Genomic DNA, 57671 nt, shown 5'->3' with positions numbered 1-57671 from the left:
GACGAGCGCGTCGGGTTTGCCCTTGCTGCGCGGTCGTTCGTCGACCATCTTGCCCCACACGATCATTCGATACGTACTCGTAAATTCCGGCGTACACGTCGTCAGCGTGATGTACCTGCCCGGTCCGTCGAATCCGGCGCCCTCCGGCACCGGAGCGATCACACTCACGTTCGACGGTGAGGTCTGCGGGAGGATGTTCGCCATCTTGTACGTGTAGTACGCGTCCTGCGTCTCGACGACGATCGGGTCCCCCGGCTGTAGACGGTTGATGTACCGGAACGGTTCTCCGTGGGTGTTGCGGTGACCCGCGACCGCGAAGTTGCCCGCCTTGTCCGAGGGCATCGCGGTCTTGAGCTTCCCCTCGCCGTAGTGGCCCACCATGCCGCGGTCGAGGACCTTGTGCTTGCTGATGCCCTCGGCGATCGGGACGACCACGTCCAGCTTGGGGATGTGCATGATGGCGAAGCCCTGCCCGGGCTCGAACGCACCGGGCTGACGGCCCTTGGCCCAGTCGTCCTGGATCTTGTTCGTCTCCTGGCTGGCCTGCTGCCCCGCGCGTATGTTCGTCCACCAGAGCTGGTACGTCACGAACAGCAGCATCAGCACGCCGAAGCTGATGAAGAGCTCACCGATGGCGCGGCTCGCGATGACGGCGGGGCTGTCCTTCGCGGCACGCGCGGCGCGGCGGGCCTCGACGCGTGAGAGAGGTTTGGCGGGCGTCGCGGAGGTGTCCGGGGCGGCAGAAGCGGGCCCCGGGCGCCTGTGGCCCCGGGCCTTGGCAGCCCGGCGCCGCTCGGCACGGCCGGGACCCGCGGGCGCCTGTGCCGCGCGCCGGGTGTCCTCCGTACGCAGGGCGACGGTCTCGTCGTCCGGTACTGGTATCGGCCCGGACATCTGCTGGGGGATCGCGACGGTCTCGTACAGCGCCGCCCCAGGTTCCGCTTCCGGTTGCGGCTGGGCGTACCAGTCCCGCTGATAGCCCTCCGGGTCGTCTCCGGAGTACTGGCGGTAGCCGGACCACTCCTGAGGCTGGGGCACCTCGGCCTCAGGGGCGTGAGCGTGCCCCGCGTCCGGAGCGTCCGTCGCCCCGAACCAGGGCGACCCCTGCTCCCCCGGCGGCATGGGGTCTCCCCACGGCGGAGCCGTAGGGGAGGGATCCGTCAGCGGGTCGTACTCATACCCGTCCTCAGGACGCCGGGCGTTCACGCCACAGCCTTGCCCACCACCGGTGCGAGCCCCGCCGAACGCTCGACGGCCCCGGTGTCGCCGCACTGCTCGAGCCAGTTGGCGAGCATCAGATGCCCGTGCTCGGTGAGGACCGACTCGGGGTGGAACTGCACGCCCTCGACGGCCAGTTCACGGTGGCGCAGCCCCATGATGATGCCGTCCGCGGTCCGTGCCGTGACCTCCAGCTCGTCCGGGAGCTCCGCCGGCTCCGCGGCCAGCGAGTGGTAGCGGGTCGCCGTGAACGGCGAAGGCAGCCCCGCGAAGACGCCCTTACCCTCGTGCGTGACCGGCGAGGTCTTGCCGTGCAGCAGCTCGGGAGCCCGGCCCACCACACCGCCGTACGCCACCGCCATCGACTGCATCCCCAGGCAGACGCCGAAGACCGGCACCGCGGTGTCGGCGCAGTGGCGCACCATCTCGATGCACACACCTGCCTGCTCGGGTGCTCCGGGTCCGGGGGACAGCAGCACCCCGTCGAAGCCGTCCTGCGCATGTGCCGGCGCCACCTCGTCGTTGCGCACGACCTCGCACTCCGCACCCAGTTGGTACAGGTACTGGACGAGGTTGAAGACGAAGCTGTCGTAGTTGTCGACGACCAGGATGCGCGCGCTCATCGGGCCGCCCCTGCTCCGTCGACCGTCACATCGTTGAACGGAAGCAGCGGCTCCGCCCATGGGAAGACGTACTGGAACAGCACGTAGACGACCGCGAGGATCAGCACGAGCGAGAGAACTGCCCGCACCCATGCGTTGCCCGGCAGATGCCGCCAGATCCAGCCGTACATGCTGTCCCTTTCCGTTTGGTACCGCACCAGACTAAAGGGCGGCAGGGGCACATGGGTCAGCTGCGCAAAGCTTCGGGTTTGCCGTCGGTCACAGGCTGGGTGGCGTCCAGATGCGCCCAGGCGATCAGCCGGTGGCTGCTGCCCCACTCCGGATCACAGGTGGTCAGCGTCAGATAGCGTCCCGGCCCGTCGAAGCCCGGCTTCCTGGGGACGGGGTCGATGACGCCGGTGTCGCTCGGGACGGTCCGGTAGGGCTCCCGGTCGACGCGGTACGTGAACCAGGTCGTCCCGTCCGTCAGCACCACCGCGTCACCCGGCCGCAGCTCCGGGAAGTCCTTGAAGGGATCGCCGTACGTGCGCCGGTGGCCGGCGACCGAGAAGTTGCCGCTGCCGCCGAGGACGGTGGTGGAGGCGTAGTGCCCGAGGCCCTTCTTGAGGGTGCCCGGCGAGGTGCCTTCCAGGACCGGCCAGTCCCAACTCCTGCCGAAGCGGGGGATGTACATGACCGCGAAGGGCTTGCCGTCGCGGTACTCCTTGGGGGCGCCAGGGGCGGGTGTCGTCGTGCGCTCCGGAGCAGGAGTGGCGGCGGGAGCCTGGACCGGACCCTGCGACCACTCCTCCTGGAGCCTGTCGATCTGCCCGTCGGTGGCGCCCGCTGCCTTGATTCCGGTCCAGAACGCTACGTACACGACGAAGAGCACGATCAAGGTGCCGGCGGTGATGCAGAGTTCGCTGAAGGTCCTGACGATCAGCCGTACCGATGCCGTCCGTCCCACCGTCCCCCCAGGGGCTACTGCACGGGCTTCGCGTAGTGGAGATCCACTGTGCCCGAGTAGCCGGGGAGAGTCACCGCCTTGCGCTCAGCGACTTTCCAGCCGAGCCCGTAGGCCTTCACATACAGCTGGTAGTTCTGGATCGCGGGGGATTCGGCGAGCGCCTTCTTGAGCGCGCCCCGGTCGCCGACGGCCGTGACCTTGTACGGCGGGGAGTAGACGCGGCCCTGGAGGATCAGCGTGTTGCCGACGCAGCGCACGGCGCTGGTGGAGATGAGCCGCTGGTCCATGACCTGGATGCCCCTGGCGCCGCCCTGCCACAGAGCGTTCACGACGGCCTGCAGGTCCTGCTGGTGGATGACCAGGTCGTTGGCCTGCGGCTCGGGGTAGCCGGGGGCTGCCTGTGCGTTCGGCGGGGCGTCGTTGAGGGTGACGCTGAGAGCGGGTCCGGTGACCGACGAGGTGCCCGAGGCCTTCTCCAGGGCGCCGAGCCTGGCGTCCTCGGCCTTGGTGGAGCCGTCGTCGCGCCGGGCGAGCGAGTCGACGTCGTCCCGTACCGCCGCGGTGGACTCGTCCAGGTCGGCGTTCTTGGTGCTGCGCTGCTGGATCAGGTCGGAGAGCTTCAGCATCGACGCGTCCGTACGGATATTGGTGCCCTTGGCGGTGTTGAAGCTGGTCACGAAGATCAGCCCGGCGAGGGCGAACACGGCAGCCGTCAAGAGCCGGACAGTCCCGCCCGTCACCCGACCACCACCCCTCATCGAGCTTCGCCACCTTCCTGTTCGTCGAAGCGGTTGTCCGGACCTTGGGGGGAGTCGGCAGAATTGCTCAACGTACCCTTATCTCCTTAGGCGCCGCGGAAGCACTACGCTAACGGACGCCCGGGGGAGGCGGTGGTCCCCCTCGCTCCAGCCCCTGGCGTCAAGCCACAGTTCCCTGCGCGGTCACGCAGCGCATCGACAGGAGAGTCCCTCGTGCCGAAGTCACGTATCCGCAAGAAGGCCGACTTCACGCCGCCGCCGGCGTCGAAGCAGGCGACCAGCATCAAGCTGACCAGCCGCAGCTGGGTCGCACCGGTGATGCTCGCGCTGTTCCTGATCGGCCTGGCCTGGATCGTCCTCTTCTATGTCACTGAGGGCGACCTTCCGATCAAGAGCTTCGGCAACTGGAACATCGTTGCCGGCTTCGGCTTCATCGCCGCCGGCTTCGGCGTATCGACCCAGTGGAAGTAGCTTCTCCGCAGCCTCGTCGTCAAGCCCTGCCCCGAGGTTATCCACAGCGTTGTCCACAGTGGGGAAAAGTTCAGACGATCTGTGGATAACCCTCAAAGCATTGACGCCGGTGTGACTGCATCGGCCATCTTGATGAAGCGTCCTGCCCCTTGTCTCTGCTGGGAAAACCCAGCTCAGCGACAAGGGGCACGCTTGTTCCCCACAGCATGCACAAGATCGACCACACGCTGTGGACAACTTTGGGGAAAGGTCTCGCTCAGGTGAGCGCGGCGGTCCTGGCCACCACGGTGACGATCACCGCGACCAGGATCAGTGCGCAGGTGCCGTACTGGACCAGAGCCCGGCGCTCGGTCGGCGCGTGCACCATGGCGTACCCGACCACGACACCGCCGACGAGCCCGCCGATATGGGCCTGCCAGGCGATGTTGAACGCCGGGTTGAAGGTGAAGATCAGGTTGATCACCAGCAGTGCGATGACCGGCCGCATGTCGTAGTTCATTCGCCGCATGAGCACGGCGGTCGCGCCGAAGAGGCCGAAGACGGCGCCGGAGGCGCCGAGCGAGGGCTGGTTCGCGTCGGCGAGCAGATACGTCAGCGCGCTGCCCGCAAAGCCGGAGAGCACGTACAGGGTGAGGTAGCGCGCGCGTCCGAGGGCGGCTTCCAGAGGGCCGCCGATCCACCACAGGCTGAGCATGTTGAACGCGATGTGGATATAGCTGCCGTGCAGGAACATCGACGTCAGCAGCCGGTACCACTGCCCCTCCGCGACGCCCTCGACATCTCCGAGCACCGGGACGAAGGCGCGCCCGATCAGGTCGAACTGGTCGGTGAACCGGTCCCCGAGCGACAGCTGCAGCAGGAAGACGGCGAGGTTGATCGCGATCAGGAGCTTCGTCAGCAGGCGCGGATCAGCGGTGACCGTGCCGCCCGCGATGGTCCGCGGTCGCGTGGCCGACGGGGCGTGTCCCGTACCGGATCCCGAACGGACACATTCCGGGCACTGGAATCCGACCGACGCGCTGACCATGCACTCCGTGCAGATGGGCCGCTCGCAACGGGTGCACCTGATGCCCGTCTCGCGGCCCGGATGCCGGTAGCAGCTGGGGCCGTGCGCGTCCTGCGGCTGCTGCCCACTGCCTGGCGCCTGGTCCATGAGGTCCCTCTGTCTCCCTAGCTCAACACACCGCCCCGCCCATCCATACGGATGAGCGGGGCGAATTGGTTCCCCTCGGGTCCCCTCGGGTCCCTGAGGATCCCCGGGGGCGCCACAGGGGCACTGCGGGGCTCAGCCCTCGCGGGTCTCCACGACGACCGACTCGATCACGACATCGCTCACCGGGCGGTCGGTGCGCGGGTTGGTCTGGGTGGAGGCAATCGCGTCCACGACCTTCTTGCCGGTCTCGCTGCTGACCTCGCCGAAGATGGTGTGCTTGCGGGTCAGCCAGGCGGTGGGCGACACGGTGATGAAGAACTGCGAGCCGTTGGTGCCCGGGCCGGCGTTCGCCATGGCCAGCAGGTACGGCTTGTCGAAGCCGAGGTCCGGGTGGAACTCGTCCTGGAACTCGTACCCCGGGCCGCCCGTGCCGTTGCCCAGCGGGTCACCGGCCTGGATCATGAAGCCGCTGATCACGCGGTGGAAGACCGTGCCGTCGTACAGCTTGTCAGTGGACTTCTTTCCGGTCGCCGGGTGGGTCCACTCACGCTCGCCCTTGGCGAGCTCCACGAAGTTCTTGACCGTCTTGGGCGCGTGGTTCGGCAGTAGCCGGATCTCGATGTCGCCTTGATTGGTCTTCAAGGTGGCGTACAGCTGCTCGGCCACGATCTGCCTTCCGTAAGTCTGCTCTGACGTCACACGATCCTCGCACGCGAGAGCCGTCCACGGATAAAAGGCGTCGAGTCCTCGACGAAGCGGCGCGTTGTGGGGCGAACCGTGGCATCGTCGTCCGCAAGGTCCCTACATGACCCGGATGCCCGCCCCGCATGCCGAGGCCGCACTCAACAGGCATGATTTCCAAACGGGTGGAAAGGCGAAACTGTGCCTAACTGGAAGTAAAGCCCAGCCACCCAGAACGCCACCGAGGAGGAGGATCCCGTGACCCGCATGGACAGCGTGCGCGCCGCGACCGGTACGGCGAAGGACAGCGTGCTGCACGCCGCGGAAGTGGTGGCGCCCTACGCCGGTACGGCCAAGGACCAGGCCGCGCACTATGCGCACGAGGCCCGCGTACGGCTCGCGCCCACAGTCTCCAAGGCCGCTACTCAGGCCCGTGTTCAGTACGACGCGCGTGTTGCGCCGCGTGTGCCGCCGAAGGTGGACGAGGCAGCGCACCGAGCCGCGGTTCAGGCTCGGAGGGCGGCTCGTCAGGCGGCGGATTACACCGTTCCGCGTGTGGAGCAGGCGGTGGCCGTCGCTCTGCCCGTACGGGAGGAGGCTCTGGCCCGCTCCGCTGCCGCACTGGCCGCACTGCGCGGACAGGTGACGGCGAAGGAAATTCAGAAGCTGGTGAGGAAGCACGAGCGGCGCTCGAAGGCCGCGCGGCTCGCCAAGGGTCTCGCGATCGTCGGTGTGCTGGTCGGTGGGGCGGTCGCGGCCTGGAAGTGGTGGGACAAGCAGGCCAACCCCGACTGGCTGGTGGAACCGCCCGCTGCCACGGAGGTCTCCGACCGAGCCCCGCTGTCGTCCGTCGACGGCAGTGAGCAGGGAGACCTGGACCCCGAGGTGCAGGCGAAGCAGGACGAGGCGGAGGCTGCCGACCGCGACGATGAGCGCTGATCGCATACCGCCCGTGGGGCAGGTGGCGCCGGGAGAGGTGAGCGGTCCCGGCGCCTCATGCCGAGGCGGGCGCCGTGTCGGCGACGCGGGCAGGTGACGGGCTCGACCCGATGTCCGGGATGTCGGCACTGTCGGCGTCGGTCGCGGGCAGGTGACGGGTGGCCGGCGACGATCCATGGGCCTCGGCTCGGATGCGCTGCTTGATGGTGGGCGGCAGCGATCTGTCGCGCGCGACGGGGCTCCACTGTGTAGCGGGGCTCCATCGCGTACTGGGCGCGGGCACCGTCGGCCGTACGGTCTGCCGGCGCACCTGCTGCGGCAGGACCGGCGCCTTGGGCGTCCCGACAGCCGGCCGGCGCGCGGCGGCGGTGGCGGTGGTCAGCCCCACCGAGGCAAGCAGCGCAAAGAACGCGCTGATGAGCGCGGTCCACAGATTTCTGACCTTGATGGCGGCCATGACCCCTCGCTTTCGGGTTGAGCGATCTACATACCTTTCTCATGATGTGTACGCATCTCGGGAAGTGGGGGAGCGACGCCGCCGCTGCGCAGTTCTTCCGATGAACACCACCCGGACGGCCCATTCCACGGTGCGGGCGGGGCGGAGAGGCAGTACAAGGCAGTGAAAAAGGGCGCTCCGATCTGTTCTCGACAGATCGGAGCGCCCTTGTCGCTGTGGAGCCTAGGGGAGTCGAACCCCTGACATCTGCCATGCAAAGACAGCGCTCTACCAACTGAGCTAAGGCCCCGGAAGGGTGGGTACGGCAGAGCAGAAGCGTGCCTCGGCCACCGCCGCAGACCAGAGTACCGGGTGACCCCCGGAATCCTGCAAAAGGATTGGGACTCCCGGTGGGCGACCACTCTCCGTAAGATGCTCGTCGAGGTTCGCAGCAGCGAAGCCCGCTTTGGGGAAAAGCGATGGGGAGACGCAATGGACGCAGTGCAGCAGGAAACAACCGCAAGAGCCAGAGAGCTGCAGCGCAGCTGGTACGGAGAGCCTCTGGGGGCGCTGTTCCGTCGGCTCATCGATGATCTGGGCCTGAACCAGGCCCGCCTTGCCGCGGTGCTCGGGCTGTCGGCTCCGATGCTCTCCCAGCTGATGAGCGGCCAGCGCGCCAAGATCGGCAACCCCGCGGTGGTCCAGCGGGTGCAGGCGCTGCAGGATCTGGCGAGTCAGGTCGCCGACGGCAGTGTCAGCGCGGTCGAGGCGACGGACCGGATGGAAGAGATCAAGAAGTCGCAGGGCGGCTCCGTGCTGACCGGCACCAGCCAGAGCACAAGCAGCTCCGGAGCGCCGACAGTTCGCCGTGTCGTACGCGAGATCCAGTCGCTGCTTCGTTCGGTTGCCGCGGCGGGCGACATCATCGATGCGGCGGACTCTCTCGCCCCGAGCCACCCCGAACTGGCAGAGTTCCTCCGGGTGTACGGCGCCGGTCGCACGGCCGACGCCGTCGCCCACTACGAGTCGCATCAGAGCTGACCGAGGCAGTCGGCCTCACGAGGGAACGGGGAGCGGGCGCAGCGCAATGGGTGAGGTCTTCGCTGGTCGGTACGAACTGATCGACCCGATCGGTCGCGGCGGTGTCGGTGCGGTGTGGCGAGCCTGGGACCAGCGGCGCCGTCGCTATGTGGCGGCCAAGGTGCTGCAGCAGAGCGATGCGCACACCCTGCTGCGCTTCGTCCGCGAACAGGCCCTGCGGATCGATCATCCCCATGTCCTCGCTCCGGCCAGCTGGGCCGCGGACGACGACAAGGTGCTGTTCACCATGGACCTGGTGAGCGGCGGGTCGCTGGCGCATGTCATCGGGGACTACGGCCCGCTGCCGCCCCGTTTTGTGTGCACGCTGCTCGATCAGCTGCTGTCCGGTCTGGCCGCGGTGCACGCGGAGGGGGTCGTGCACCGCGACATCAAGCCGGCGAACATCCTGATGGAGGCCACCGGGACCGGACGGCCGCATCTGCGGCTGTCCGACTTCGGGATCTCGATGCGCAAGGGTGAGCCACGGCTCACCGAGACCAACTATGTGGTGGGCACGCCCGGTTACTTCGCGCCCGAGCAGATGATGGGCGCGGAGCCGGACTTCACTGCCGATCTCTTCGCGGTCGGTCTCGTCGCGCTCTATCTGCTCCAGGGCAAGAAGCCCGACTCCAGAGCGCTGGTCGAGCACTTCGCCAACATCGGGACTCCTGGTGCCCCTCAGGGCATCCCCGAACCGCTGTGGCAGGTGCTCGCCGGTCTGCTGCAGCCCGATCCGCAGGTTCGGTTCCGTACCGCCACGGGGGCGCGCAAGGCGCTCACGGCGGCTGTCGAGATGCTCCCGGAGCCCGGTGCCGACGACGAGCCCGTCGAGATCTTCGACCAGATCGGCCCGCTCCCCGCCGGATTCGGCCCCGACGGCCCGACCGGCCCAGCACGGGACACCGCACCGGCTGCCCAGGCCGAGCAGGCTCACGTACAGCAGCCGCTCCCGCCGTCGCAGACGGGCAGCTTCCATCTGGCCCCGCCACCGCAGCAGCCGTCCGCCCAACTCCCTTACACGGCCCAGCCGTCCACTCCGCCCCCCATGCCGGCGGCCTCGGAGCCGACGCCCACACCGACTCCCACCCCCACGCCCGCACCGGCCCACAGCGCTTCCCCGCTGTACGCCCCCGCGCCCGAGCAGTCCGTGCAGTCCCCGACCGCTCCCACCGCCGCGGTGCCGTACGAACAAGCCCTCACCCGTGCTTACACGGCGCAGAGCCCGCAGGTTCCGCACGCGCACGCGCCAGTTCCGACGGCGGCCCGCAAACGACCGGGACCGCCCCCGAAGGTCGCGGTCCCGGTGCTGCTTGTCGCGCTGCTCTGCTTCGCGGTGGGCATCTGGGCGCTGACCCAGGCCTGATCCCGCGGCTCCTGAACTACCAGGTGGGCGGCGGGCCGTACTGCCCGGGCGCCTGGCCAGGTGCCTGGCCCGGAACCTGGCCGTGCACACCGGCCACCTGTCCTGGCACCTGCCCCGCCGCCGGTCCCTGCGCCGGGAACGGAGCGGCAGCATCCGTGACTTGAGCCACCGGAGCCGCGTGAGCAGGTCCCTGCGCCGGCGACCCGGCCGTCCGCCGCCGCGCCAGCAGGGTCCACACGCCGAGTCCCAGCACCAGCACGGTCCCCGCGCCGATCCCCGCGGCGGCGACCAGCTGCATCGTGTCGCTCTTCGCCGCCTGCGGCGCGCTCTTCCCGCTGTCCGCGGCCTCCTGGTCGTCCTTGGTGACCTGGAAGTCCCCGGCGGGCCCGTCGTACGCCGGAGCACCCCGCACCTCGCCCTCGACGTTCACGCGCAGCGTCAGCGGAATGGCCTTCGTGCCGTACTCCTTGCCGATCTCCGGGTTGAGCGTGACCGAGAGGTAGTACCAGCCGGCGAACCGCATGGCATTGGTGGAACTCGTGGAGTCGTATCGGTTCTCGTACGCCACCGGCGGCAGCGGGTCCAGCGCCAGCGACTTCTGCTTGCCGTCGTAGTACAGACTCGACGCGTCATCGACGTATCCACGGGCCGGGTTGTGCAGGGACAGCACCAGGGCATTGTTGACGCTCTTCGCACTGTCGGGCGCCGTACTGCTTCCGAGGTCGGCGCTGGCGAAGAGCTGCTGTCCCCAGTCGACCGGCACCCGGTAGAAGAGCGTCTGGCCGGGGGTGATCGTGTCCTGCCACTCGCCCTGCTTCAGGCTCGTGGCATGGGTGAAGCTCGTGCCGCCGTGCCGCTTCCCGGGGCCGCCTCCGGGCGCCGCGGGGGATGCGGACGGCCAGTTCTCGGCCGGCGCGGTGGGGCCTTGGGACTTCAGCCCGGACTCGGAGGCGAAACGGATCTCCACGTCCCACGGCTCGGGCGTGGAGGTGTCTGCCTTCGACCGCTGCAGGAGCACGTAGTACGCGCCCGCCTCCTGGCAGTTGCTGGTGTCCTTCGCGATCGTCCGGTCGGCATACGCGGCGACCGGCCTGGCGTACAAGGCCGATCCGAACTGGGCGTCCTCGTCACCGCACTTGTACCCCGAGCGGTCCTCGATGCTCACCGAGAGTTTGTCCGCGTACGACAGCTTCGTCGCCGGCTTGGGGACGGCGACGGCCGAGATGTAGGCGTTGGTCTTGGCATCGAGATCGACCCGGTAGTAGCGCTTCTCGCCCGGCTTGATCGTGTCCTTGTACGTCGATCCGGCCGTAAGAGACGGCCCGTCACTGTTGACCGGGGCGCCCTTGACGGTCTTGGCCTCGCTGTCGAAGGTGTACGGATTGGGCTCGCCGGCCGCCCATGACTGCCCGGGCAGCGCCGCCACCGCGCACATCGCCGCCATGGCCGCCAGCGTCACCCGGCCCGTGCCGCGCTGCCTCTTCACGCGCTTCTCCTTGTCCGCCGTACCAGTAAGAGCACCAGGCCCACGATCAGGACGACCGCGCAGTCGGCCGCCGCAGCGGTCGCGGTGCCGGACCATCCTGCCCCGGCAGCCACTCGGCTGTCTTCGCGGGCGGCCGAATCACCCGGCGTGACGGCGACTTCCCGTCCCCCAGCCCTTCGGCCCGCGCTGTCTGCCCCGCAGCGCTCGCACCCGGCAGCGGTCCCGCCACCACGGCGAGCAGCGCCCCCAAAGTTTGCTCTTGCAAGCTATTGATTTGCTCAGGCGAACTCAAGACCAAGATTGTCACGTTCACGCAACGGCACCGGACGGCCAAGAAAGGGGGCGGGCAGCACTGAGCCCCGGCCGCTTCAGCGACCGGGGCTCAGTGGTTTCAAGATTGCTGCGTCTCACACACCCGAACCTGCGGGCACGGAGTCGGTCGCCTCCGTCCACAGATCCTGCTCGGCGCGATCCGCCTGGATCTGGCGGTACACGAGGAGCCCGCCGATGGCGGCCAGTGCGACCAGGAGAAGCTTCTTCACCGCGCGACCTCGTCTTTCCTTGACGTATGAGGACTTCTGGCGCCCGACTATACACACCGACCGATACCGATCGGTGACCTGCGTAGGACCAGCGTACGACCTCCGGGCGCCCCAACTCCGGCCCCGGACAAAGCGATCGGCCCGGACGGAGAAACTCCGTCCGGGCCGAATCAAGCTGGTGGGGCTAACAGGATTTGAACCTGTGGCCTCATCCTTATCAGGGATGCGCTCTAACCAACTGAGCTATAGCCCCGCCGCGCTGCGCGCTGACTCATGAAGATTAGCGCACGTCGGGGCCAGTCCCAAAATCGGTTGTCCTGTCTCACTCGTCCTCGGCGAGGGTGAGCTCGACGCCGCCCACGAAACCCGCGGAGAGGTTGTAGATAAAGGCTCCGAGGGTGGCCAGAGCTGTGGCCAGCACCACATCGATCACCGCGATGACGGAGGTGAAGATGAGCACGCGCGGCAGCGACAGGAACGACTGAAGGTCGAATCCATTGCTCTCGTTGGAGCCGGTCGCCTCGCTGATCGTCCCGCCGACGGTGGAGAAGACACCCATCGCGTCCATGACCATCCACAGCACCGCTGACGCGATCACCGTGCAGATGCCCAGCGCGATGGAGAGCAGGAAGCTGACCTTCATCACGGACCACGGATCGGCCTTGGCCACCCGCAGCCGCGCCTTGCGCGTACGCGGCGTCGTACGGGCCCCGGTGCGCGGCCGGCGTACAGCCGCGCCCGGCTGAGGCGCGCCCCCGCCCTGGGGCGAGGGGTATGCCTGCGGCGGGTGATACGGCTGCGCAGGCTGCTGCGGCGCCGGCTGCTCGCCGCCGTACGTCTCGTGCGGGGGCATGGGCCCCCGGGTGTCCGTCACCGTAACCCCCTGGGAGTCCGCGGCAGGGCCACGGGCACCGTTCGCTCCGGATGCGGCCGATCCGGCGCCCGTGGCTCCACTCACGCTTTACTCCTCGTGCTCCCCTGCCGAGGGCTCACTGCCCTCGACTGCCGCCTCGGCCGCGTCGGCGCCGGCCAAATCGGTCGCTTCGACCTCGTCGGTCCCTTCGACCTCTTCGGCCTCGCGACCGGCCTCGGCGTTACGAGCGATGCCGACCACGGCATCGCGCTTGCCCAGGTTGATCAGTTGGACGCCCATGGTGTCACGGCCCGTCTCCCTGACTTCGTTGACTCGCGTACGAATCACACCGCCGCCAAGGGTGATGGCGAGGATCTCATCCGTCTCCTCGACCACCAGCGCGCCCACGAGCGAACCACGGTCCTCCACAATCTTGGCGGCCTTGATACCGAGGCCGCCACGACCCTGGACGCGGTATTCGTCGACGGCGGTCCGCTTCGCGTACCCACCATCAGTAGCAGTGAACACGAACGTACCCGGCCGCACCACATTCATCGAGAGGAGCTGGTCTCCCTCACGGAAACTCATGCCCTTCACGCCCGATGTGGCACGCCCCATCGGACGCAGCGCGTCGTCGGTCGCCGTGAACCGGATCGACTGCGCCTTTTTGCTGATCAGCAGCAGATCGTCCTCGGCCGAGACCAGCTCGGCACCGATCAGCTCGTCGTCGCTGCCGTCCTCCGTCTCACGGAGGTTGATCGCGATGACACCGCCCGACCGGGGCGAGTCGTAGTCCTTGAGCGGCGTCTTCTTCACCAGACCGCCCTTGGTGGCGAGCACCAGGTAGGGCGCGGCGTTGTAGTCGCGGATCGCCAGGATCTCGGCGATCTGCTCGTCCGGCTGGAAGGCCAGCAGGTTGGCGACGTGCTGACCGCGCGCGTCCCGGCCGGCATCCGGCAGCTCGTAGGCCTTGGCGCGGTAGACCCGGCCCTTGTTGGTGAAGAACAGCAGCCAGTGGTGCGTGGTGGAGACGAAGAAGTGGTCGACGATGTCGTCTTCCTTCAGCTTCGTGCCGCGTACGCCCTTGCCGCCCCGCTTCTGCGAGCGGTAGTCGTCCGTCTTCGTACGCTTCACATAGCCGCCACGCGTGATGGTGACGACGATGTCCTCCTCGGCGATCAGGTCCTCGATGGACATGTCACCGTCGAAGGGCACCAGCTTGGAGCGCCGGTCGTCGCCGAACTTCTCGACGATGACGTTCAGTTCCTCGCTGACGATCCGGCGCTGCTTCTCGGGCGAGGCCAGGATCGCGTTGTACTCATTGATCTTGGCCTGCAGCTCGTCGTGCTCGGCGACGATCTTCTGGCGCTCCAGGGCGGCCAGTCGGCGCAGCTGCATCTCGAGGATGGCGTTGGCCTGGATCTCGTCGATCTCCAGCAGGCCCATCAGGCCCTCGCGCGCGATCTCGACGGTGTCGCTGCGCCGGATCAGCGCGATGACCTCGTCGATCGCGTCCAGCGCCTTGAGCAGACCGCGCAGGATGTGCGCCCGCTCCTCCGCCTTGCGCAGGCGGAACTTCGTACGCCGGACGATGACCTCGATCTGGTGGTGCACCCAGTGGCGGATGAAGGCGTCGAGCGAGAGCGTGCGCGGCACGCCGTCGACCAGCGCCAGCATGTTCGCGCCGAAGTTCGTCTGCAGGTCGGTGTGCTTGTAGAGGTTGTTCAGCACGACCTTGGCGACGGCGTCGCGCTTGAGGACGATGACCAGGCGCTGGCCCGTACGGGACGAGGTCTCGTCGCGTACGTCGGCGATGCCGCCGATCTTGCCGTCCTTCACCAGGTCGGCGATCTTCTGCGCGAGGTTGTCGGGGTTGGTCTGGTACGGAAGCTCCGTGACCACCAGGCACTGGCGGCCCTGGATCTCCTCGACCTCGACGACCGCGCGCATCGTGATGGAGCCGCGACCGGTGCGGTACGCCTCCTCGATGCCCTTGCGGCCCACGACCAGAGCGCCCGACGGGAAGTCCGGGCCCTTGATCCGCTCGATGAGCGCGTCGAGCAGCTCCTCGTGGGTGGCGTCGGGGTGCTCCAGCGCCCACTGCGCGCCGGCCGCGACCTCGCGAAGATTGTGCGGCGGGATGTTGGTGGCCATACCGACCGCGATGCCGGCCGAACCGTTGACGAGCAGGTTCGGGAAGCGCGCCGGCAGAACCGTCGGCTCCTGGTTACGGCCGTCGTAGTTGTCCTGGAAGTCGACGGTCTCCTCGTCGATGTCCCGGAGCATCTCCATCGACTGCGGCATCAGCTTGCACTCGGTGTACCGCATGGCGGCGGCCGGGTCGTTGCCCGGGGAACCAAAGTTGCCGTTGGAGTCCACGAGCGGCATACGCATCGACCACGGCTGGGCGAGACGTACGAGCGCGTCGTAGATCGAGGAGTCGCCGTGCGGGTGGTACGTACCCATGACGTCACCGACGACGCGGGCGCACTTGTAGAAGCCCTTCTCGGGCCGGTAGCCGCCGTCGTACATCGCGTAGAGCACACGCCGGTGGACGGGCTTGAGACCGTCCCGTACGTCGGGCAGCGCACGCGAGACGATGACGGACATCGCGTAGTCGAGATAGGAGCGCTGCATCTCCGTCTCGAGCCCGACGGGCTCGATCCGCAGGATCGGCTCTTCTTCTTCGGTCGTGGCGGGGGTGTTCTCGTCGGCCATTGCTGGTCTTCAGTCCTTTCGTGCGGTCAGCTGAGACCGACTCAGATGTCGAGGAAGCGGACGTCCTTGGCATTGCGCTGGATGAACGAGCGCCGTGCCTCCACGTCCTCACCCATCAGCACCGAGAAGAGGTCGTCGGCCTGCGCGGCGTCGTCCAGCGTGACCTGGCCGAGAACGCGGTGGTCCACATCCATCGTGGTGATGCGCAGTTCCTCGGCGTTCATCTCGCCGAGGCCCTTGAAGCGCTGGATCGAGTCTTCCTTGATCCGCTTGCCGTTCTGCTTTCCCAGCTCGACCAGGGCGTCGCGCTCACGGTCCGAGTACGCGTACTCGAAGTCGTCCCGGCCCCACTTGATCTTGTAGAGCGGCGGGCGCGAGAGGTACACGTGCCCGGCCTCGACCAGCGGCCGCATGAAGCGGAAGAGGAAGGTCAGCAGCAGGGTGTTGATGTGCTGACCGTCGACATCGGCGTCCGCCATCAGGATGATCTTGTGATAGCGGAGCTTCTCGATGTCGAAGTCCTCGTGTACTCCGGTGCCGAAGGCCGAGATCAGCGCCTGGACCTCGGTGTTCTGCAGGATCTTGTCGATCCGCGCCTTCTCGACGTTCAGGATCTTGCCCCGGATGGGCAGGATCGCCTGGTACATCGGGTTACGGCCGGACTTCGCCGAGCCGCCGGCGGAGTCACCCTCGACGATGAAGATCTCGCACTTGGTGGGGTCGTTCGACTGGCAGTCGCTCAGCTTGCCCGGCAGGGAGGCCGACTCCAGCAGGCCCTTGCGACGGGTCAGATCGCGTGCCTTGCGGGCCGCGACGCGCGCCGTCTGCGCCTGGATGGACTTGCGGATGATGTCCGCGGCCTCATTGGGATTGCGGTCGAACCAGTCGGTGAGGTGCTCGTGCACGACCTTCTGCACGAAGGTCTTCGCCTCGGTGTTGCCCAGCTTGGTCTTGGTCTGGCCCTCGAACTGCGGCTCGCCCAGCTTGACCGAGATGATCGCGGTCAGACCCTCGCGGATGTCCTCGCCGGAGAGGTTGTCGTCCTTCTCGCGCAGCAGCTTCTTGTCGCGCGCGTACCGGTTGACCAGGCCCGTGAGCGCGGACCGGAAGCCCTCTTCGTGGGTACCGCCCTCGTGGGTGTGGATGGTGTTCGCGAAGGAGTACACGCCCTCGGTGTACTGGGAGTTCCACTGCATCGCGATCTCGACCGAGAGCAGGCGCTCCTTGTCCTCGGCCTCGATGTCGATGACGGTCGGGTGGATGAGCTCGCCCTTGCGGGAGTTGAGGTACTTGACGAAGTCGACGATGCCGCCTTCGTAGTAGTACTTCACCGCGCGCGCGGGCGTCTCCTCGTCCGGCTCCTCGGGGGCGTCGGCACCTACGGTGGCCTTCGCCGACTCGCGCTCGTCCGTCAGCGTCAGGGTCAGGCCCTTGTTGAGGAAGGCCATCTCCTGGAAACGGCGGGAGAGCGTCTCGAAGGAGTACTCGGTCGTCTCGAAGATGTCCGGATCGGCCCAGAACGTCACCGTGGTGCCGGTCTCGTCCGTGGCCTCGTTCTGAGCGAGGGGCGCGGTCGGGACACCGAGCTTGTAGTCCTGCGTCCAGCGGTAGCCGTCGGCCTTGACCTCGACGGAGACCTTCGACGACAGGGCATTGACGACCGAGACGCCGACGCCGTGCAGACCGCCGGAGACGGCGTAGCCGCCGCCGCCGAACTTGCCGCCGGCGTGCAGAACGGTGAGCACGACCTCGACGGCCGGCTTGTTCTCGGACGGGACGATGCCCACGGGGATGCCGCGGCCGTTGTCGATGACGCGCACGCCGCCGTCGGCGAGGATCGTGACGTCGATCGTGTCGGCGTGACCGGCCATGGCCTCGTCGACGGAGTTGTCGACGACCTCTTGGACGAGGTGGTGGAGTCCACGCTCACCGGTTGAACCGATGTACATGCCAGGTCGCTTGCGGACCGCGTCCAGGCCCTCGAGGACCGTGATCGCGCTGGCGTCGTACGAGGCGGTTACCTCGCCGTTCCCACCGGCAGGAGTGGACGGAATGTTCTCGTTGGGGTTGCCGGAATCGGCCACGAAGCGCCCTTTCTGGCACAGCACAAGCCGTTCTCCGGGCAGGCAGGAGCGGCTGCGTCGTTCGACATGTTCCGCGAGTGGGCGGGATTGTGCACCAGTCTACCGGTACCGCCGACCCGAATGGGGGTTTGCCGGTAGCTGCGTCCTCATGTGCCGCCCTGAACCGTGTCGGTCCGACTCCCCATATCTGGGAAGGGGCTCCAGGAGGCTCACACGGGCATTGAGCGCTTCGGGCTGTCAACCACTGGCTACGGTGAGGGACACCTCATACGCATCGGGGGGTTTCGGGTGTTACGTGATGGGCGGCGCTGCATGGGCGTCAGGGGGGCGGGGCGCGGGCTCCGGGCGAGTCGGGGGGCGTTGGCGGTCGCGGGGCGGCGTGAGGCGTGCCCGGGGTCAGGGTGGCAGCGGGTGGGGCGAGCGCCACCCCCGCGAGGACGGCTATGGCGCGAAGCTGCCGCTACAAGGTGCCGGGCCAGTCCAGAGCCTTTTCTCCGCGGCGGAGCCGGCGATCCGGGGCGAGGGTGGGAGACAGATCCGCCTTGAGCGAACACCGCACGTCCGCAGTCACGAGCCCGGCCCCGCGGGGCCGCCGCGACGCGAGACCCCCGCACCGGGACCCGGGAGCGAAGCCCAAGGGCCCCGCCTCACCCGTACGTGTCGCCCGGTCCCACACTCCCCGGCGCCCGCAGCGCCCCGTACGTCCTCGGCGGCCCACCCGGCCCCAGTACCTTGATCAGCCGTACCGTCCCGTGCCCCAGGTCCTCGTTCAGCCGTGCCACCAGCCGCGGCGCCAGCAGCCTCAGCTGCGTCGCCCACGCCGTGGAGTCGCACTGCACGGTCAGCACCCGCTGATCCGGGTCCTCCTCGTACCGCAGCGGCACACAGTGGTTCGCCAGGTCCGCGCCCACGATCTGCGGCCAGCGACCCATCACACCGCCCACCGCGGCCGGTGTCTCCCAGCCCCGCTCGGTGATCAGCCGGTTGATCGCCGCACCCAGCGGGAGCGGATCGCGCCCGTCCGCCCGCGCGCCCGATCGCAGCCCGCCGCCCCGCCTGGCCTGTTTCTTCTGCTGTGCCGCGGCGCCACGCGCCTTCGCCTGTTCCTTCGCGGCGCGCAGCGCGACCCGCGCCAGGTCGACGCCCGAGGACTCGGGCACCGCCGGCGGCTCGGCCGCTTGATTCGGCTCCTCGCTCATACGCGCCCCACCGCCCCGTCCGCCACCAGGTACCGCGCCCCGGCCAGGACCGCCGGCACATCGTCGTCCACTGCCGCCGTCACCAGCACCTGCTCGCCCGGCGCGACCAGTTCCGCCAGCCGTTCGCGGCGCCGCACGTCCAGTTCGGCGAAGACATCGTCGAGGACCAGCACCGGCTCGTTGCCCTCGGCTCTGAGCAGGTCGTACGAGGCCAGCCGCAGCGCCAGCGCGTACGACCAGGACTCGCCATGGCTCGCGTACCCCTTGGCGGGCAGCTGCCCCAGCTTGAGCACCAGGTCGTCGCGGTGCGGCCCGACCAGCGTCACGCCCCGCTCGATCTCCTGCTTGCGCACCTCGGCCAGCGCACCGGTCAGCTGCTCGCCCAGGGCTTCCCGACCATGCACCGAGCCCTCTCCCACAACGCCTTCACCGACACCCACAGCGGCACCGGAGGAGGAACGGTACTCCAGCGCAACCGGCCCGCCCCCCGGCGCCAGTTGCTCGTACGCCTTGTCCGCCAGCGGCTGCAGCGCCGCGATCAGATCGATCCGCTGCGCCAGCAACTCCGCCCCGGCGCGCGCCAGATGCTGATCCCACACGTCCAGCGTCGACAGGTCCATCCCGCGCCCGCCGTGACGCCGCGCCATGGCCGCGGACTTCAGCAAGGTATTGCGCTGCTTGAGCACCCGCTCGTAGTCGGAGCGCACCCCCGCCATCCGCGGCGAGCGCGCCGTGATCAGCTCGTCCAGGAACCGCCGCCGCTCGCCCGGGTCGCCCTTCACCAGCGCCAGATCCTCGGGCGCGAACAGCACCGTCCGTACTATCCCGAGCACATCACGCGGCCTGACCTGTGAGGACCGGTTGATACGTGCCCTGTTGGCCTTCCCCGGATTGAGCTCGAGCTCGATCAGCTGGGAGCGCTCGCCCTGGGTGACGGCAGCCCGGATCACCGCCCGGTCCGCGCCCATCCGCACTAGCGGCGCATCCGACGAGACCCGGTGGCTCGCCAGCGTCGCGAGATAGCCGACCGCCTCGACGAGATTGGTCTTACCCTGCCCGTTCGCCCCCACGAACGAGGTGACGCCCGGGTCGAGTGGGACCTCGACCCGGGCGTACGAGCGGAAGTCGGCCAGCGACAAATGCGTGACGTGCATGGATGTACGCCGACCTCCCCCGGTTCGGGACTAGTTCTTGTTCTCGACCGCGTGGCCGCCGAACTGGTTGCGCAGCGCCGCGATCATCTTCATCTGCGGGGAGTCGTCCTGACGGGACGCGAAGCGCGCGAACAGCGAAGCGGTGATCGCGGGCAGCGGCACCGCGTTGTCGATCGCGGCTTCCACAGTCCACCGGCCCTCGCCGGAGTCCTGTGCATAACCGCGCAGCTTCTCCAGGTGCTCGTCGTCGTCCAGCGCGTTGACCGCCAGGTCCAGCAGCCAGGAACGGATGACCGTGCCCTCCTGCCAGGAGCGGAAGACCTCGCGTACGTCGGTGACCGAGTTGACCTTCTCCAGGAGCTCCCAGCCCTCGGCGTAGGCCTGCATCATGGCGTACTCGATGCCGTTGTGGACCATCTTCGCGAAGTGGCCGGCGCCGACCTTGCCCGCGTGGACGGAGCCGAACTCGCCCTCGGGCTTGAGCGCGTCGAAGATAGGCTGGACCCTCGCGACATGCTCGGCGTGGCCGCCGTACATCAGCGCGTAGCCGTTCTCGAGACCCCAGACACCGCCGGAGACACCGCAGTCGACAAAGCCGATGCCCTTGATGCCCAGCTCGACCGCGTGCTTCTCGTCGTCCGTCCAGCGGGAGTTGCCACCGTCGACGACCACGTCGCCCGGCTCCAGCAGCTCGGCCAGCTCGTCGATGGTGGACTGGGTCGCGGCTCCGGCCGGGACCATCACCCACACGACCCGGGGGCCCTTGAGCTTGCCCACAAGCTCGCCGAGGCTGTGGACATCGGCGAGGTCCGGATTGCGGTCGTAGCCAAGGACGGTGTGGCCTGCGCGGCGGATGCGCTCGCGCATATTGCCGCCCATCTTGCCAAGGCCGACGAGACCGAGCTCCATCACAGATTCCTTACGCGTTGTATGCCGATTCGTACCCGGCTCCGAGCCTACGCCCGGGCGGTACGGACGGCCTGACGGGCCTGCTCACGCCCGAGCAGGCCCGTCAGGATCAGCCGTTCGGCCGTCTTCGCCGTCTCAGCCGGAGAGCCGCACGGGCATGATCAGGTACTTGTACGCCTCGTCGGCCTCGGCATCCATGGCGGGCTTGCCGCTCAGCAGCGCGGGCTTGGTGGAGGTCGTGAACGACAGCTGGGCGACCGGCGAGTCGATGGCGCTCAGGCCGTCGAGCAGGAAGGTCGGGTTGAAGGCGATCGAGATGTCGTCGCCCTCCAGGTTCGCGTCGACGCGCTCCACAGCCTGTGCGTCGTCGCTGGAACCGGCCTCCAGGATCAGCACGCCCTGCTCGAAGCTGAGCCGGACCGGAGTGTTCCGTTCGGCGACCAGCGCGACACGCTTCACGGCCTCGACGAAGGGCGCGGTCTCGATGACGGCGACCGAGTTGAACTCGGTGGGGAACAGCGTCCGGTACTTCGGCAGATCGCCTTCGAGCAGCCGGGTCGTGGTCCGCCGTCCTGCGCCCTCGAAACCGATGAGCCCCTCACCGGCACCCGAGCCGGAGAGCGCGAGCGTGACCGTGTCACCGCTGGTCAGCGCCTTGGCGGTGTCCAACAGGGTCTTGGCGGGCACCAGCGCGACGGCGGACGCCTCCGGGTTCTCCGGCTTCCACAGGAACTCACGGACCGCGAAGCGGTAGCGGTCGGTGGAGGCCAGCGTGACGGTGTCGCCCTCGATCTCGATCCGCACGCCGGTGAGGACGGGGAGTGTGTCGTCGCGGCCGGCGGCGATGGCGACCTGTGCGGCGGCGGAGGCGAAGACCTCACCGGGCACGGTGCCGGTCGCGGTCGGCATCTGCGGCAGCGCCGGGTACTCCTCCACAGGCAGGGTGTGGAGTGTGAATCGCGAGGAGCCGCAGACGACGGTCGCCCGTACACCGTCTGTGGAAATCTCCACGGGGCGGTTGGGGAGTGCGCGGCAGATGTCGGCGAGGAGCCGGCCGGAGACGAGCACGGTGCCGTCCTCGTCCACCTCCGCCTCCACGGAGACGCGCGCCGAGACCTCGTAGTCGAAGCTCGAGAAGCTGAGGGCGCCGTCCTCCGCCTTCAGAAGAAGGCCCGCGAGTACGGGCGCCGGCGGACGGGCCGGGAGGCTGCGGGCCACCCAGGCCACCGCCTCCGCGAGTACATCGCGCTCCACCCGGATCTTCACCGGAACCGCCTCCTGCTGTTGCTGGCTCGCCCTTGCTGGCCTTCGTCGTCGGCTGTGTCGCCGGGGACCAGTCTGACGTACGGCACCGACAGTCGGTGCGGGTCGGGGTCAAGTCGTGGCAAGAGGTGTCGGGGGCTCCGGGCTCGAGTTGTGCACAGGGCCTTCTTCGAAGCGAATTCCCCGGTAACTCTAAGTGGGAGTAGTAGTAGGGCCTGTGGAAACCGTGGATAACGTCATCCATGCAGGTCAGACCCGTTTTTTTGTCCACCGGGCCTGTGGGTGGCACCGGTGGACAACCCGGTGCTTCTGTGGACGCCCGAAAGTTCTGCACATCCGATGCACAGGAGAGGGGGACTTCTCCCCAGCGCCGTCCCCAGCTTTACCCACGTTCCCCACAGCCCAACCGACCACGTTGGTGTGACGCCTTTCACTCGACCCGGTGAGCTCGGGCGTTTCGTTGCCGAACAGTGGACAAGGGTGTGGAGAAGCCACGCGAAGCTGTGGGCAACGCGGCGCTGCCTGTGGGCCGCCGGTGGACAACTTCGATCGCGCCTTGTGGACGGATCCGGCGTCCACAGACTGTGGAGCACGGTTGACCACAAATCCACAGCCAGCTGACCTGGTGTGATGAAATCTCGGCAACCGCCCCTGTGGATGCGATCTGGACAACTTTCCAGTCCCCAGGCTGTGGACGGAAGATCGTCCCCAGATCTGTGGAGAACACCCTCTCGTCGCCAGGTATTCGAACACCGGACATCCGCAGGACAGGTACGCAAACGGCTGCGGAACGCCGAAGGGCGCTCCGGAACGTCGTCCCGGAGCGCCCTCGAAGGCCCCTTGTGCTGGTGAGCCGCTGGTCGCGTCAGCCGTTCTTGATGCGGTTGGTGAGCTCGGTGACCTGGTTGTAGATGGATCGCCGCTCGGCCATCAGCGCGCGGATCTTGCGGTCGGCGTGCATCACGGTCGTATGGTCGCGTCCGCCGAACTGCGCGCCGATCTTCGGCAGCGACAGATCAGTGAGCTCGCGGCACAGGTACATCGCGATCTGGCGGGCGGTCACCAGCACCCGGCTGCGCGAGGATCCGCAGAGATCCTCCACCGTCAGACCGAAGTAGTCGGCGGTCGCCGCCATGATGGCGCTCGCGGTGATCTCGGGGGCGGAGTCCTCGCCGCCGGGGATCAGGTCCTTCAGCACGATCTCGGTGAGGCCGAGATCCACCGGCTGCCGGTTGAGCGACGCGAACGCCGTCACCCGGATCAGCGCGCCCTCCAGCTCACGGATATTGCGCGAGATGCGGGACGCGATGAACTCCAGCACCTCCGGCGGGGCGTTGAGCTGCTCCTGTACCGCCTTCTTGCGCAGAATCGCGATACGCGTCTCCAGCTCCGGCGGCTGTACGTCGGTCGTCAGACCCCACTCGAAACGGTTCCTCAGCCGGTCCTCCAGCGTCATCAGCTGCTTGGGCGGCCGGTCCGAGGAGAGCACGATCTGCTTGTTGGCGTTGTGGAGCGTGTTGAAGGTGTGGAAGAACTCCTCCTGCGTCGACTCCTTGCTCGCCAGGAACTGGATGTCGTCGACCAGCAGGATGTCCACATCGCGGTAGCGCTTGCGGAACGTGTCGCCCTTGCCGTCGCGGATCGAGTTGATGAACTCGTTGGTGAACTCCTCGGAGCTCACATACCGCACACGCGTGCCTGGATAGAGGCTGCGCGCGTAGTGCCCGATGGCATGCAACAGGTGCGTCTTGCCGAGCCCCGACTCCCCGTAGATGAACAGGGGGTTGTACGCCTTGGCCGGCGCCTCGGCGACTGCTACCGCCGCGGCGTGCGCGAACCGGTTGGACGCGCCGATGACGAAGGTGTCGAAGAGGTACTTCGGGTTCAGCCGGGCATGGGGCTCACCCGGGCCCGGTGCCGGTGAGGGCTGCGCGCCCAGCGGTCCGGGAGCGCCCGTGGGAGTCCCGCGGTGGGGCGTCTGGTGGTCGGGCCGCTCGTGCCGCTCCGGGCGATGCTGCTCGTAGGGCTGGCGCTCGGGCGACTGCGGCTGCCGGTAGTCGTGCTGCGGCTGGCGCGGCCGGGCGGTGGCGTACGGCTCGCGCCATTGCTCCGCGGAGGGGTCGCGGTCCTGGAAGCCGCCGAGCCTCGGCTGCTGCCAGGACAGATCTTCCTGTGTGCGTGGCCAGGCGCCGGGTTCCGGGCGCTGCTGCTGCCGCTGCTGGTACTCGGGGTAGGCGGGGCGGACATCGGGCAGGCCGTCGTCTCCCCCGGGCCGGTGCCCGTAGCTGTCGTAGGGGTCGCTCTGCCGGGAGTCGCGAGGATCGTCGTGCTGCGGGCCCTGGTACCGGGGAGCCTGCTGAGCCGGGGACTGCTGCGAGGCCGGGGGCTCGCCCACGGAGTCGTCCACCGTGATGGCGATCCGGATGGGGCGGCCGCACTCACGGCTCAGGGTCTCGCTGATCAGCGGAGCCAGCCGGCCCTCGAGGACACGCTTGCCCCATTCATTGGGGACGGCGAGCAGCGCTGTGTCGGCCACCAGTGCGAGCGGCTGGCAGCGCTCGATCCACTGTTTGTCCTTGGGCTCGATGCCCTGCTGGCCCTCTGCGAGGAGCTGTTCCAGCACTCGTGGCCACACTGCGGCAAGATCGGCAGGTACATCAGCCACAAGGCACGCTCTCTCGCAGGTCCCACGAATGTGTGGTTCTCGGGACGGGATGGGAAGACAGGCAGGAAAGGAATTGGAGTTCAGCCACGGTAGTCAGGGCGACCCGCGCGGTTCAAGTTGTTGTCCACAGCCTGTGCACAGTGGACCACGTCATCAGGCTGGTTTGACCGGATGGCGTAGCCGCGCGTACCGTAACCAGGTCGAGTTGTCGATGGCTGCTGCCGCCTGCCTCCGATGGGCAAAGATCACGGTCTGTGATCGTGAAGCGGTGCACTCGGGCGTAAACGCGAGCTTCTCGTGGGCGCACGGTGACAGCCAGGCGATGTCCCGCCATCTACGAATCATTTCTGGAGCCCCCGAGTGAGCAAGCGCACCTTCCAGCCGAACAACCGTCGTCGCGCGAAGACCCACGGCTTCCGCCTGCGGATGCGTACCCGTGCCGGCCGCGCGATTCTCGCGAACCGCCGTGGCAAGGGTCGCGCCAGCCTGTCCGCCTGATCGTTAACAGGTCATGACGTGCTGCCTACCGAGAATCGGCTGAGGCGGCGCGAGGACTTCGCGACCGCGGTACGCCGAGGACGCCGGGCCGGTCGCCCGCTCCTCGTCGTCCATCTACACAGCGGTGCAACGGACCCGCACGCGCCTGGGGAGAGCGCTCCCCCGACGTGTGCGGGTTTCGTCGTAAGCAAGGCCGTCGGCGGCGCAGTCGTCCGCAACAAGGTCAAGCGAAGACTGCGTCACCTGATACGTGAACGACTCACCGAGCTGCCCCCCGGTAGCCTGGTGGTCGTACGGGCGCTGCCCGGTGCGGGCGACGCCTCCTATGAACAGCTGGCCCGAGACCTGGATGCCGCCCTCCAGCGGCTGCTGGGAGGGGGCGCGCGATGAAGTACCCGCTGCTGGCGCTGATCAAGCTGTACCAGTGGACGATCAGCCCGCTGCTGGGCCCTGTCTGCCGGTACTACCCGTCGTGCTCCCACTACGGATACACGGCCATCGACCGGCACGGCGCGGTCAAGGGCACAGTACTGACCGCCTGGCGCATCCTGCGATGCAATCCATGGTCGCCGGGTGGCGTTGATCATGTGCCGCCGCGCAAGCGTCCGCGGTGGCACGAAATGCTGCGTGATGCCTTGCGTGGCAGCAAGGGCGGGCACTCCGCCGCCGATGTGCCTCCCCGGGGGTCGACCCCCGAACCCCCGAGTCCGGCAGCAGAGACCTCGCCCAATGCTCAAGGAGCCTGATTAGTGGACACGATTGCCAGTCTCTTCAGCTTTATCACCACACCTGTTTCGTGGGTCATCGTCCAGTTCCACACGCTCTACGGGGCAGTCTTCGGCCCCAACACGGGCTGGGCCTGGGGACTGTCCATCGTGTCGCTGGTGATCCTCATCCGGATCTGTCTGATTCCGCTCTTTGTGAAGCAGATCAAGTCGACCCGGAACATGCAGGCGCTCCAGCCGAAGATGAAGGCGATCCAGGAGCGCTACAAGAGCGACAAGCAGCGTCAGTCCGAAGAGATGATGAAGCTGTACAAGGAGACGGGCACCAACCCGCTCTCCTCGTGCCTTCCGATCCTCGCGCAGTCGCCGTTCTTCTTCGCTCTTTACCACGTGCTCTCCAGCATTGCCTCGGGCAAGACCGTCGGCGTCATCAATGAATCGCTGCTGGACAGCGCCCGTCAGGCACACATTTTCGGTGCCCCGCTCGCCTCGAAGTTCACGGACAGCACGGCGGAGGTCGCCGCACTCGGCGCCTCGCTGACCGATGTGCGCATTGTCACCGCGATCATGATCGTCATGATGTCGGCGTCGCAGTTCTACACGCAGCGCCAGCTGATGCAGAAGAACGTGGACCTGACGGTCAAGACGCCGTACATGCAGCAGCAGAAGATGCTGATGTACATCTTCCCGGTCATCTTCGCCGTGATGGGCATCAACTTCCCCGTTGGTGTCCTCGTCTACTGGCTGACCACCAACGTGTGGACCATGGGCCAGCAGATGTACGTGATCAACCAGAACCCGACGCCGGGCAGCAAGGCCCAGGACCAGTACCTGCAGCGGCTGCTGAAGGGCGTCACCGCGCACAGCGAGGTCAAGTCGCGGCGCAAGCGGACCGTGGTCCGGGCGATCGTCGCCAAGGGTCCGGACCGCAACGAGAACGAGCGCCGGTTCATCACGGGCCTCACCAAAGCCGGCTTCGCCGCTCAGACGGACGGCACGGTGATCAAGAGCGACGTCGCCGAGACCGAGACCGAGGCTGGCGCCGCCCAGAGGCGCCAGCAGCCCAAGCGCCAGACCAAGGCGAAGCGGCAGTCCGCCAGTGCCCAGCAGGGCGCGCCCAAGAGCACCGATGCCGCAGACTCGGCCCCGAAGCCTTCGCTGCAGAAGGACACGCCTCAGGGCGCAAAGCCGGGCAAGCCCGCCTCGGGTACCCCACGCCAGCAGCCCAAGTCCGGGCAGCGCAAGGGCCAGCAGCGGCCCAAGCACCCCTCGTCCAAGAAGTAAGCAAGAAGGAGTCCATCCGTGACGGAAGGCACCATCTCGGCCGCCGCCGAGGGTGGCGACACCCTGACCCGCCTCGAGCAGGAAGGGGAGATCGCGGCCGACTACCTCGAGGGTCTGCTCGACATCGCCGATCTCGACGGTGACATCGACATGGACGTCGAGGCCGACCGGGCCGCGGTCTCGATCATCAGTGACTCGGGCAGCCGCGATCTGCAGAAGCTCGTCGGCCGTGACGGGGAGGTTCTGGAGGCACTTCAGGAGCTCACCCGGCTCGCCGTACACCGGGAGACCGGAGACCGCAGCCGGCTGATGCTGGACATCGCGGGCTTCCGGGCCAGGAAGCGCACCGAGCTCGCCGAGCTCGGCGCCAAGGCCGCCGACGAGGTCAAGAGCACCGGTGAGCCGGTCAAGCTCGACCCGATGACGCCCTTCGAGCGCAAGGTCGTCCACGACGCGGTCGCGGCCGCGGGTCTGCGCAGTGAGTCCGAGGGCGAGGAGCCGCAGCGCTTCGTCGTCGTTCTCCCTGCTTGACCTCCACTGTTCCGTCGGCCCCGTCTGTTCGCAGGCGGGGCCGATCTTTGTCAGCCTGATAGTCAGTCCACAGTCCACAGTGCGGTACGGAAGGACGGTTCCCGTGACGGAGGCAGCAGAGCTTCCCCAGGCGCCAGCAGAGGCGCGGACGGTTTTCGGAGACTTCTTCCCGGAGGCCGTGCGGTATGCGGAGCTGCTCGCGGACATCGGCGTGAAGCGTGGACTGATCGGTCCTCGTGAGGTGCCTCGGCTGTGGGAACGGCATCTGCTGAACTGCGCGGTGCTTTCCGAGGTAGTGCCTGAGGGCGTGACGGTCTGCGATGTGGGCTCGGGGGCCGGCCTCCCGGGCATTCCGCTGGCGCTTGTCCGTCCGGATCTGAAGATCACACTCCTCGAACCGCTGCTTCGCCGGACGAATTTCCTCCAGGAAGTCGTCGAACTGCTGGGTCTGGAGCATGTGACCGTGGTCCGGGGCCGGGCCGAGGAAGTGCTGGGCAAGCTGCCTCCGGTGCATGTGGTGACCGCACGTGCCGTGGCGCCGCTGGACCGGTTGGCGGGCTGGGGAGTGCCCCTGCTGCGACCGTACGGAGAGATGCTCGCCCTCAAGGGCGACACCGCCGAGGAGGAGATTCAGGGGGCACGTGCCGCCCTGAGCAAGCTCGGTGTGGTGGAGACCTCGGTACTGCATGTCGGTGAGGGGATTGTCGATCCGCTGTCCACGGTGGTCCGTGTGGAGGTCGGGGAGAGCCCTGGCGGTGTGCGCTTCGCCGCGAAGCGGGCCAAGGCGGCCCGGACCAGCCGCACTCGTCGGCGTCGCTGATCCATACAGTTCGTACTGCCTATGAGTAATGCTCCATACAAGCTTCCATACGTACGCATTTCGGAGTGTCGCGCGGGCGTAGTCCTGCGGCGCGTGCATCGTGTTTCACGTGAAACGTCGCTCACTGCTGCAGGGAATCATCAGTCGCGGCCGTGCTGCCGCCCCGATGCGGGACCGAAAGCCCCTCGTGAGGGCTACGGAGTTGTCCACAGAGGTGGATTCACCCACAGAACCACCTGCCTCGCTGGTTCACGACCCCGAAAGCATGGCAGGCTCTGTTCATCGCGAGCCTGATGTCGAGGAGAGTGAATCCTTGCGGTCCGACGCCAACATCGCGGGACCGATGACCGACCCGGTCCCCGGTCCCCGTACAGAGTCACCGGGGGAGGATGTTTCACGTGAAACACCGCCCCCGATGGACGACACCCCCATCGGCCGTGCTGCCCAGCTGGCCGTGGAGGCGCTGGGGCGTGCCGGCGAGGGTCTGCCCCGACCTGAGCAGACACGCGTCATGGTTGTCGCCAACCAGAAGGGCGGCGTAGGGAAGACCACCACCACGGTCAACCTCGCCGCTTCGCTCGCCCTCCATGGCGCGCGTGTTCTGGTTGTCGACCTGGATCCACAGGGCAACGCCTCCACGGCGCTGGGGATCGATCACCACGCCGAAGTCCCTTCGATCTATGACGTCCTGGTGGAGAGCAGGCCGCTCTCCGAGGTGGTCCAGCCGGTCCCGGACGTCGAAGGTCTCTTCTGCGCCCCCGCCACCATCGATCTCGCCGGTGCGGAGATCGAGCTGGTGTCGCTGGTGGCGCGGGAGAGCCGACTGCAGCGAGCCATCCAGGCCTATGAGCAGCCGCTGGACTACATCCTCATCGATTGCCCGCCCTCGCTCGGTCTGCTGACCGTCAACGCGCTGGTCGCCGGTGCGGAGGTGCTGATCCCCATCCAGTGTGAGTACTACGCGCTGGAAGGTCTGGGGCAGCTGCTGAGGAACGTGGACCTGGTGCGCGGGCATCTCAACCCGACGCTGCATGTGTCGACGATTCTGCTGACCATGTACGACGGCAGAACCCGGCTCGCCTCACAGGTGGCGGAGGAGGTGCGCAGCCACTTCGGCGAGGAGGTGCTCCGTACGAGCATCCCGCGCTCGGTGCGTATCTCGGAGGCCCCCAGCTATGGACAGACGGTGCTGACCTACGATCCAGGTTCCAGTGGGTCTCTGTCGTATCTCGAAGCGGCGCGTGAGATCGCACTGCGAGGGGTCGGGATCCACTACGACCCGCAGCAGGCCCATGTGGTCGGCCAGAACAGCCAGCAGAACATCTCGGAGGGGATCCAGTGAGCGAGCGACGTAGAGGATTGGGGCGTGGGCTCGGTGCGCTGATCCCTGCCGCTCCCCAGGAGAAGCAGGCGCCCCTTGCAGGGGGTTCGAGCTCTCCGGGAGCGGCTCCGGTGCTGACCGCGGAGCGGGGTGTTGCGGCCGCCAAGGTGACTACGCTGCCGGCGGCCGCCGTTTCGCCGGATCCGATCACCCTGGCACCGGAGGAGCCGGAGGCAGTAACGCAGCCCGCGGAGCCGGCCGGTGCGCACTTTGCCGAGCTGCCGCTCGATGCCATTACGCCCAACCCGCGTCAGCCGCGTGAGGTGTTCGACGAGGACGCTCTCGCGGAGCTGGTCACGTCCATCAAGGAAGTGGGCCTTCTCCAGCCCGTCGTCGTACGGCAGTTGAGCGCTGAGCGCTACGAGCTCATCATGGGCGAGCGCCGCTGGAGGGCCTGCCGCGAGGCTGGTCTGGAGCGGATTCCCGCGATCGTCCGGGACACGGACGACGAGAAGCTCCTCCTGGATGCGCTGCTGGAGAACCTCCACCGCGCGCAGCTGAACCCGCTGGAAGAGGCTGCCGCCTACGACCAGCTGCTCAAGGACTTCAACTGCACCCACGACCAGCTGGCCGACCGGATCGGACGCTCGCGTCCGCAGGTGTCCAACACTCTGCGCCTGCTGCGTCTGTCGCCTCCTGTCCAGCGCAGGGTCGCCGCCGGGGTGCTCTCGGCCGGTCATGCGAGGGCGCTGCTCTCGGTGGACGATTCCGAGGAGCAGGACCGGCTTGCGCACCGGATCGTGGCCGAGGGGCTCTCTGTGCGGGCGGTCGAGGAGATCGTCACACTGATCAACTCGAGCACCAAGAGCACGACCAAGCCGAAGAGCCCGCGGGCAGGGGCCCGGCTGTCGCCGGCGCTCACCGATCTCGCGTCACGGCTCTCCGACCGCTTTGAGACCCGGGTGAAGGTCGACCTCGGTCAGAAGAAGGGAAAGATCGTCGTCGAGTTCGCGTCGATAGACGATCTGGAGCGCATTCTCGGCACCCTTGCCCCCGGTGAGGGTCGGGTCCTGGAGAAGGGCCTCGCCGAGGAGCCGGGTGAGGACGACGAGGGCTGAGGCTCTCGCCAGTGTCGTAAAGGGCGGGCCATGTTCCGGTGGGTTGACCGGACATGGCCCGCCCTTTGCTGTAGGCCTGTACCCGTGTCGGGGCTGGGTGGATACGATGCGTTCTGGTAGGGCGCATCCACCTTGATCCACCTCAGAGGGAGGGCGAGGGCAATGCGAACGGTGAGCCGCAGCCAACTGGTGACAGCGGGCCTGGGCCTGGGGGCAGTCGGAGGCTTTATCAGCAGCCTGCTCCAGGAGCGGAGCGCGCTGGCAGCCGCTCGTAGCGCGGCGGGTGAGGGAAGCGAGGAACAGCCTTCATGGGGCGTCGGCTTGTACCGCTCACGCTGGACAACCTTTCGGACCTTCCCAAGCGTTGTCGTGCGTGTGTCTTCTGGGAGCTTGATCCGGTCAGTGGGGAAGCCGCGGTAAAGGCGGGAACCCCCGAGCTGGAGAAGGAGGCCTGGATCTCGGCTGTGCTGCTGGAGTGGGGCTCTTGCGGCCGAGTCGTCTACGTCGACGAGGTTCCGGTCGGCTTCGTCCTCTACGCGCCACCCGCTTATGTGCCGCGTTCCACGGCTTTCCCCACCAGTCCCGTCTCACCCGACGCCGTCCAGCTGATGACCGCCTGGATCAATCCTGGCTATCAGGGACAGGGACTTGGCAGGGTCATCGTGCAGACAGTGGCCAAGGATCTGCTGCGGCGGGGCTTCCGTGCGATCGAGGCATTCGGAGACGCGCGCTGGAAGGAGCCTGCTTGTGTGCTGCCCGCCGAGCATCTGCTGGCAGTCGGCTTCAAGACGGTGCGACCCCATCCGACGTATCCCCGCCTGAGGCTGGAACTGCGGACGACGCTCTCCTGGAAGGAAGATGTGGAGCTGGCCTTGGACCGGCTGCTCGGAGCTGTGAAGAAGGAGCCGGTGCTGCGGCCGCTCTGACCGCGAACGCGAGAAGGGGCTCATCCCCAGTGGGGATGAGCCCCTTCGTGTTTCACGTGAAACAGCGGCGCTGTACTGCTCGCCGACTACTCGCCGATGAAGCCCTCGAGGTCGCGGACGATGGCTGCCTTCGGCTTGGCACCGACGATGGTCTTGGCGACCTCGCCGTTCTGGTAGACGTTCAGCGTCGGGATCGACATGACGCCGTACTTGGCGGCAGTGGCCGGGTTCTCGTCGATGTTGAGCTTCACGATCTCGATCTTGTCGCCGTGCTCGGCCGCGATGGCTTCGAGGGACGGCGCGATCTGGCGGCACGGTCCGCACCAGGCGGCCCAGAAGTCCACCAGCACGGGCTTGTCGCTCTTGAGGACATCCTCTTCGAAGGTGTCGTCTGTCACGTTCTTCAGGGCGCCGGCCACGGCGGCCTCCTTACTACTTTGCGGGGTGTGAGGGGGATGGAATGCAGAGGGTCAGACCGCGGAGGTCTTCTCAGCCTCGGCGGCCTTCTCGCCGTCGGCGAGAGCGGCGAGGTGACGCTCGGCGTCGAGGGCCGCCGCACAGCCGGTTCCGGCAGCCGTGATGGCCTGGCGGTAGGTGTGGTCGACGACGTCACCCGCAGCGAAGACACCGGTTAGGTTGGTGCGCGTCGACGGCGCCTCCACCTTCAGGTAGCCCTCGTCGTCCTGCTCGAGCTGGCCCTTGAAGAGCTCGGTGCGCGGGTCATGGCCAACGGCGATGAAAAGACCGGTGACAGGGAGCTCAGAGGTCTCGCCGGTCTTGGTGTTGCGCAGCGTCAGACCGGAAAGCTTCTGCTCGCCGTGGATTGCCGCGACCTCGCTGTCCCAGGCGAAGGAGATCTTCGGGTCGGCGAAGGCACGGTCCTGCATGGCCTTGGAGGCACGCAGGCTGTCACGACGGTGGACGATGGTGACGGACTTGGCGAACCGGGAGAGGAAGGTCGCCTCCTCCATCGCGGTGTCGCCGCCGCCGATGACGGCGATGTCCTGGTCCTTGAAGAAGAACCCGTCACAGGTCGCACACCAGGAGACGCCGCGCCCGGAGAGCGCGTCCTCGTTGGGCAGGCCGAGCTTGCGGTGCTGGGAGCCCGTGGTGACGATGACGGCCTTGGCCCGGTGGACGGTGCCCGCTGTGTCTGTGACGGTCTTGATCTCGCCGCTGAGGTCGACGGAGACGATGTCGTCCGGGACCAGCTCGGCGCCGAAGCGCTCGGCCTGCGCACGCATGTTGTCCATCAGGTCCGGACCCATGATGCCGTCGCGGAAGCCGGGGAAGTTCTCCACCTCGGTCGTGGTCATCAGTGCACCGCCGGCGGTGACGGCTCCCTCGAAGACCAGCGGCTGCAGCGATGCGCGCGCGGTGTAGAGCGCCGCCGTGTAGCCGGCCGGCCCGGAGCCGATGATGATCACATTACGGACGTCGCTCACGGGTTTCTTCCTCGTCTCTGCGAACTGCCTGCTGCCTACGGGGGCGGGTCTGTGACCCTCACCCCACCCAACGGATCCTACGGGGCTTGCATTCCCGGGACGCCCGCGCGGCGCGGCGGCATGTGTCAGCGCAGAGGGTACGAGTTGGTGAGCAGGAGCTTCCCCGCAGATGCGGGCGCTGACTCGACGCAGGCCGCATCGATCACATACGCCTGGACCTGCTGGCTGTCCGTGGAGTGCGGCAGCACGACGAGGTAGGCGTCCTCGCCCTTGTACTCGCCCTTCTCGACGGCGATCGGGGCATCGGTGCGGTCGGTGCCCTTCTGGATGCAGGGCGGCACTGCCACGGTCGGCTTGTGCCTGGGCGAAGGGGGATTGGCCTCGCTGGTGAGCGACGGGCCCTTCTCGATCCGCGGCTCGGGCTGATCTGAGCCGGCGGTGAGCAGCGCCTGGACATGGCCCTTGAGGTCGGAGTCCGAGAAGTCCTGGGAGGAGCCCGCCGCGGAACTGACGCCCGCATCTTTCTTCGCAGAGTCGGCGTTGTTGACACCGGTGGACTGCAGGAGCAGGACGCTCATTCCGATTGCGGCTGTGCCGAAGACGGCGCCGAGGACGGCTTTCCGTCGCCGCCGTCCGGGGCGGCTGCGGCCGGGCCCCGTGGCAGCGCGCGGGTGTCCCGAGGGGCGGTCGGCGGGAGTGGTCTCGGCCGGTTGAGGGGCGGGCGCTGTTTCACGTGAAACATGTGCCGTCTCTTCGGGCGCGGTGGAGTCCAGCAGAGCCTCGGCAGCAAGAGCGGCGTCAATGCGACCGGCGATGTCGGCGGGCATTCGATGAGCGCCCGGCAGCGTGCCGAGCAGTCCGCGGATTTCCTCAAGCGACTCGCGTACGTCGGCGCACAACGGGCAGCCGTCCAGATGCTCGCGCACCTCGGCTGTACGGGACGGGGGGAGTAGACCCTCGGTGAGGTCGGAGATTTCCGAGACGTCAGGGTGCCGACTCGTGTCGGTCGTCGATGTCACGCGCGCCCACCTCCGCCCTTCACGGCTGCAGGGTCATTCGGCCCTGCGTCCCTTTGTCCCGACGCCGGTGGGACGGATGTCCCCGGCGTCCGGTTCCTTCCCACGCTGAGCTCGGTGTTATCCCCGGCATCACCACGCAGATGAGTGAGCATCGGAAGCAGTCGTGCCCGACCGCGAGCACACCGGCTCTTGACGGTTCCGGTCGGTACATCGAGGACACGGGCCGCCTCGGCGACCGGATAGCCCTGCATGTCCACCAGCACCAGTGCGGCCCGCTGATCGACGGGCAGTTTCGCCAGCGCAGCGAGGAGCTCGCGATGCAGATCCTGTCGCTCCGCCGGTGCCTCGGCGGACTCATGAGGCTCGAGAAGCTGCTCCAGGCGCTCCGTGTCGTCGACGGGCGAGGTCTTGCGTGAGGCCGCCTTGCGGGCCCGGTCGAGACAGGCGTTCACGGTGATGCGGTGAAGCCAGGTGGTCACGGCGGACTGGCCGCGGAAGGTATGGGCGGCCCGGAAGGCGGACACCAGGGCGTCCTGGACCGCGTCCGCCGCTTCCTCGCGGTCGCCCAGCGTGCGCAGGGCGACGGCCCAGAGCCTGTCGCGGTGGCGCCGTACAAGCTCACCGAAGGCATCCGGGTCCCCCGCGACATGGCGTGCCAGAAGGTCCTGGTCGCTTGCGTCGCCGAGTGTCGCGTCGTCCAACGGTGAGCCCCCTCCCCTGGTGCCTGTCAGCTGGTGATCTTGATCTCCGAGACCTTGCCCCGCCATTTCCCGTCGTCACCCGACGGCGGGAGCTTGGTCAGCCAGAGCAGAACGTATCGCGCCTGCACCGGCTTGTCGGGCTTGAGGGACACGTTCGTGCCTGTTCCTTGGGTCAGCTTGCGGAAGCCGTCGAAGCTCGTGGGCTCCGACGACGCATCCTCGGGCGCGGCGAGCAGTTGCACAGATGTGTCGCCACCGAGGAAGGAGACGTCCACAGTGCCGACCTGCTGGACCTTACCCAGGTCCAGAATGATGCCGACGCCCGACTTCAGCCGCCCGAAGTCCGAGCTGAGGTATCCGTCGGTGTTCCAGGACGTGCTCGGGTCGCCGTCGTAACTGTTCCTTATGCTGGCGGGCTTCTCGGAGAGGTCCTGGCCAAAGGGGTCGAAGTCATGCGCGCCGGTAATGGCGACCGGCTTGCCGGACTTGTCCTCGGTGTTCTTCTCGCCGCTGTTCGACTGTGAGGTGCCCGGGTCGACCGGGTCCTTGTCGCGGTCGATCAGCTTGTCGGCGATCTGCCAGCTGCCCAGCCCCAGTGCGGCGATGAGCAACGCGGCCACGGTCCACTTGAGGACCCTGCCGGTGCGGCTCTGCAGTGGTGGCGGCGGGGCGGCCACCGGCTGGGTTGCCGCGGGGCCGGGACGGGGCGCAGGGCGGCCGTAAGCGCCCTGCTGGTACGTGGTCCGCTGGTAATCGGGCGGAGCGGTGAAGGCAGGCTCCGGCGGGCGGATGCGGGGCATCGCCGCCACGGCCTTCGCCAGTTCGTCCGGTGTGGTGCAGGGCGGTTCCTGGCGGGAGGCCGTGGCGCCGTCGTTGACCAGAGCGCGCATGGCGAGCTCGGAGAGCCCGCGGTGCACGCCGGCCCTCACCTGGTCGGGAGCGATGAGCCCGACGCCCTTGGGCAGCCCAGAGAGACCGTATGCGTCGCTCTCGTACGGCCACCGCTGGGTCAGCGCCGCGTACAGCAGGGCGCCGATGGCTTCGGTGTCGGCGCGCTGTGGTCCGTCGGCCGTGATTCCGCGCAGTGCGGCATTCACGGCGAGGCCGCGGATCCGGTACTGCCCGGTCGAGCTCCGCAGCACCGCTCCTGGCGTGAGCCGGAGGTGAGCCAGCCCCTCGCGGTGCGCCGCGGCCATGGCCTGGGACAACTGGTCGACGAGCTGGTATGCGTCATGCGGCTCCATGGGCCCCATGGCGAGCAGAGCGGTGAGCTCCGTCGCGTCAGGAAGCCACTCATGGACGACATAGACGAGATCGTTCTCCTCGACGGCGTCGAGGACCTGTACGAAGCGCGGGTCGCCGAGAAGGGCCGAGGAGCGGGCCGCCGCGAGTACGGAGCGGGCCCGTGGGTGGTCGGCGGGGAGCAGATGCACGCCGACGGCGCGGCGCAGTTTCTCGTCGACCGCACGCCAGCTGCTGAAACCGTCCAGACGGGTGACGCACTCCTCGAGCCGGTAGCGTCTGGCGAGCTTGTGACCACTGTGCAGTTCGGGCGTGGCGATGGTGGGTTCGGTGCCCTGCCGTTCGCTGCCCGTGTCCGGTGCGGTCTTCTCCGCCGTGTCCTGGGATTCCGCCGCCCCGTCGGTCGTGGCCTTGCCCGCCTTCGCGGTCAGCGGATCATCTCCGCTGTTGTCGGCCACGTCGACGGCAGCCGTGCTACGTTCCGCCACCGTCGTTCCTGCCTCCCCATCCGTTGCGCATATCCAACAGCCATGCCAATTGTGCCCACAGTCGGCCGCTATGCACGACACACGGCGGCCGACGATGGTTGTGCGGGACGGCGCGCTCTTAGCGACCGAGGCGCCCGCGCACCATGCCGACCATGGCGTTCAGTTCATCGATACGCATCCGCTTCGCAGCGACGAAGAAGACGCCCAGCAGCACGATCCCACCGCCGACCAGCGCGGCGAGCGAAGCCAGCGCGCCGCTGCCCAGCCCCTTGAGGACGAAGTATGCGACAGCGCCTCCGGCCGCAGCGGCGGGGACGGAAGCCATGCACAGGCGTGCGTACGTCCGCATGACATGGGCACCGTCCAGATCACCGCCGAGGCGGTTCTTGAGCCGCCGCCAGGCGATGCCCACGCCGACGGCGTAGGCGAGACCGTAGGAGGCACCCATGCCGACCACGGCCCACTGGGCGGGCAGGAGCACGTAACAGAGTGCCGAGGCGGCCGCATTGACCGCGGCGACGATGACCGTGTTGTAGAAGGGCGTGCGGGTGTCCTCGTACGCGTAGAAGCCTCGCAGTACGACGTACTGCACGGAGTACGGGATGAGACCGAGGCCGAAAGCCATAAGGATGAAGCCCATGCCCCGGGCGGCCTCCAGGCCGCTCGAGGAGAACAGCAGCGTGGACATCGGAACGCCGAGCGCGAGGAAGGCGAAGGCGACCGGGACGATCGCGACCGCGGAGTTGCGCAGCCCCTGGGAGATGTCGTCGCGTACGGCACCCGGGTCGTTGTCGTGGGCGGCACGAGAGATACGGGGCAGCAGGGCGGCCATGACCGAGACGGTGATGATGGCCTGCGGCATGCCCCAGATCAACTGCGCGTTGGTGTAGGCGATGAAGCCCGCGCCCTGTCTGCCGGAGGTCTCACCGGCAGCGGTGGCGAGCTGGGTGACGACCAGCACACCCGCCTGGTTCGCGAGGACGAACAGCACCGTCCACTTTGCGAGCTTGACGGTCTTGCCGAGGCCGTGGCCCTTCCAGTCGAAGCGCGGACGGAACCGGAATCCGGTCTCACGCAGGTACGGGATCATCGCGAGCGCCTGGACGACAAGGCCGAGCAAGGTGCCGATACCCAGCAGCCGGACACCCTCCGGCGGGATCGACTGGACACCCATGTTCGACTCGGCGGAGGTGCCGTACACCCAGATGAAGAGGCCGAACGTGGTGATCATGACGATGTTGTTCAGGACCGGGGTCCACATCATCGCGCCGAACTTGCCACGGGCGTTGAGGATTTGGCCCATGACCACGTGAATGCCCATGAAGAAGATCGTGGGCAGGCAGTAGCGGGCGAAGGTGACAGCGACGCTGTTGGCCGCCTCGTTGCCGGCGATGGTGTCCGACATCAGCTGGATCAGCAGCGGGGCCGCGAAGACCGCGACGGCGACGATGGCGGCGAGCGACACCATGACAAGCGTCAGCAGACGGTTGGCATACGCCTCTCCGCCGTCCTCGTCGTTCTTCATCGCGCGCACCAGCTGCGGGACGAAGACGGAGTTGAGGCCACCGCCGACGGTGAGGATGTAGATCATCGTCGGCAGGGTGTACGCGACGGTGAAGGTGTCGCCGAGGAGAGCGGCACCGAGAGCCGCGGTGATCACGAGGCTGCGCACGAAACCGGTAAGGCGGGAGACCAGCGTGCCGGCCGCCATCACCGCGCTCGACTTCAGCAGGCCGGAGGCCCGGCCGCCGGGCTTCCGGGGCGCGGGTGCCGCCGGGCTCGGCTCGGGGTCCGGAGCCGGCCGGCCCGCGTCCTGCTGGTCCCGGAAGAGGTGGGCAAAGGCGTCGGGCTCGGGCTCCTGCTCACCGGCCCGGGTCACCAGCTCGTCCACACCGGTGAACTGGGTGGTCCTGACGTCGTCCCCGTACGGCAGGTGGCGGGAGGGACCGGAGGGCTCGGGCGGCGGGGTCTGCGCCCAAATACGGGGGTCCGGAGCGTGCTGGGGGCTGGGCGGCTGCTGGTAGAGCGCCTGGGGCTCCTGGTAGGTGCCGGGGGGCGGCGGCGGGTGCGAGGCGCGGTCGTAGAGGGCCTCGGCCACCGGGTCCTGGGCGGACAGGTCCTGCGCCCGGTACGGATCGGGGGCGTAGGCCTCCTGGAGGTACGGGTCCTGTGCATACGGGTCCGGGGTGGGCTGAGGCGGCGGCGGACCCTGGGCAGCCGGGTCTCCGCCCGCGCCCTGACCGCGGTCACCGTCGTACGGCGCGTTCATTGCCACCCCACCTCATCGTCCCCGGCCGACCGGCCACGACATCGCTCAACGGTCCACTTTCTCACCCGCGCCCGACGGGTCACCGCTTTCGGGTCCGGTGTCCGGTGTCAGGTCACTCGGCTGCCCGGGATCGGGGCTGTCGATGCCTTCACCCGAGCCCTCTGTGCCGTCCGTGTGGTCAGCGTCCGCCGATTCCTCCGAGGCAGCGGCGGCCCTGGGGCCCTCCGCGTCCTCCGCGGCCGCCTGGCGGGCAGCAGCGCGCTTGCGCTGGCTGTACATCTTGACCCCTGCGAGGACGAGCAGCAGCACCCCGCCGGCGATGACGAGCATCACAGTGGGGGTGACCTCGGAGACCTTCACAGTGAACATCATGGGGTCGCCGTACGGCTTGCCGTCCTCGGTGAAGAGTTGTGCCCTCATCTGCACCGGACCGTTGGCGTTGGCCGCCGCGGCGAACTTCACCGACTGGCTGTGGCCACCCTCGACCTTGATCGGCTGCTCTGCGACCCCCTTGTCGTCGTCGAGGTTCAGGCGAGTGGGATTCTCCGACCTGAGCCGCAGCACGAGATGGTCGATCCCCTGGACCAGCCGGTTCTGCACCGTGACCGGGATCGTCGCACTGCGCCCCGAGAGCGTGATGAGCGACTTCTCGACCAGCTGCACCTCGTCGGTGAGACTCAGCAGATAACCCTGCACCTTGCCGCGGTACAGCTGGGCCTCCACGCGGTTGCCGCGCCACGAGGTGGACATCTCCCGGTCGATCGCCCTGCCGAAGGGGGTCTCCACCCGGTCCTTCGCGGTGAGGATGACCTTGAAGTTGTCGAGGGTGTTCTGCGTGGCCCTGATGTCCTGGAACGCCTGAACGGGCAACTCGTGCTTGCGCAGCCGATCGGGGTAGCGGGACGTGGCGGGCACGTCGGTCGTGGCATCGGCGTCGGGGGCGGCGCCCGCCGCCGCGATCAGATCGAGCGGCTGCGTCCAGCGCTGAGCGTCGAGTGCCTTGAGCGCGCGTGCCATGGTCTGCGCCTGGGACGCGGTCGGCTGGCGTTGCGGGGCGACGACGATGCTCCGCTGCTTGTCCGTGTCCTGAAGGGTCAGCGCCAGCGTCTGGGCGAGGAACTCCTGGACTGCGAGCGTGGAGTTCTCCGTCTTGATCATGTCGCCCTGGAACGCGATGGAGAGCCGGGTGTCGGCGACCACGGCCGTCGTGCCGCCGCCGATCGGGCGTGCGGCCGTGGGCGTGTACGACAGGTTGTCGCTCAGGCTGTCGCTTCGGGCGATCACCTTGTGGGCGCCTGCCGAGGTGGCGACATCCACGATCGACGAGTCGATGGCGCCGTCCACGGGCCAGGCGAAGTCGGTGGACGGCTTCACATGGATGATCGTCTCGACGGTCGTCTCGGCGACTTCGGTGGCCGGCTGCAGATGGCTCAGGGATCCGGAGACGTTCTTGCCCCGGTGTGCCAGAGACGCCAGATCCGGGTCGGCGAACGGCAGGGCGACGACCTTGCTGCCCCGGACGGCGGCCTCGACGGAGCTCAGCCAGCGCTTGGCGATCGCCTGGTTCTTGCCCGCGACGGTGGTGTTCCCGCTCTTGACCTGGTAGCTCCTGGTCATCGCGTCGACCGTGGCCAGCAGGTCCGGATCGATGACCCAGGTGACGGGCAGCCCTCTGCCCAGTGAGACGAGCTGCTCCAGCCGACCGCCCGGGGCAAGTTCCGTGGCCAGCGTCTCGTCCTCGAAGACGGGGGTCTGCTGCTCGTCAGACCCCGTCTCCGAGGTGAGATGGGTCGAGGAGATCAGCGGCCAGAGATAGGTGAGCTGGGTCTTCTTCTCGGTCGCGTCGGGCTGCCAGGGCAGGAAGGTCCGCTCAACGCCCAGCACCTGCTCGAACGGCTGGGCCGCCGTCTGGCCCGAGAGGTACACGCCGAGCTGGTAGACACCGTCGTCGTCGAGGTTCAGTTCTTTGACCGGGACATGGAGGGTGAAGTCCCTGCCGACGCCAGAGATGAGCTTCGGCATCTTGATCGTGTATTTGGCGTCGACCTTTGAAGCATCGAGGTCCGTCGTATCGCCGGTCCGCTCTGCGGCGCGGTCGACGGCGATCCTGCCGGACAGCACCGGACCGACCCGTAGATCGATCTCGGCGTCGGTGACGGTCTGTTTGCCCTTGTTGATCACCGTGCCGGAGATCGCGAGCGTGTCGCTCTTGCCGGGGGTGGCCGGCGTCAGAGTGTCGAGAGACACATCGACCACGTGGGACCCGGAGGCGCCCTCGGCGGCCTGTGCGGCCGGTGTGAGTGGACCGCACAGCAGTCCGGCCACAAGCGGTACGCCCAGCATCAGGGAGGCTGTGCGGCGCAGCCACCGGCGGGCAGGAGAGGGACTCATCCCCTGGAAGTCTGCCGCCTCGGCCACGCGCTCGCCCGTCCCTTGTCGTCTGCTGCCGGTGGTGGTTCTCGGTTCCTGCGTCCACGCATGGTAACGAGGTGCGCTGTGTCGAAGTGCCGCGGAGTGCCTTACAAGATCGGATGGACCCTCGGTCAGCCATAAACAGGGACGCTCCGGCCGGCCGGGGCACGTACCCTTTTCTGTTGTGCCGAACGCCAATGAAGACAACCCCACTGCACTGAGTCAGGTGCAGCGCCGCGCGGTGAGCGAACTGCTGCGGGTGTCCCCTGTCGCCGACGACCTTGCCCGCCGCTTCAAGGAGGCCGGGTTCAGTCTTGCCCTGGTCGGCGGCTCGGTCCGGGATGCGCTGCTCGGCCGACTCGGCAATGACCTGGATTTCACGACCGACGCCCGTCCCGAGGACGTACTCAAGATCATCCGCCCGTGGGCCGACACGGTGTGGGAGGTCGGGATCGCCTTCGGCACGGTGGGCTGCCAGAAGCAGGGCTACCAGATCGAGGTCACCACATACCGCTCCGAGGCGTATGACAGGACGTCGCGCAAGCCCGAGGTGTCGTACGGCGACTCGATCGAGGAAGACCTCGTACGGCGCGACTTCAGCGTGAACGCGATGGCCGTGGCGCTGCCGGAGAAGGAGTTCATCGATCCGCACGGAGGTCTGGAGGATCTCTCCGAGCGTGTCCTGAGGACTCCCGGTACGCCCGAGGAGTCCTTCTCCGACGATCCGCTGCGCATGATGCGGGCCGCTCGCTTTGCCGCGCAGCTGGACTTCGAGGTCGCGCCCGACGTCGTCACCGCGATGAAGGAGATGGCGGACCGCATCGAGATCGTCTCCGCCGAACGGGTGCGCGACGAGCTGAACAAGCTGATCCTCTCCGCCCATCCGCGCAAGGGGCTGGGGCTGCTCGTCGACTCCGGCCTGGCCGACCATGTGCTGCCCGAGCTGCCGGCGCTGCGGCTGGAGAGTGATGAGCACCACCGGCACAAGGATGTGTACGAGCACTCTCTGACCGTCCTGGAGCAAGCCATCGACCTGGAGGAGAACGGGCCGGATCTGGTCCTGCGGCTGGCCGCGCTGCTCCACGACATCGGAAAGCCGCGCACCCGGCGTTTCGAGACGGACGGCAGGGTCTCCTTCCATCACCACGAGGTGGTGGGCGCGAAGATGACCAAGAAGCGGATGACCGCTCTCAAGTACTCCAACGACATGGTCAAGGACGTCTCGCGGCTCGTGGAACTGCATCTGCGGTTCCACGGCTACGGAACCGGAGAGTGGACCGACTCGGCGGTGCGTCGGTATGTACGCGACGCAGGTCCACTGCTGGACCGGCTCCACAAGCTCACCCGCTCCGACTGCACCACGCGCAATAGGCGCAAGGCGAGTGCCCTGTCCCGGGCCTATGACGGGCTTGAGGAGCGCATCGCTCAGCTGAAGGAGCAGGAGGAGCTGGACGCGATCCGGCCCGATCTGAACGGGAACCAGATCCAGGAGATCCTTGGTGTTGGTCCCGGTCCCGTGATCGGCAAGGCATACGCGTTCCTGCTGGAGCTGCGCCTGGAGAACGGGCCGATGGAGCATGATGCGGCGGTCGCAGCGCTGAAGGAATGGTGGGCGACCGAGGCCGAGCGCGCCCGCTGAGCCTGAAACGGCGCCATGTTTCACGTGAAACATGGCGCCGATCGACGGGCAAGGGGCGATGTTTCACGTGAAACATCGCCCCTCGGTATTTGCGGCTGCTTCCGCGACTACTTCTTGATCTCGTTCAGGCAGAGCACGAACTGCTTGCCCGAGCTGCGCCGGCCGCCGCGCGTCTGCTCGAAGTAGCCGACGTCGGACTTGCCCGCGCAGAGCTTTTGGTCGGTCGTGTCGGCGTGAACCTCGACCACCTTGTAATCGGCCTGCGCGCCACCGCACTCCACGACCTCGAGATCGGGAGTGATCGTGGAGCCGCTGCTGTTGTGCATGCAGTCGCCGACCTTCGCGTTTTCGGCGTCGTCCTGGCTCGTGAAGTAGACGATCGCGAAGACTATGAGGGCTATGACCACGCCGACGATCTTCAGGATGTTCTTGATGCCGAGGCCCCGGCGCCCGGATGAGGGCGCCGGGGGCGGCGGCGCCCCCCACTGCTGCGGCGGGTAAGGCTGCGTCGGCTGCTGCTGGGGGTACCCGTATCCCGCCTGAGGCTGCTGCGGGTGGGGCTGTTGCTGCGGATATCCGTAGCCGGGCTGCGGCGGGTACGGCTGCTGAGGCTGCTGTGCGTACGGGGCAGGCTGTCCGTAGGGGCCTGGGCCATGCTGCGGCGGATAGGTCATGTGGGAGTCCCCCGATTGGCGTGTGCGTCGATCTTTGACGCGGGCACGCTATATCACCGCGCCAACATGCCTCCAACGGGCCATCGTTGCCGCCACCGCCGCGTAGATGACCGCCACCACGACCACCAGCTGAACCGACCGGCCGTCAGGGGGCAGCATCAGTGCGGCGATCGCCGCAGCGCCAACGAAGGCGACGTTGAACAGCACGTCGTACAGGGAGAACACCCGGCCGCGGTAGGCGTCGTCCACGGACGTCTGGATCACCGTGTCCGTGGCGATCTTCGCGCCCTGGGTGATGAGCCCCAGGATGAACGCGGCGACCAGTATCGGCGCGGGCTCGAAGGGCAGCCCCAGGGCCGGTTCGAGGACGGCTGCCACTCCCGCGCACGCCACCACCCAGCCGAACTGGCCCAGTCGGTCGACGGCATACGGAGTCACCACCGCCGCTGCGAAGAATCCGGCGCCCGAGATGAGGATGGCCACACCTAGCAGGGCCAGGCCGTCCGAGTCGTTCGCGTACCAGGCGTACCGGCACAGCATCAGCACCATCACGGTCAGGGCGCCGTAGCAGAAGCGCATCAGAGTCATCGCGAACAGCACCTGGGCGGCAGCGCGGCGCTCGGCCAGATGCCGCAGCCCGCCCGCCAGTCCGCGTGCCGTCGACGCCAGCGCTGCACCCAGGCGTGGCTGTACCAACTGCTGGTCGGGGCCGAGAAGTTCACGCGCCATCCGCAGCGAGGCAAGCGCCGAGCAGAGATAGAGCACAGCGCCGAGCATCACCACCGCCGCATCGGAGTCCTCGGACACCAGGCGTACCGCGAAGGCGAGTCCGCCGCCCGCGGTCGCCGCGAGTGTGCCCGCTGTCGGTGAGAGGGAGTTGGCCATGACGAGTCGGTCCGCGTCAACGACCCGCGGCAGCGCGGCGGAGATACCGGCCAGCACAAAACGATTGACGGCTGTGACGGAGAGGGCCGAGGCATAGAAGAGCCAGTCGGGTACGGAGAGGAGGATCAGCACCGCGGTGCCGCTCGCGAGGAGGGCACGCAGGAGATTCCCGTACAGGAAGACCTGCCTGCGCTGCCAGCGGTCCAGCAGGACGCCCGCGAACGGGCCGATCACGGAGTACGGCAACAGCAGCACGGCCATGGCAGAGGCGATGGCGGCCGGCGAGGTCTGTTTCTCCGGGGAGAACACCACGTACGTGGCAAGCGCGACTTGATAGACGCCGTCGGCCGACTGGGAGAGCAGCCGGACCGTCAGCAGTCGGCGGAAGCCGGCAAGGCGCAGGAGTACGCGCAGATCACGTACGACAGGCATGCGATCAAGCGTCACACACGCCGAGGGTCCCCGGGCGGATTACCCGGGGACCCTCGGCAGACGATCAGCTGAACGCTTAGCGCTCGACCTCGCCCTTGATGAACTTCTCGACGTTCTCGCGAGCCTCGTCGTCGAAGTACTGGACCGGCGGGGACTTCATGAAGTACGAGGACGCGGAGAGGATCGGGCCGCCGATGCCACGGTCCTTGGCGATCTTCGCGGCGCGCACGGCGTCGATGATGATGCCCGCGGAGTTCGGGGAGTCCCAGACCTCGAGCTTGTACTCGAGGTTCAGGGGCACCTCGCCGAAGGCACGGCCCTCGAGGCGGACGTACGCCCACTTGCGGTCGTCGAGCCAGGCCACGTAGTCCGACGGACCGATGTGGACGTTGTCCTCGCCCATGTCGCGGTCACGGATCTGCGAGGTGACGGCCTGCGTCTTGGAGATCTTCTTGGACTCAAGGCGCTCACGCTCGAGCATGTTCTTGAAGTCCATGTTGCCGCCGACGTTCAGCTGCATCGTGCGGTCCAGGATGACGCCCCGGTCCTCGAAGAGCTTCGCCATCACGCGGTGGGTGATGGTGGCGCCGACCTGGGACTTGATGTCGTCGCCGACGATCGGGACGCCCGCCTCGGTGAACTTGTCCGCCCACTCCTTGGTGCCGGCGATGAAGACCGGGAGGGCGTTGACGAACCCGACCTTGGCGTCGATGGCGCACTGCGCGTAGTACTTCGCAGCGTCCTCGGAGCCGACGGGCAGGTAGCAGACCAGAACGTCGACCTGCTTGTCCTTGAGGATCTGGACGATGTCGACCGGGGCCTCGGCGGACTCCTCGATGGTCTGGCGGTAGTACTTGCCCAGGCCGTCCAGGGTGTGTCCGCGCTGCACGGTGACGCCGGTGTTCGGCACGTCGCAGATCTTGATGGTGTTGTTCTCGCTGGCGCCGATGGCGTCCGCCAGGTCGAGGCCGACCTTCTTGGCGTCCACGTCGAAGGCGGCCACGAACTCGACGTCAGAGACGTGGTAGTCGCCGAACTGGACGTGCATCAGACCCGGCACCTTGCCGGCCGGGTCGGCGTCCTTGTAGAACTCGACGCCCTGCACCAGCGAGGCGGCGCAGTTGCCCACGCCGACGATGGCTACGCGAACCGAACCCATTCCGGTTGCTCCCTGTGTGATCTCGGTATTCCGGATGAAACCCTGCGGATCGCAGCGCTTCACTTGGCGGTGTCGTCGGACGGATCCGGCGGGGTGGAGCTTCCGGGGGGTGTGCCCCCGGAGGACTCGGCACCCCTGTGCCGGGGCAGGCCGCCCGTCTCTCCAGATGTGGTGTCCTGCTGAGCTGAGCTCTCCGGGGCGGGCTGTCGCTGATCCCGCCCCGCTCGCTCGCTCTCAATGAGCTCGTTCAGCCAGCGCACCTCGCGCTCCACGGATTCCATTCCGTGTCGCTGCAGCTCAAGTGTGTAGTCGTCGAGGCGCTCTCGGGTGCGCGCCAGCGAGGCGCGCATCTTCTCCAGGCGCTCCTCCAGCCGACTGCGGCGGCCCTCGAGCACCCGCATCCGCACCTCGCGCTCCGTCTGCCCGAAGAAGGCGAAACGAGCCGCGAAGTGCTCGTCCTCCCAGGTGTCCGGGCCGGTGTGCGAGAGCAGTTCCTCGAAATGCTCCTTACCTTCTGCCGTCAACCGGTAGACGATCTTGGCTCGGCGCCCTGCGAGTGAGGCGGCGAGCGCGTCTTCGGGAGCGCTTCCCGGCTCCTCGATCAACCAGCCGTTGGTAACCAGCGTCTTGAGGCAGGGGTAGAGCGTCCCGTAACTGAAGGCCCGGAAGATTCCCAGCGAGGTGTTGAGCCGTTTCCGCAGCTCATACCCATGCATCGGGGCCTCACGGAGCAGACCGAGCACGGCGAACTCAAGGATGCCGGAGCGTCTGCTCACCGTTGCCTCCCTCGCCCTCTCGGTCGCCTATGCCGTGCTGATGTATCGACTCGATACATCAGCACGATAGAACGACGTGCCGCCTGCGACAAGAGGGGCCATGGTGAACGGCGTCACATCCTCAATTCGTAGGCGGCGATATGCCTGATTTGGTGGGAACTATGGTGCTGGGCGGGTTTTGACCGTGCGTAGTCTGTGCGCCATGTGCGCCATGCAGACCACCGGGAACCATGTGACGCCTGTGTGCGTCCTCGTCGTGGATGCACAGCGGATGAGCCCTTCGCGGGGCTGGTCCGTATTCATTTCGGGGGGACCGGAACTCAACAGCCGCTTCCAGGCGTCTCGCCTGCCCGAGGAGTAGTCGTTCGATGAGCGAGCACCGACGCAAACCGCCGCAGCCGCAGGGTGGCGGGCGTGCCGGGTCCAGGCGCGCTGCCCAGCAGCCCCCCGGCCGCCGCGCAGCCCCGTCCCGGGGTTCCACTTCGGGATCACCCTCCGCTTCGTACGGCGAGGAGCGTCCGTACGGCAGCCGGGCCGAGGCCCGCCGGGCCGCGCAGCGCGGCGGCAGCCGCAGGCGCGTCGACGAAGGCGCGGGCGCAGGTCACGGCGGCCGGGGCGGCGGACGCCGCGGCGGAGGCGGTGGGGGGTATGACGGTCCGGGCCGCGGTCGTGGCGGACGGCCCTCCAAGAAGCGCCTGATCGACTATCCGCGCCACAACAAGTACGGATGGCGACGGTGGGTGCCGTCGTGGAAGCTGGTCACCGGGCTCACCCTGGGCTTCGTCGGAAGCCTGATGGCGGCCGCGACCATCGCGTACGCGATGGTGGAGGTGCCGGACCCGCAGTTGACCGCCAAGGCGCAGAACAACGTCTACCTCTGGGCCGACGGCTCTCAGATGGCCGCCACTGGGGGTGAGATCAATCGCCAGATCATCCCCATCGCGCAGATCCCCAAGGACATGCAGAACGCGGTGATCTCGGCGGAGAACAAGACATTCGAGAATGACTCGGGCATCGACCCGATGGGCATCGCCAGGGCCCTGAAGAACATGGCCACAGGCGGGCAGACCCAGGGCGGCTCCACGATCACCCAGCAGTATGTGAAGAACGCCATGCTGGGCGACCAGTCCCAGACCCTGACCCGCAAGTTCAAGGAGCTGTTCATCTCCATCAGGGTCGGCACGGACCTGGAGAAGCCGGAAATCATGGCCGGCTACCTGAACACCTCGTACTACGGACGTGGCGCCTACGGCATCCAAGCCGCAGCACGTACGTACTACGGAGTGGACGCCAAGAAACTCGACGCCGGGCAGTGCGCATTCCTTGCCTCGCTTCTCAAGGGCGCGACCTACTACGACCCGGCCGGTTCGACGGACATCGACCCCGCTGCGACAGCCGATGCCAACAAGGCCAGAGCCGTAGAACGCTGGAACTGGATCCTCGACGAGATGGTCAAGGACCGCCGCCTTTCGCCTGAGAAGCGGCCCAAGTCCATTGCCTTCCCGATGCCGGACAAGCCCACGAAGGACGCCCAGCTCGGCGGCCAGGTCGGATATCTGGTGGACCTCGCCAAGTCGTACTTCCTCAACAACAACGATCAAAACATCGACGCCAACATGCTCTCCCAGGGCGGTTACACGATCCGCACGACCTTCGAAAAGGACAAGGTCGACAAGCTCAAGGCCGCGGTCAAGAAGGTCCAGGACGCCAACATCAAGCCAAAGAGGCGCCCGGACACGGACACCCACGTCCAGTTCGGTGGTGCCTCGGTCGATCCGGAGACCGGAGCGATCGTTGCGATCTACGGCGGTGAGGACGCGACCAAGCACTTCACCAACAACGCCAACGAGACCGGCGCCCAGGTCGGATCGACCTTCAAGCCGTTCGTCCTTGCCGCGGCCATGCGGGACGGCGTGCGCGACCCCGAGCTGCAGGAGGAGCAGGGCACGTCCGAGCGCCATATCGTCGACCCCGACAAGAGCAAGTACAGCGGCAAGAACAAACTCAAGATCAAGGACTACGACGGTTCCGTCTGGCGGAACGAGAAGCAGCAGGAGTGGCTCCAGACCAACGACGGCGGTGAGTCGTACGGCGACATCGACCTGCGTGAGGCCATGGTCCACTCCGCCAACTCGCCCTTCGTGCAGTTGGGCATGGACATTGGTATCCCGACGGTGAGGCAGTCGGCCATCGACGCGGGTCTGCTCGAGTCCAGCCTGAACAAGTCGAACGTCCCGTCGTTCTCGATCGGTATTTCCTCCCCGAGTGCCATCCGCATGGCCGGCGCCTACGCGACCTTCGCGGCGAACGGCAAGCAGAACGACCCGTTCTCCGTCACCCGCGTCGAAAACGAGAAGGGGACGGTCTACGAGCACGAGGTGAAGCCCAAGCAGCGCTTCACCACCGCTGTCGCGAGCAATGTGACCGACGTGCTCAGGTCCGTCGTCGACGAGCGCGAGGGCACCGGTAAGAACGCCCGGATTCCCGGCCGTCAGGTCGCGGGCAAGACCGGTACGACCGACGGCAACAAGTCGGCCTGGTTCGTGGGCTACACGCCGCAGCTGTCGACCGCGATCGACATGTACCGCCTCGACGACAACGAGAAGAACAAGAAGCGCAAGTTCCTCGAGATGTACGGCACCGGCGGTCAGGACAAGATCCACGGCGCGTCCTTCCCGTCCGAGATCTGGCAGACATACATGTCGGATGCGCTCAAGGGCCAGCCGTTCAAGACCTTCCCCGAGCCGGAGCCCATCGACGGTGAGGCCGTCTGGGGCGGCGGCGCCTCCAGCCCGCCGCCGTCGCCGACCGCCACCCCGTCCGGCACGCCGTCCCCGACGCCGTCGAACACGCCGCCCGGCTTCCCGTCCGGAAAGCCCAGCCCGAGCCAGTCCTGCGATCCGTGGCAGGACTTCACCTGCGGCACCACGGGTGGCAATGGCGGCAACGGCAGCGGCGGAAGCACCACCGATCCCACCAGCTCGCCGACGATCAGTCCGTCGACATCAGCGCCAGGCACCAACGGCAACGGCGGCAATGGCAACGGAGGCTTCATCGGAGGCTCGGGGTAGCGGCCCGTGATCGGCTTCCCGTAACGCAAGGGCCGCCGCACCCGGAACGCACAGCATGTGCGCACCTGGGGCGGCGGCCCTTGCCGCGTCCCCGACTCCGTACGGCAGGATGTGCAGCATGCCCAGCGCAGAAGAGACGAGCGTGTACCAGGACCGGACGCAGCGGCCGGACGTACGGCCCACGCGGCGGGACTCCGTCGCCGCGTCCGGCAGCGAGCTGATCGGCGGTCCGGCAGGCCGCTTCGCCCTGCGCGGCAGCGGTGGCTGGTTCACGCCCGTACGCGTCGTCGCTTTGGTGGCCATCGGGATGTTTGCGCTGGGCATGGTGCAGAAGATGCCGTGTTACAACTGGGCCTGGTTCAGGGGTACCAGTTCCCAGTACACGCACGCGTGCTACTCCGACATCCCGCACCTCTACGTGGGGCGGGGTTTCTCCGAAGGGCTCATTCCGTACTTCGACCGGCTGCCCGGCGACATGCAGTACCTCGAGTACCCCGTCCTGACGGGTCTGTTCATGCAGGTCGCCTCGTGGCTCAATCTGGCCGGCGGCTCCATTCAGAACCAGGAGCAGACGTACTGGATGGTCAATGCGGGCATGCTGATGATCTGTACCGCGGTCATCGCCGTCTGTGTGGCCCGCACCCACCGCCACCGCCCCTGGGACGCCCTGCTGCTGGCGCTGGCGCCCGCCTTCGCGCTCACCGCAACCATCAACTGGGACCTGCTGGCGGTGGCCCTCACGGCCGCCGCGATGCTGATGTGGTCACGTGGCCGGGCACTGACCTTCGGCATTCTCATCGGGCTGGCGACCGCTGCCAAGCTCTATCCCGTACTGCTGCTGGGGCCTCTGCTGCTGCTGTGCTGGCGGGCCGGTAAATGGCGGGAGTTCGCCACGGCGGCGCTCGGCGCGGCAGGCGCCTGGCTGGTTGTGAACCTGCCAGTGATGCTGATGGCGCCCGAGGGGTGGAAGAAGTTCTACACGTTCAGCCAGGAGCGGCAGGTCGACTTCGGCTCGTTCTGGCTGATCATCACGCAGCGCACGGGCGAGCCGCTCGACGTCGACTCGGTGAACACCTACGCGACGCTGCTGATGCTCCTGGCCTGCGCGGGAATCGCGGCGCTGGCGCTCGGCGCGCCCAGGCGGCCACGCTTCGCGCAGCTCGTGTTCCTGGTCGTCGCCGCGTTCATCCTCACGAACAAGGTCTACTCGCCGCAGTACGTACTGTGGCTGATTCCGCTCGCCGCGCTGGCCAGGCCGCGCTGGCGGGACTTCCTGATCTGGCAGGCCTGCGAGGTCATGTACTTCTTGGGCATCTGGATGTATCTCGCGTACACCACGAGCCCCAAGCACCAGGGGCTGCCGCCGGAGGGCTACCAGCTGGCGATCGCCCTGCATCTGCTCGGGACGCTGTATCTGTGCGCGGTGGTCGTACGGGACATCCTGATGCCGGAGCGGGACGGCGTACGGCAGGACGGGTCGGACGACCCGTCGGGCGGTGTGCTCGACGGGGCCGAGGACGTCTTCGTGGTGGGACGGGCGGCCCATCCGCCGCGGCATGCGGCGCACGCGGTGGACGGACCCAGAGTCGAGTGGGGGACGCAGCCCCAGACGCCCGGAGACGCCCGCCCGTCGGCTTAGGGCAGCCCCGGGCGGCCCCGGATCCCGGGCTACCTCTTTCGTACGGCCTAGCGGTCCACGAGGCGGTCGAACTGCGTCGTCGTGTGGCGCAGATGAGCCACCAGCTCGTCGCCCACCTTGGGCTCCTGGGAGTCCGCGGGCACGAAGAGGATCGAGACCTGCATGTGCGGGGGCTCGGCGAACCAGCGCTGCTTGCCCGCCCACACGAAGGGCGAAAGGTTCCGGTTGACGGTCGCGAGCCCCGCGCGGGCGACGCCCTTGGCGCGCGGCATCACACCGTGCAGGGCTTTCGGGGCCTCCAGGCCGACGCCGTGGGACGTACCGCCCGCGACCACCACCAGCCAGCCCTCGGACGCGGCCTTCTGCTGGCGGTACCCGAAGCGGTCGCCCTTGGCGACGCGGGTGACGTCGAGGACCGCGCCGCGGTACTCCGTCGCCTCGTGGTCGCCCAGCCACAGCCGCGTGCCGATCCGGGCGCGGAAGCGGGTCTGTGGGAACTGCTGCTGGAGTCGGGCCAGTTCCTCGGCACGCAGATGGCTGACGAACATGGTGTGCAGCGGCAGCCGGGCCGCACGCAGGCGGTCCATCCAGCCGATGACCTCCTCGACCGCGTCGGAGCCGTCCGTACGGTCGAGAGGCAGATGCAGGGCGAAGCCTTCGAGCCGTACATCCTCGATGGCGGCATGCAGCCGGCCCAGGTCCTGCTCACTGACGCCGTGGCGCTTCATGGAGCTCATGCACTCGATGACGACCCGCGCGCCCACCAGCGCGTGCACACCGTCGACAGAGGAGACGGAACGGATGACGCGGTCGGGCAGCGGAACCGGCTCCTCACCCCGGCGAAAGGGCGTGAGGACAAGCAGATCGCCGCTGAACCAGTCCTTGATCCGGGCCGCTTCATAGGTGGTGCCGACGGCCAGCATGTCGGAGCCGAAGCGGGAGGCCTCCTCCGAGAGGCGCTCGTGACCGAAGCCGTAGCCATTGCCCTTGCAGACCGGTACGAGGCCGGGGAACTGGTCGATCACGGACTTCTGGTGCGCCCGCCAGCGCGCGGTGTCGACGTAGAGGGAGAGCGCCATGGCCGGCCCGGAACCTTTCTGGTGGCTGCGGTGTATCAGAGGTATGTGCGAGATCTACGAGATTACGGCGTCGCCCGTGAAGAGGTCGGCCGCATCGTCAGCGTCGCGACATGTAGATGTCGAGCGCCTTGTGCAGCAGCTTGTTGAGCGGGAAGTCCCATTCGCCGACGTACTCGACGGCTTCGCCGCCCGTGCCGACCTTGAACTGGATCAGACCGAAGAGATGGTCGGTCTCGTCGAGCGAGTCGCTGATGCCGCGAAGGTCGTAGACGGTCGCGCCCATCGCGTAGGCGTCGCGAAGCATCCGCCACTGCATCGCGTTCGAGGGCCGGACCTCGCGGCCGATGTTGTCGGAGGCGCCGTAGGAGTACCAGACGTGCCCGCCGACGACCAGCATGGTGGCCGCGGACAGGTTCACGCCGTCGTGCCGCGCGAAGTACAGGCGCATGCGGTTGGGGTCCTCGTTGTTCAGGACCGTCCACATGCGCTGGAAGTACGAGAGCGGGCGCGGCCGGAAGTGGTCGCGCACAGCAGTGATCTCGTACAGTCGCTGCCACTCGGCCAGGTCGTCATAACCACCCTGGACGACCTCGACGCCGGCCTTCTCGGCCTTCTTGATGTTGCGTCGCCACAGCTGGTTGAAGCCCTTGAGGACATCGTCGAGCGAACGGTTCGCCAGCGGCACCTGATAGACGTACCGCGGTTGTACGTCACCGAAGCCGGCACCGCCGTCCTCGCCCTGCTGCCAGCCCATCTTCCGCAGCCGGTCGGCCACTTCGAAGGCGCGGGGCTCGATGTGCGTCGCCTCGACATCGCGCAGGCGCTTCACATCCGGGTCCTGGATCCCGGCCTTGATCGCCGGTGCGTCCCAGCGGCGGATGACCACCGGGGGGCCCATCTTCACGGAGAAGGCGCCCTGCTGCTTGAGGTGGGCGAGCATCGGCTGCAGCCAGTCGTCCAGGTTCGGGGCGTACCAGTTGATCACCGGGCCCTCGGGCAGGTACGCGAGGTAGCGCTTGATCTTGGGCAGCTGGCGGTACAACACCAGGCCCACGCCAACCAGTTCACCGCTCCTGTCGAACCAGCCCAGGTTCTCGGACCGCCATTCGGTCTTCACATCAGCCCATGCCGGGACCTGGCAATGACTGGCCGAGGGCAGGCTCTGGATGTAAGCCAGATGCTGCTCTCGGCTGATGGTCCTCAGGGTCAGGCTCATGCGGGGCGCTCCTCGGCAGGTGTGTCCCCATGGGTACAGGGGCTCCGGCTCTCGCGCCGAAGCCTACTGGGCCGTGGGAACGCCCCGCGTTGCCGTGGGAGAACGGGGCTAGTAGCCGATCAAGCCACCGAAGAGCCCGCCGTCTGCCATGGAGAGGTAGAAGCCGAAGGCGGAGGCGCCGAGTCCGAGGATCAGGAGGAAGCGTTCACGGGTCGTGGCCGAGATGAACTGGCCGTATGCGCCCGTAAGAATTCCGATGAGACCGGACCAGGAGCTGAGGATATGTAGGTTGTCGAACTGCGCGGTCGTGAACGACAGCGCGCCCAGCACCAGGGTCACCACCATCAGGGTGTCCTGGAGCGGATGGGGTTTGCCGTCCGTGGCGAAGAGAGAGCCTGTGGGGTTCGGTCGCATTGTTTGTGCCATGAAGCACCTCCTGGCGGTCCGGAACGCGGCACACTGTGACGCCGCGCACACCCGATGCGTACAGGGTGCGGCCCGTGACCACCGGATTTCAACCGGAAGCACGTCTGCGGGTAGTCTGAACGGTCTGCACCGGTGTCTGTCCAGGCCAGAGACGATCCCCCCGGGATTGTCAGTGGCGGCGGCTACCGTTGCTTACGCATCACGACCCTCCTGCCACGGAACGACCGTGGCCGCTGAGTCCAAAGGAGGTGGGTTCCACATGCGTCACTACGAGGTGATGGTCATCCTCGACCCCGATCTCGAGGAGCGCGCTGTCTCCCCGCTGATCGAGAACTTCCTCTCCGTCGTCCGTGAGGGCAACGGAAAGGTTGAGAAGGTCGACACCTGGGGCCGTCGTCGTCTCGCTTACGAGATCAAGAAGAAGCCCGAGGGCATCTACTCGGTCATCGACCTGCAGGCCGAGCCTGCGGTCGTCAAGGAGCTCGACCGCCAGATGAACCTGAACGAGTCGGTCCTCCGGACCAAGGTCCTCCGTCCCGAGACCCACTGAGCACCTAGCTCAGAGGTCATCGGGTTTCGAGTAGCAGCAAGCAGCCAGCAGCAATCCCGCCGAGAGGTTCACCCATGGCAGGCGAGACCGTCATCACGGTCGTCGGCAATCTCGTCGACGACCCCGAGCTGCGCTTCACCCCCTCCGGTGCGGCGGTCGCGAAGTTCCGTGTCGCGTCCACTCCCCGCATCTTCGACAAGCAGACCAATGAGTGGAAGGACGGCGAAGGCCTGTTCCTCACCTGCTCGGTCTGGCGTCAGGCGGCGGAGAACGTCGCGGAGTCGCTTACGCGAGGCATGCGCGTCGTCGTGCAGGGCCGGCTGAAGCAGCGGTCCTACGAGGACCGCGAGGGCGTCAAGCGCACGGTCTACGAGCTGGACGTCGAGGAAGTCGGCCCCAGCCTCAAGAACGCCACGGCCAAGGTCACCAAGACCACCGGTCGCGGTGGCCAGGGTGGCTACGGCGGCGGTCAGCAGCAGGGCGGCGGCAACTGGGGCGGCGGTCCCAGTGGCGGTGGCCAGCAGCAGGGCGGCGGCGGTGCACCCGCCGACGACCCCTGGGCCACCAGCGCGCCGGCCGGCGGCGGCCAGCAGCAGGGCAGTGGGGGCAGCTGGGGCGGAAGCTCCGGCGGTTCCGGCGGCGGCTACTCGGACGAGCCTCCCTTCTAAGGGCTGCTCGTACCCCACTTCTTGATCACACAGGAGATACACCATGGCGAAGCCGCCTGTGCGCAAGCCGAAGAAGAAGGTCTGCGCTTTCTGCAAGGACAAGACCGTATACGTGGACTACAAGGACACGAACATGCTGCGGAAGTTCATTTCCGACCGCGGCAAGATCCGTGCCCGCCGCGTTACCGGCAACTGCACGCAGCATCAGCGTGACGTCGCCACGGCCGTGAAGAACAGCCGTGAGATGGCGCTGCTGCCCTACACGTCCACCGCGCGATAAGGGAAGGGTGACCGAATCATGAAGATCATCCTCACCCACGAGGTCTCTGGCCTCGGTGCTGCCGGCGACGTCGTTGACGTCAAGGACGGTTACGCTCGCAACTACCTGGTCCCGCGTGGTTTCGCGATCCGCTGGACCAAGGGTGGCGAGAAGGACGTGGCGCAGATCCGCCGCGCCCGCAAGATCCACGAGATCGCGACGATCGAGCAGGCCAATGAGATCAAGGCCCGGCTCGAGGCCGTGAAGGTGCGTCTGGCTGTTCGCTCCGGCGACGCCGGCCGTCTCTTCGGCTCCGTCACCCCGGCCGACATCGCCTCGGCGATCAAGACCGCCGGTGGTCCGGACGTCGACAAGCGTCGCGTTGAGCTCGGTTCGCCGATCAAGACCCTGGGCTCGCACCAGGTGTCCGTGCGTCTGCACCCCGAGGTCGCCGCGAAGCTGGGCGTCGAGGTCGTCGCCGCGTAACGCAGCGCTCGGCTGAGTAGTACGAAGGGCTGTACCCCTTGGGGTACAGCCCTTCTGCTGTGCGTTCCGCAAGTTTCACGTGAAACAGCGGGTTTCACGTGAAACATCGACGCTCAGCGGGTCACGGTTCAGCGGGTCGCGCCGGTGACGATCCAGCGGCCGGAGCGCGCTCGTAGCCAGAGCGTCAGCATGCGGACCGTCATCATCAGCGTCATGGCCCACCACAGGGCGGTCAGTCCGCCGCCCAGCGCAGGAATGAGCAGGGCCACCGGCGCGAAGACCGCCAGGGTCAGCAGCATCGCCCCGGCCAGGTAGGGGCCGTCGCCTGCTCCCATCAGTACGCCGTCGAGGATGAAGACCACGCCCGCGATCGGCTGGGAGACGGCAACGACCAGCAGGGCCGGGAGAAGGGTGTTGTGCACGGCCGAGTCACTGCTGAACAGCGGGATGAGGAGTGGCCGCGAGACCACGACCAGGATGCCGAGCACCACACCGGAGGCGACGCCCCACTGCACCATGCGGCGGCAAGCCTGACGGGCGCCGTCTGCGTCGCCCGCACCGAGATAGCGGCCGATGATCGACTGTCCGGCGATGGCGATCGCATCGAGCGCGAAGGCCATCAGGCTCCACAGGGAGAGAACGATCTGATGGGCCGCGATTTCGGTGTCACCGAGGCGGGCAGCCACGGCGGTGGCGATCATCAGGACGCCACGCAGCGAGAGAGTGCGGACGAGGAGGGGGACGCCCGCCTGGGCGCCGGCCCGTATGCCGACGGGGTCGGGACGCAGTGAGGCGCCGTGCCGTCGGGCTCCTCGTACGACGACGATCAGATAGGCGGCGGCCATGGCGGCCTGTGCGATGACGGTGCCCCAGGCGGAGCCGGCGATGCCGAGGCCGGCGCCGTAGACGAGTCCTGCGTTGAGTGCCGCGTTGGCGACAAAGCCGCCGATGGCTACGTACAGCGGGGTCCGGGTGTCCTGGAGGCCTCGCAGTACTCCGGTGGCGGCCAGCACGATCAGCATCGCGGGGATGCCGAGGCTCGAGATCCGGAGGTAGGTGGTGGCGTACGGGGCGGCGGTGTCGGAGGCCCCGAAGGCCTGGACGAGCCAGGGCGCCGTGGGCAGGGTGACGGCGACAACGGCGACCCCGAGAAGCAGCGCGAGCCAGATGCCGTCCATCCCCTGGCGGATGGCGGCGGCGAGGTCGCCCGCGCCGACGCGGCGGGCGACGGCGGCCGTGGTGGCGTAGGCGAGAAAGACGAAGACGCTCACGGCGGTCATGAGCAGTGCCGCCGCGACTCCAAGACCGGCGAGTTGCGGTGTGCCGAGATGGCCGACGATGGCGCTGTCGACCATCACGAAGAGCGGCTCGG

General features: G+C 67.6%; 52 protein-coding genes, 2 tRNA genes and 1 pseudogene (2 of these 55 cut by a window edge). 20 read left to right on the top strand and 35 right to left on the bottom strand.

Annotated elements, in window-relative coordinates:
* The 5 genes and pseudogenes from OG741_RS20540 to OG741_RS20520 form a co-directional block, all read right to left on the bottom strand.
* A protein-coding gene (locus tag OG741_RS20540) for a class E sortase (RefSeq protein WP_405599920.1) crosses the window boundary here: on the bottom strand, positions 1 to 1206 show its 5' portion. The gene continues 6 nt to the left of window position 1, outside the view; only the first 1206 of its 1212 coding nucleotides appear in the window; it begins with the start codon at positions 1204 to 1206; the stop codon falls past the left edge of the window.
* Entirely contained in the window at positions 1203 to 1841 is a 639-nt protein-coding gene (locus tag OG741_RS20535; protein ID WP_405599917.1) for an aminodeoxychorismate/anthranilate synthase component II, read from the bottom strand. The genes OG741_RS20540 and OG741_RS20535 overlap by 4 nt, the downstream gene beginning before the upstream one ends.
* A complete protein-coding gene (locus tag OG741_RS20530) occupies positions 1838 to 2011 on the bottom strand; it encodes a hypothetical protein (RefSeq protein ID WP_266480533.1) in 174 nt (57 codons plus the stop codon). Before OG741_RS20530 ends, OG741_RS20535 begins: the two co-directional genes overlap by 4 nt.
* Positions 2012 to 2067: 56 nt before the next feature.
* On the bottom strand, positions 2068 to 2787 hold the full coding sequence (locus OG741_RS20525) for a class E sortase (protein ID WP_405599915.1): 720 nt from the start codon (positions 2785 to 2787) through the stop codon (positions 2068 to 2070).
* A gap of 14 nt (positions 2788 to 2801) precedes the next feature.
* Positions 2802 to 3616, bottom strand: a pseudogene (locus tag OG741_RS20520) (DUF881 domain-containing protein).
* A 142-nt stretch (positions 3617 to 3758) separates the two neighbouring features.
* Between OG741_RS20520 and crgA the strand changes: the two are divergent.
* Positions 3759 to 4016: a cell division protein CrgA gene (crgA, locus tag OG741_RS20515; protein ID WP_142214706.1), complete on the top strand. Its 258-nt coding sequence runs from the start codon at positions 3759 to 3761 to the stop codon at positions 4014 to 4016.
* A gap of 256 nt (positions 4017 to 4272) precedes the next feature.
* Here crgA and OG741_RS20510 read toward each other — a convergent pair whose 3' ends face one another.
* A complete protein-coding gene (locus tag OG741_RS20510; RefSeq protein ID WP_405599913.1) occupies positions 4273 to 5169 on the bottom strand; it encodes a rhomboid family intramembrane serine protease in 897 nt (298 codons plus the stop codon).
* 132 nt (positions 5170 to 5301) lie between these two features.
* On the bottom strand, positions 5302 to 5835 hold the full coding sequence (locus OG741_RS20505) for a peptidylprolyl isomerase (RefSeq protein ID WP_405599912.1): 534 nt from the start codon (positions 5833 to 5835) through the stop codon (positions 5302 to 5304).
* Positions 5836 to 6108: 273 nt separating this feature from the next.
* Here OG741_RS20505 and OG741_RS20500 point away from each other — a divergent pair, with 273 nt between their 5' ends.
* Positions 6109 to 6789, top strand: coding sequence for a DUF5324 family protein (locus OG741_RS20500; RefSeq protein ID WP_405599910.1), 681 nt, complete (start codon positions 6109 to 6111; stop codon positions 6787 to 6789).
* 55 nt (positions 6790 to 6844) lie between these two features.
* On the opposite strand, the gene OG741_RS20495 is transcribed toward OG741_RS20500, so the two are convergent.
* Entirely contained in the window at positions 6845 to 7246 is a 402-nt protein-coding gene (locus OG741_RS20495) for a DUF6344 domain-containing protein (RefSeq protein ID WP_405599909.1), read from the bottom strand.
* Between the two features lie 216 nt (positions 7247 to 7462).
* Positions 7463 to 7535: transfer RNA gene (locus tag OG741_RS20490), tRNA-Ala, on the bottom strand.
* Positions 7536 to 7717: 182 nt separating this feature from the next.
* On the opposite strand from OG741_RS20490, the gene OG741_RS20485 reads away from it, so the two are divergent.
* The gene (locus OG741_RS20485) at positions 7718 to 8266 is read left to right on the top strand and encodes a DNA-binding protein (RefSeq protein ID WP_266480554.1); all 549 of its coding nucleotides are present in this window, start codon (positions 7718 to 7720) and stop codon (positions 8264 to 8266) included.
* A 46-nt stretch (positions 8267 to 8312) separates the two neighbouring features.
* Entirely contained in the window at positions 8313 to 9668 is a 1356-nt protein-coding gene (locus OG741_RS20480) for a protein kinase domain-containing protein (RefSeq protein ID WP_405599906.1), read from the top strand.
* Between the two features lie 16 nt (positions 9669 to 9684).
* Here OG741_RS20480 and OG741_RS20475 read toward each other — a convergent pair whose 3' ends face one another.
* The 11 genes from OG741_RS20475 to dnaA form a co-directional block, all read right to left on the bottom strand.
* Positions 9685 to 11154: a hypothetical protein gene (locus OG741_RS20475; RefSeq protein ID WP_405599905.1), complete on the bottom strand. Its 1470-nt coding sequence runs from the start codon at positions 11152 to 11154 to the stop codon at positions 9685 to 9687.
* A gap of 407 nt (positions 11155 to 11561) precedes the next feature.
* On the bottom strand, positions 11562 to 11696 hold the full coding sequence (locus tag OG741_RS20470; RefSeq protein ID WP_003958712.1) for a DLW-39 family protein: 135 nt from the start codon (positions 11694 to 11696) through the stop codon (positions 11562 to 11564).
* Positions 11697 to 11872: 176 nt separating this feature from the next.
* Positions 11873 to 11949: transfer RNA gene (locus tag OG741_RS20465), tRNA-Ile, on the bottom strand.
* A 69-nt stretch (positions 11950 to 12018) separates the two neighbouring features.
* Positions 12019 to 12654 carry a DUF3566 domain-containing protein gene (locus OG741_RS20460; protein ID WP_405599903.1) on the bottom strand — a complete coding sequence of 212 codons (636 nt, stop codon included), beginning with the start codon at positions 12652 to 12654 and terminating at the stop codon, positions 12019 to 12021.
* 3 nt (positions 12655 to 12657) lie between these two features.
* The gene (gene gyrA, locus OG741_RS20455; protein ID WP_405599901.1) at positions 12658 to 15267 is read right to left on the bottom strand and encodes a DNA gyrase subunit A; all 2610 of its coding nucleotides are present in this window, start codon (positions 15265 to 15267) and stop codon (positions 12658 to 12660) included.
* 41 nt (positions 15268 to 15308) lie between these two features.
* On the bottom strand, positions 15309 to 17375 hold the full coding sequence (gene gyrB, locus OG741_RS20450) for a DNA topoisomerase (ATP-hydrolyzing) subunit B (RefSeq protein WP_405599898.1): 2067 nt from the start codon (positions 17373 to 17375) through the stop codon (positions 15309 to 15311).
* 623 nt (positions 17376 to 17998) lie between these two features.
* A complete protein-coding gene (locus OG741_RS20445; RefSeq protein ID WP_266480566.1) occupies positions 17999 to 18550 on the bottom strand; it encodes a DUF721 domain-containing protein in 552 nt (183 codons plus the stop codon).
* Positions 18547 to 19704 (bottom strand): DNA replication/repair protein RecF, encoded by a 1158-nt coding sequence (recF, locus tag OG741_RS20440; RefSeq protein WP_405599896.1) that lies wholly within the window; start codon positions 19702 to 19704, stop codon positions 18547 to 18549. Before recF ends, OG741_RS20445 begins: the two co-directional genes overlap by 4 nt.
* A gap of 30 nt (positions 19705 to 19734) precedes the next feature.
* Complete coding sequence (gnd, locus tag OG741_RS20435; RefSeq protein WP_266480571.1) at positions 19735 to 20613, bottom strand: phosphogluconate dehydrogenase (NAD(+)-dependent, decarboxylating); 879 nt, start codon at positions 20611 to 20613, stop codon at positions 19735 to 19737.
* Positions 20614 to 20748: 135 nt separating this feature from the next.
* On the bottom strand, positions 20749 to 21879 hold the full coding sequence (gene dnaN / locus OG741_RS20430) for a DNA polymerase III subunit beta (protein ID WP_142214717.1): 1131 nt from the start codon (positions 21877 to 21879) through the stop codon (positions 20749 to 20751).
* Positions 21880 to 22741: 862 nt separating this feature from the next.
* On the bottom strand, positions 22742 to 24541 hold the full coding sequence (dnaA, locus tag OG741_RS20425) for a chromosomal replication initiator protein DnaA (protein WP_405599891.1): 1800 nt from the start codon (positions 24539 to 24541) through the stop codon (positions 22742 to 22744).
* Positions 24542 to 24901: 360 nt separating this feature from the next.
* On the opposite strand from dnaA, the gene rpmH reads away from it, so the two are divergent.
* The 9 genes from rpmH to OG741_RS20380 all read left to right on the top strand — a co-directional run bounded on the left by rpmH (position 24902) and on the right by OG741_RS20380 (position 31764).
* Entirely contained in the window at positions 24902 to 25039 is a 138-nt protein-coding gene (gene rpmH / locus OG741_RS20420; protein ID WP_006381191.1) for a 50S ribosomal protein L34, read from the top strand.
* 18 nt (positions 25040 to 25057) lie between these two features.
* A complete protein-coding gene (gene rnpA / locus OG741_RS20415; RefSeq protein WP_324975326.1) occupies positions 25058 to 25429 on the top strand; it encodes a ribonuclease P protein component in 372 nt (123 codons plus the stop codon).
* Positions 25426 to 25785 (top strand): membrane protein insertion efficiency factor YidD, encoded by a 360-nt coding sequence (gene yidD / locus OG741_RS20410; protein ID WP_266480578.1) that lies wholly within the window; start codon positions 25426 to 25428, stop codon positions 25783 to 25785. The genes rnpA and yidD overlap by 4 nt, the downstream gene beginning before the upstream one ends.
* Positions 25786 to 25788: 3 nt before the next feature.
* The gene (gene yidC / locus OG741_RS20405; protein WP_405599889.1) at positions 25789 to 27048 is read left to right on the top strand and encodes a membrane protein insertase YidC; all 1260 of its coding nucleotides are present in this window, start codon (positions 25789 to 25791) and stop codon (positions 27046 to 27048) included.
* 18 nt (positions 27049 to 27066) lie between these two features.
* Positions 27067 to 27579 (top strand): R3H domain-containing nucleic acid-binding protein, encoded by a 513-nt coding sequence (locus OG741_RS20400; protein ID WP_266480585.1) that lies wholly within the window; start codon positions 27067 to 27069, stop codon positions 27577 to 27579.
* A 103-nt stretch (positions 27580 to 27682) separates the two neighbouring features.
* Positions 27683 to 28399, top strand: coding sequence for a 16S rRNA (guanine(527)-N(7))-methyltransferase RsmG (rsmG, locus tag OG741_RS20395; protein WP_324975336.1), 717 nt, complete (start codon positions 27683 to 27685; stop codon positions 28397 to 28399).
* A gap of 265 nt (positions 28400 to 28664) precedes the next feature.
* The gene (locus OG741_RS20390; RefSeq protein ID WP_405599886.1) at positions 28665 to 29741 is read left to right on the top strand and encodes a ParA family protein; all 1077 of its coding nucleotides are present in this window, start codon (positions 28665 to 28667) and stop codon (positions 29739 to 29741) included.
* Positions 29738 to 30838: a ParB/RepB/Spo0J family partition protein gene (locus OG741_RS20385; RefSeq protein WP_405599884.1), complete on the top strand. Its 1101-nt coding sequence runs from the start codon at positions 29738 to 29740 to the stop codon at positions 30836 to 30838. The genes OG741_RS20390 and OG741_RS20385 overlap by 4 nt, the downstream gene beginning before the upstream one ends.
* 308 nt (positions 30839 to 31146) lie before the next feature.
* The gene (locus tag OG741_RS20380; RefSeq protein ID WP_405599882.1) at positions 31147 to 31764 is read left to right on the top strand and encodes a GNAT family N-acetyltransferase; all 618 of its coding nucleotides are present in this window, start codon (positions 31147 to 31149) and stop codon (positions 31762 to 31764) included.
* A gap of 86 nt (positions 31765 to 31850) precedes the next feature.
* Here OG741_RS20380 and trxA read toward each other — a convergent pair whose 3' ends face one another.
* From trxA to OG741_RS20345, 7 genes are all read right to left on the bottom strand, one after another.
* Complete coding sequence (trxA, locus tag OG741_RS20375; protein WP_142214727.1) at positions 31851 to 32183, bottom strand: thioredoxin; 333 nt, start codon at positions 32181 to 32183, stop codon at positions 31851 to 31853.
* 51 nt (positions 32184 to 32234) lie between these two features.
* On the bottom strand, positions 32235 to 33209 hold the full coding sequence (gene trxB, locus OG741_RS20370) for a thioredoxin-disulfide reductase (protein WP_405599880.1): 975 nt from the start codon (positions 33207 to 33209) through the stop codon (positions 32235 to 32237).
* Positions 33210 to 33334: 125 nt separating this feature from the next.
* Positions 33335 to 34228 (bottom strand): anti-sigma factor family protein, encoded by an 894-nt coding sequence (locus OG741_RS20365; RefSeq protein WP_405599878.1) that lies wholly within the window; start codon positions 34226 to 34228, stop codon positions 33335 to 33337.
* Entirely contained in the window at positions 34225 to 34929 is a 705-nt protein-coding gene (sigM, locus tag OG741_RS20360) for an RNA polymerase sigma factor SigM (RefSeq protein ID WP_266480600.1), read from the bottom strand. Before sigM ends, OG741_RS20365 begins: the two co-directional genes overlap by 4 nt.
* A 26-nt stretch (positions 34930 to 34955) precedes the next feature.
* A complete protein-coding gene (locus tag OG741_RS20355) occupies positions 34956 to 36659 on the bottom strand; it encodes a serine/threonine protein kinase (RefSeq protein ID WP_405599876.1) in 1704 nt (567 codons plus the stop codon).
* 118 nt (positions 36660 to 36777) lie between these two features.
* Positions 36778 to 38928, bottom strand: a complete 2151-nt coding sequence (murJ, locus tag OG741_RS20350; RefSeq protein WP_405599874.1) for a murein biosynthesis integral membrane protein MurJ — start codon at positions 38926 to 38928, stop codon at positions 36778 to 36780.
* A 45-nt stretch (positions 38929 to 38973) separates the two neighbouring features.
* Entirely contained in the window at positions 38974 to 41346 is a 2373-nt protein-coding gene (locus OG741_RS20345) for a DUF6049 family protein (protein ID WP_405599872.1), read from the bottom strand.
* A 178-nt stretch (positions 41347 to 41524) separates the two neighbouring features.
* Here OG741_RS20345 and OG741_RS20340 point away from each other — a divergent pair, with 178 nt between their 5' ends.
* The gene (locus tag OG741_RS20340; RefSeq protein ID WP_405599871.1) at positions 41525 to 42979 is read left to right on the top strand and encodes a CCA tRNA nucleotidyltransferase; all 1455 of its coding nucleotides are present in this window, start codon (positions 41525 to 41527) and stop codon (positions 42977 to 42979) included.
* Positions 42980 to 43086: 107 nt separating this feature from the next.
* Here OG741_RS20340 and OG741_RS20335 read toward each other — a convergent pair whose 3' ends face one another.
* The 4 genes from OG741_RS20335 to OG741_RS20320 all read right to left on the bottom strand — a co-directional run bounded on the left by OG741_RS20335 (position 43087) and on the right by OG741_RS20320 (position 46905).
* Positions 43087 to 43653, bottom strand: coding sequence for a hypothetical protein (locus OG741_RS20335; RefSeq protein WP_405599869.1), 567 nt, complete (start codon positions 43651 to 43653; stop codon positions 43087 to 43089).
* 48 nt (positions 43654 to 43701) lie between these two features.
* Positions 43702 to 44970 (bottom strand): MFS transporter, encoded by a 1269-nt coding sequence (locus tag OG741_RS20330; protein WP_405599867.1) that lies wholly within the window; start codon positions 44968 to 44970, stop codon positions 43702 to 43704.
* Positions 44971 to 45046: 76 nt separating this feature from the next.
* Positions 45047 to 46129, bottom strand: coding sequence for an inositol-3-phosphate synthase (locus OG741_RS20325; protein ID WP_266480612.1), 1083 nt, complete (start codon positions 46127 to 46129; stop codon positions 45047 to 45049).
* Between the two features lie 59 nt (positions 46130 to 46188).
* Positions 46189 to 46905 carry a PadR family transcriptional regulator gene (locus OG741_RS20320; protein WP_266480614.1) on the bottom strand — a complete coding sequence of 239 codons (717 nt, stop codon included), beginning with the start codon at positions 46903 to 46905 and terminating at the stop codon, positions 46189 to 46191.
* Positions 46906 to 47273: 368 nt separating this feature from the next.
* Here OG741_RS20320 and OG741_RS20315 point away from each other — a divergent pair, with 368 nt between their 5' ends.
* Positions 47274 to 49976, top strand: coding sequence for a transglycosylase domain-containing protein (locus OG741_RS20315; protein ID WP_405599864.1), 2703 nt, complete (start codon positions 47274 to 47276; stop codon positions 49974 to 49976).
* Between the two features lie 118 nt (positions 49977 to 50094).
* Positions 50095 to 51615 (top strand): glycosyltransferase family 87 protein, encoded by a 1521-nt coding sequence (locus OG741_RS20310; RefSeq protein ID WP_405599862.1) that lies wholly within the window; start codon positions 50095 to 50097, stop codon positions 51613 to 51615.
* A gap of 47 nt (positions 51616 to 51662) precedes the next feature.
* Here the strand turns inward: OG741_RS20310 and OG741_RS20305 are convergent, their stop codons facing one another.
* The 3 genes from OG741_RS20305 to OG741_RS20295 all read right to left on the bottom strand — a co-directional run bounded on the left by OG741_RS20305 (position 51663) and on the right by OG741_RS20295 (position 54336).
* Positions 51663 to 52694, bottom strand: a complete 1032-nt coding sequence (locus OG741_RS20305) for an alanine racemase (protein WP_405599860.1) — start codon at positions 52692 to 52694, stop codon at positions 51663 to 51665.
* 97 nt (positions 52695 to 52791) lie between these two features.
* Complete coding sequence (locus tag OG741_RS20300; protein ID WP_405599857.1) at positions 52792 to 53910, bottom strand: lipid II:glycine glycyltransferase FemX; 1119 nt, start codon at positions 53908 to 53910, stop codon at positions 52792 to 52794.
* A 108-nt stretch (positions 53911 to 54018) separates the two neighbouring features.
* Positions 54019 to 54336, bottom strand: a complete 318-nt coding sequence (locus tag OG741_RS20295; protein ID WP_405599855.1) for a hypothetical protein — start codon at positions 54334 to 54336, stop codon at positions 54019 to 54021.
* 259 nt (positions 54337 to 54595) lie between these two features.
* Here OG741_RS20295 and rpsF point away from each other — a divergent pair, with 259 nt between their 5' ends.
* From rpsF to rplI, 4 genes are all read left to right on the top strand, one after another.
* Positions 54596 to 54886, top strand: a complete 291-nt coding sequence (gene rpsF / locus OG741_RS20290; protein ID WP_004950685.1) for a 30S ribosomal protein S6 — start codon at positions 54596 to 54598, stop codon at positions 54884 to 54886.
* Positions 54887 to 54960: 74 nt separating this feature from the next.
* Complete coding sequence (locus OG741_RS20285) at positions 54961 to 55554, top strand: single-stranded DNA-binding protein (RefSeq protein ID WP_266480625.1); 594 nt, start codon at positions 54961 to 54963, stop codon at positions 55552 to 55554.
* Between the two features lie 43 nt (positions 55555 to 55597).
* Positions 55598 to 55834 (top strand): 30S ribosomal protein S18, encoded by a 237-nt coding sequence (gene rpsR / locus OG741_RS20280; RefSeq protein ID WP_003956534.1) that lies wholly within the window; start codon positions 55598 to 55600, stop codon positions 55832 to 55834.
* An 18-nt stretch (positions 55835 to 55852) separates the two neighbouring features.
* Positions 55853 to 56299, top strand: a complete 447-nt coding sequence (gene rplI, locus OG741_RS20275) for a 50S ribosomal protein L9 (protein WP_142214744.1) — start codon at positions 55853 to 55855, stop codon at positions 56297 to 56299.
* A 128-nt stretch (positions 56300 to 56427) separates the two neighbouring features.
* On the opposite strand, the gene OG741_RS20270 is transcribed toward rplI, so the two are convergent.
* On the bottom strand, positions 56428 to 57671 hold the 3' portion of the coding sequence (locus tag OG741_RS20270; protein ID WP_405599849.1) for an MATE family efflux transporter. 94 nt of this gene lie beyond the right edge of the window; the window shows 1244 of its 1338 coding nt (coding positions 95-1338); its start codon lies off the right edge, out of view; the stop codon is at positions 56428 to 56430.

Source organism: Streptomyces sp. NBC_01410, from assembly GCF_045040195.1.
GTDB lineage: Bacteria > Actinomycetota > Actinomycetes > Streptomycetales > Streptomycetaceae > Streptomyces.
Note: the sequence above shows the minus strand (reverse complement) of the source record. Positions and strands in the feature narration are given on the sequence as shown.

Coding starts and splice junctions, on each gene's coding strand:
- OG741_RS20535 (WP_405599917.1), bottom strand. CDS start 1,841: ATGAGCGCGCGCATCCTGGTCGTCGACAACTACGACAGCTTCGTCTTC.
- OG741_RS20530 (WP_266480533.1), bottom strand. CDS start 2,011: ATGTACGGCTGGATCTGGCGGCATCTGCCGGGCAACGCATGGGTGCGG.
- OG741_RS20510 (WP_405599913.1), bottom strand. CDS start 5,169: ATGGACCAGGCGCCAGGCAGTGGGCAGCAGCCGCAGGACGCGCACGGC.
- OG741_RS20495 (WP_405599909.1), bottom strand. CDS start 7,246: ATGGCCGCCATCAAGGTCAGAAATCTGTGGACCGCGCTCATCAGCGCG.
- OG741_RS20485 (WP_266480554.1), top strand. CDS start 7,718: ATGGACGCAGTGCAGCAGGAAACAACCGCAAGAGCCAGAGAGCTGCAG.
- OG741_RS20480 (WP_405599906.1), top strand. CDS start 8,313: ATGGGTGAGGTCTTCGCTGGTCGGTACGAACTGATCGACCCGATCGGT.
- gyrA (WP_405599901.1), bottom strand. CDS start 15,267: ATGGCCGACGAGAACACCCCCGCCACGACCGAAGAAGAAGAGCCGATC.
- OG741_RS20445 (WP_266480566.1), bottom strand. CDS start 18,550: ATGAGCGAGGAGCCGAATCAAGCGGCCGAGCCGCCGGCGGTGCCCGAG.
- recF (WP_405599896.1), bottom strand. CDS start 19,704: ATGCACGTCACGCATTTGTCGCTGGCCGACTTCCGCTCGTACGCCCGG.
- gnd (WP_266480571.1), bottom strand. CDS start 20,613: ATGGAGCTCGGTCTCGTCGGCCTTGGCAAGATGGGCGGCAATATGCGC.
- yidD (WP_266480578.1), top strand. CDS start 25,426: ATGAAGTACCCGCTGCTGGCGCTGATCAAGCTGTACCAGTGGACGATC.
- OG741_RS20390 (WP_405599886.1), top strand. CDS start 28,665: ATGGCAGGCTCTGTTCATCGCGAGCCTGATGTCGAGGAGAGTGAATCC.
- OG741_RS20380 (WP_405599882.1), top strand. CDS start 31,147: ATGGGGCGTCGGCTTGTACCGCTCACGCTGGACAACCTTTCGGACCTT.
- murJ (WP_405599874.1), bottom strand. CDS start 38,928: ATGAACGCGCCGTACGACGGTGACCGCGGTCAGGGCGCGGGCGGAGAC.
- OG741_RS20335 (WP_405599869.1), bottom strand. CDS start 43,653: ATGACCTATCCGCCGCAGCATGGCCCAGGCCCCTACGGACAGCCTGCC.
- OG741_RS20330 (WP_405599867.1), bottom strand. CDS start 44,970: ATGCCTGTCGTACGTGATCTGCGCGTACTCCTGCGCCTTGCCGGCTTC.
- OG741_RS20325 (WP_266480612.1), bottom strand. CDS start 46,129: ATGGGTTCGGTTCGCGTAGCCATCGTCGGCGTGGGCAACTGCGCCGCC.
- OG741_RS20315 (WP_405599864.1), top strand. CDS start 47,274: ATGAGCGAGCACCGACGCAAACCGCCGCAGCCGCAGGGTGGCGGGCGT.
- OG741_RS20310 (WP_405599862.1), top strand. CDS start 50,095: ATGCCCAGCGCAGAAGAGACGAGCGTGTACCAGGACCGGACGCAGCGG.
- OG741_RS20305 (WP_405599860.1), bottom strand. CDS start 52,694: ATGGCGCTCTCCCTCTACGTCGACACCGCGCGCTGGCGGGCGCACCAG.
- OG741_RS20300 (WP_405599857.1), bottom strand. CDS start 53,910: ATGAGCCTGACCCTGAGGACCATCAGCCGAGAGCAGCATCTGGCTTAC.
- OG741_RS20295 (WP_405599855.1), bottom strand. CDS start 54,336: ATGGCACAAACAATGCGACCGAACCCCACAGGCTCTCTCTTCGCCACG.
- rpsF (WP_004950685.1), top strand. CDS start 54,596: ATGCGTCACTACGAGGTGATGGTCATCCTCGACCCCGATCTCGAGGAG.
- OG741_RS20285 (WP_266480625.1), top strand. CDS start 54,961: ATGGCAGGCGAGACCGTCATCACGGTCGTCGGCAATCTCGTCGACGAC.
- rpsR (WP_003956534.1), top strand. CDS start 55,598: ATGGCGAAGCCGCCTGTGCGCAAGCCGAAGAAGAAGGTCTGCGCTTTC.
- rplI (WP_142214744.1), top strand. CDS start 55,853: ATGAAGATCATCCTCACCCACGAGGTCTCTGGCCTCGGTGCTGCCGGC.